38 protein-coding genes, 1 pseudogene and 1 riboswitch (1 of these 40 running past the window's edge) are annotated in these 44,942 nt (G+C 39.8%); of the genes and pseudogenes, 13 read left to right on the plus strand and 26 right to left on the minus strand.

Going from position 1 to position 44,942, the window contains the following annotated elements; all coding sequences use genetic code 11:
- The 3 genes from AE2B122_RS03395 to AE2B122_RS03405 all read right to left on the minus strand — a co-directional run.
- Positions 1 to 837, minus strand: partial view of an LLM class flavin-dependent oxidoreductase gene (locus tag AE2B122_RS03395; protein WP_175073089.1) — the 5' portion only. 168 nt of this gene lie to the left of the window's left edge; only the first 837 of its 1,005 coding nucleotides appear in the window; it begins with the start codon at positions 835 to 837; its stop codon lies beyond the left edge, outside the window.
- Positions 838 to 1,104: 267 nt separating this feature from the next.
- Entirely contained in the window at positions 1,105 to 1,656 is a 552-nt protein-coding gene (locus tag AE2B122_RS03400) for a GNAT family N-acetyltransferase (RefSeq protein ID WP_175073090.1), read from the minus strand.
- Between the two features lie 299 nt (positions 1,657 to 1,955).
- A complete protein-coding gene (locus AE2B122_RS03405) occupies positions 1,956 to 2,918 on the minus strand; it encodes a TRM11 family methyltransferase (RefSeq protein WP_175073091.1) in 963 nt (320 codons plus the stop codon).
- Between the two features lie 483 nt (positions 2,919 to 3,401).
- Between AE2B122_RS03405 and AE2B122_RS03410 the strand changes: the two genes are divergently transcribed.
- The 3 genes from AE2B122_RS03410 to AE2B122_RS03420 all read left to right on the plus strand — a co-directional run bounded on the left by AE2B122_RS03410 (position 3,402) and on the right by AE2B122_RS03420 (position 5,825).
- Positions 3,402 to 3,836, plus strand: coding sequence for a hypothetical protein (locus AE2B122_RS03410; RefSeq protein ID WP_175073092.1), 435 nt, complete (start codon positions 3,402 to 3,404; stop codon positions 3,834 to 3,836).
- Positions 3,837 to 4,179: 343 nt separating this feature from the next.
- Positions 4,180 to 5,355 carry a PLP-dependent aspartate aminotransferase family protein gene (locus AE2B122_RS03415; RefSeq protein ID WP_175073093.1) on the plus strand — a complete coding sequence of 392 codons (1,176 nt, stop codon included), beginning with the start codon at positions 4,180 to 4,182 and terminating at the stop codon, positions 5,353 to 5,355.
- Positions 5,356 to 5,516: 161 nt separating this feature from the next.
- Positions 5,517 to 5,825: a hypothetical protein gene (locus AE2B122_RS03420; protein WP_175073094.1), complete on the plus strand. Its 309-nt coding sequence runs from the start codon at positions 5,517 to 5,519 to the stop codon at positions 5,823 to 5,825.
- A gap of 63 nt (positions 5,826 to 5,888) precedes the next feature.
- On the opposite strand, the gene xylB is transcribed toward AE2B122_RS03420, so the two are convergent.
- The 5 genes from xylB to xylF form a co-directional block, all read right to left on the minus strand.
- Entirely contained in the window at positions 5,889 to 7,388 is a 1,500-nt protein-coding gene (gene xylB, locus AE2B122_RS03425; RefSeq protein ID WP_175073095.1) for a xylulokinase, read from the minus strand.
- A 76-nt stretch (positions 7,389 to 7,464) separates the two neighbouring features.
- Positions 7,465 to 8,787, minus strand: coding sequence for a xylose isomerase (gene xylA, locus AE2B122_RS03430; RefSeq protein WP_175073096.1), 1,323 nt, complete (start codon positions 8,785 to 8,787; stop codon positions 7,465 to 7,467).
- A 15-nt stretch (positions 8,788 to 8,802) separates the two neighbouring features.
- Positions 8,803 to 9,969: a sugar ABC transporter permease gene (locus AE2B122_RS03435; protein WP_095273059.1), complete on the minus strand. Its 1,167-nt coding sequence runs from the start codon at positions 9,967 to 9,969 to the stop codon at positions 8,803 to 8,805.
- Positions 9,944 to 11,479 (minus strand): xylose ABC transporter ATP-binding protein, encoded by a 1,536-nt coding sequence (locus AE2B122_RS03440; protein WP_175073097.1) that lies wholly within the window; start codon positions 11,477 to 11,479, stop codon positions 9,944 to 9,946. The genes AE2B122_RS03435 and AE2B122_RS03440 overlap by 26 nt, the downstream gene beginning before the upstream one ends.
- A 129-nt stretch (positions 11,480 to 11,608) precedes the next feature.
- Positions 11,609 to 12,655: a D-xylose ABC transporter substrate-binding protein gene (gene xylF, locus AE2B122_RS03445; protein WP_175073292.1), complete on the minus strand. Its 1,047-nt coding sequence runs from the start codon at positions 12,653 to 12,655 to the stop codon at positions 11,609 to 11,611.
- Between the two features lie 265 nt (positions 12,656 to 12,920).
- Here xylF and AE2B122_RS03450 point away from each other — a divergent pair, with 265 nt between their 5' ends.
- Positions 12,921 to 13,535: a YesL family protein gene (locus AE2B122_RS03450; RefSeq protein ID WP_175073098.1), complete on the plus strand. Its 615-nt coding sequence runs from the start codon at positions 12,921 to 12,923 to the stop codon at positions 13,533 to 13,535.
- Between the two features lie 37 nt (positions 13,536 to 13,572).
- On the opposite strand, the gene AE2B122_RS03455 is transcribed toward AE2B122_RS03450, so the two are convergent.
- From AE2B122_RS03455 to AE2B122_RS03465, 3 genes are all read right to left on the minus strand, one after another.
- On the minus strand, positions 13,573 to 14,394 hold the full coding sequence (locus AE2B122_RS03455; RefSeq protein ID WP_175073099.1) for a carbohydrate ABC transporter permease: 822 nt from the start codon (positions 14,392 to 14,394) through the stop codon (positions 13,573 to 13,575).
- A gap of 15 nt (positions 14,395 to 14,409) precedes the next feature.
- Positions 14,410 to 15,288, minus strand: coding sequence for a carbohydrate ABC transporter permease (locus AE2B122_RS03460; protein WP_095273066.1), 879 nt, complete (start codon positions 15,286 to 15,288; stop codon positions 14,410 to 14,412).
- Between the two features lie 70 nt (positions 15,289 to 15,358).
- Positions 15,359 to 16,648 (minus strand): extracellular solute-binding protein, encoded by a 1,290-nt coding sequence (locus tag AE2B122_RS03465; RefSeq protein WP_175073100.1) that lies wholly within the window; start codon positions 16,646 to 16,648, stop codon positions 15,359 to 15,361.
- 151 nt (positions 16,649 to 16,799) lie between these two features.
- Between AE2B122_RS03465 and AE2B122_RS03470 the strand changes: the two genes are divergently transcribed.
- Positions 16,800 to 17,981, plus strand: coding sequence for an ROK family transcriptional regulator (locus AE2B122_RS03470; RefSeq protein ID WP_175073101.1), 1,182 nt, complete (start codon positions 16,800 to 16,802; stop codon positions 17,979 to 17,981).
- 44 nt (positions 17,982 to 18,025) lie between these two features.
- Positions 18,026 to 19,636: a glycoside hydrolase family 43 protein gene (locus AE2B122_RS03475; RefSeq protein WP_175073102.1), complete on the plus strand. Its 1,611-nt coding sequence runs from the start codon at positions 18,026 to 18,028 to the stop codon at positions 19,634 to 19,636.
- 163 nt (positions 19,637 to 19,799) lie between these two features.
- On the opposite strand, the gene hisIE is transcribed toward AE2B122_RS03475, so the two are convergent.
- Genes hisIE through AE2B122_RS03510 form a run of 7 tightly spaced genes read right to left on the minus strand, consistent with a single transcriptional unit; the run spans position 19,800 to position 25,429 of the window.
- Positions 19,800 to 20,450 carry a bifunctional phosphoribosyl-AMP cyclohydrolase/phosphoribosyl-ATP diphosphatase HisIE gene (gene hisIE, locus AE2B122_RS03480; RefSeq protein WP_175073103.1) on the minus strand — a complete coding sequence of 217 codons (651 nt, stop codon included), beginning with the start codon at positions 20,448 to 20,450 and terminating at the stop codon, positions 19,800 to 19,802.
- On the minus strand, positions 20,440 to 21,198 hold the full coding sequence (gene hisF, locus AE2B122_RS03485; RefSeq protein ID WP_095217811.1) for an imidazole glycerol phosphate synthase subunit HisF: 759 nt from the start codon (positions 21,196 to 21,198) through the stop codon (positions 20,440 to 20,442). The genes hisIE and hisF overlap by 11 nt, the downstream gene beginning before the upstream one ends.
- Positions 21,195 to 21,818 (minus strand): imidazole glycerol phosphate synthase subunit HisH, encoded by a 624-nt coding sequence (hisH, locus tag AE2B122_RS03490; protein ID WP_175073104.1) that lies wholly within the window; start codon positions 21,816 to 21,818, stop codon positions 21,195 to 21,197. Before hisH ends, hisF begins: the two co-directional genes overlap by 4 nt.
- Entirely contained in the window at positions 21,815 to 22,402 is a 588-nt protein-coding gene (gene hisB / locus AE2B122_RS03495) for an imidazoleglycerol-phosphate dehydratase HisB (RefSeq protein ID WP_095217809.1), read from the minus strand. Before hisB ends, hisH begins: the two co-directional genes overlap by 4 nt.
- 20 nt (positions 22,403 to 22,422) lie before the next feature.
- A complete protein-coding gene (hisD, locus tag AE2B122_RS03500; protein ID WP_175073293.1) occupies positions 22,423 to 23,700 on the minus strand; it encodes a histidinol dehydrogenase in 1,278 nt (425 codons plus the stop codon).
- Positions 23,694 to 24,314 carry an ATP phosphoribosyltransferase gene (gene hisG, locus AE2B122_RS03505; protein ID WP_175073105.1) on the minus strand — a complete coding sequence of 207 codons (621 nt, stop codon included), beginning with the start codon at positions 24,312 to 24,314 and terminating at the stop codon, positions 23,694 to 23,696. Before hisG ends, hisD begins: the two co-directional genes overlap by 7 nt.
- Positions 24,311 to 25,429, minus strand: a complete 1,119-nt coding sequence (locus AE2B122_RS03510) for an ATP phosphoribosyltransferase regulatory subunit (protein ID WP_175073106.1) — start codon at positions 25,427 to 25,429, stop codon at positions 24,311 to 24,313. The genes hisG and AE2B122_RS03510 overlap by 4 nt, the downstream gene beginning before the upstream one ends.
- A 120-nt stretch (positions 25,430 to 25,549) precedes the next feature.
- Here AE2B122_RS03510 and hisJ point away from each other — a divergent pair, with 120 nt between their 5' ends.
- Positions 25,550 to 26,377 carry a histidinol-phosphatase HisJ gene (gene hisJ / locus AE2B122_RS03515; protein ID WP_175073107.1) on the plus strand — a complete coding sequence of 276 codons (828 nt, stop codon included), beginning with the start codon at positions 25,550 to 25,552 and terminating at the stop codon, positions 26,375 to 26,377.
- Positions 26,378 to 26,630: 253 nt separating this feature from the next.
- Here hisJ and AE2B122_RS03520 read toward each other — a convergent pair whose 3' ends face one another.
- On the minus strand, positions 26,631 to 27,920 hold the full coding sequence (locus AE2B122_RS03520) for a Na+/H+ antiporter NhaC family protein (protein WP_095217804.1): 1,290 nt from the start codon (positions 27,918 to 27,920) through the stop codon (positions 26,631 to 26,633).
- Positions 27,921 to 28,006: 86 nt separating this feature from the next.
- A riboswitch (SAM riboswitch) is annotated at positions 28,007 to 28,115 on the minus strand.
- Positions 28,116 to 28,522: 407 nt separating this feature from the next.
- On the opposite strand from AE2B122_RS03520, the gene AE2B122_RS03525 reads away from it, so the two are divergent.
- The gene (locus AE2B122_RS03525) at positions 28,523 to 29,722 is read left to right on the plus strand and encodes a sugar MFS transporter (RefSeq protein ID WP_175073108.1); all 1,200 of its coding nucleotides are present in this window, start codon (positions 28,523 to 28,525) and stop codon (positions 29,720 to 29,722) included.
- Between the two features lie 94 nt (positions 29,723 to 29,816).
- Positions 29,817 to 30,428: a sugar O-acetyltransferase gene (locus AE2B122_RS03530; protein ID WP_175073109.1), complete on the plus strand. Its 612-nt coding sequence runs from the start codon at positions 29,817 to 29,819 to the stop codon at positions 30,426 to 30,428.
- Between the two features lie 117 nt (positions 30,429 to 30,545).
- Here AE2B122_RS03530 and AE2B122_RS03535 read toward each other — a convergent pair whose 3' ends face one another.
- The 6 genes and pseudogenes from AE2B122_RS03535 to AE2B122_RS19460 form a co-directional block, all read right to left on the minus strand.
- Complete coding sequence (locus AE2B122_RS03535; protein WP_175073110.1) at positions 30,546 to 31,340, minus strand: SDR family NAD(P)-dependent oxidoreductase; 795 nt, start codon at positions 31,338 to 31,340, stop codon at positions 30,546 to 30,548.
- A 19-nt stretch (positions 31,341 to 31,359) separates the two neighbouring features.
- Positions 31,360 to 32,364: an AraC family transcriptional regulator gene (locus AE2B122_RS03540; RefSeq protein ID WP_175073111.1), complete on the minus strand. Its 1,005-nt coding sequence runs from the start codon at positions 32,362 to 32,364 to the stop codon at positions 31,360 to 31,362.
- A 439-nt stretch (positions 32,365 to 32,803) separates the two neighbouring features.
- Entirely contained in the window at positions 32,804 to 34,165 is a 1,362-nt protein-coding gene (locus AE2B122_RS03545) for an amino acid permease (protein WP_175073112.1), read from the minus strand.
- Positions 34,166 to 34,691: 526 nt separating this feature from the next.
- On the minus strand, positions 34,692 to 35,708 hold the full coding sequence (locus AE2B122_RS03550; protein WP_095217797.1) for a 2,3-butanediol dehydrogenase: 1,017 nt from the start codon (positions 35,706 to 35,708) through the stop codon (positions 34,692 to 34,694).
- A gap of 45 nt (positions 35,709 to 35,753) precedes the next feature.
- Complete coding sequence (locus tag AE2B122_RS19410) at positions 35,754 to 36,581, minus strand: methyl-accepting chemotaxis protein (protein ID WP_095217796.1); 828 nt, start codon at positions 36,579 to 36,581, stop codon at positions 35,754 to 35,756.
- Positions 36,582 to 36,592: 11 nt separating this feature from the next.
- Positions 36,593 to 36,925 (minus strand): annotated as a pseudogene (locus AE2B122_RS19460) (methyl-accepting chemotaxis protein); the annotation flags it as partial.
- Positions 36,926 to 38,337: 1,412 nt separating this feature from the next.
- Here AE2B122_RS19460 and AE2B122_RS03565 point away from each other — a divergent pair.
- Together AE2B122_RS03565 and nspC are read left to right on the plus strand one after the other, a co-directional pair.
- A complete protein-coding gene (locus AE2B122_RS03565) occupies positions 38,338 to 39,570 on the plus strand; it encodes a saccharopine dehydrogenase family protein (protein ID WP_095217794.1) in 1,233 nt (410 codons plus the stop codon).
- 1 nt (position 39,571) lies between these two features.
- Positions 39,572 to 40,699: a carboxynorspermidine decarboxylase gene (gene nspC, locus AE2B122_RS03570; RefSeq protein WP_095270057.1), complete on the plus strand. Its 1,128-nt coding sequence runs from the start codon at positions 39,572 to 39,574 to the stop codon at positions 40,697 to 40,699.
- A gap of 241 nt (positions 40,700 to 40,940) precedes the next feature.
- Here the strand turns inward: nspC and AE2B122_RS03575 are convergent, their stop codons facing one another.
- On the minus strand, positions 40,941 to 42,572 hold the full coding sequence (locus AE2B122_RS03575; protein ID WP_175073113.1) for a catalase: 1,632 nt from the start codon (positions 42,570 to 42,572) through the stop codon (positions 40,941 to 40,943).
- Positions 42,573 to 43,814: 1,242 nt separating this feature from the next.
- Between AE2B122_RS03575 and AE2B122_RS03585 the strand changes: the two genes are divergently transcribed.
- Both AE2B122_RS03585 and AE2B122_RS19105 read left to right on the plus strand, forming a co-directional pair.
- Entirely contained in the window at positions 43,815 to 44,468 is a 654-nt protein-coding gene (locus tag AE2B122_RS03585; RefSeq protein ID WP_095218079.1) for an ABC transporter permease, read from the plus strand.
- Between the two features lie 13 nt (positions 44,469 to 44,481).
- Positions 44,482 to 44,942 (plus strand): ATP-binding cassette domain-containing protein (locus AE2B122_RS19105; protein WP_254593403.1); only part of this gene is annotated, 461 nt, incomplete at its 3' end.

Here is a 44,942-nt window from a genome sequence, read left to right on the forward strand (position 1 = left end):
CTTACGATTTTTACGGATTGTTTCTTTATCTGCATCCGTCAGCTTGCGCTTTTGGATCAGCTCAGGTGATGGAATCTGTGTATCTCGCCCTTTTCCGACACTCAGCAGCCAGTGATCCTGGCTCTTTGCTAGCTCTTCCGCCTTCTCTTCCGTTTCCGCACATACGGCAAATATACAAACAATACCATATGGCTTTTCCCTTGTGACAGACGGACGGAACTCTTCCTTATATATAGGCATTGCATTTGGCTTAGCAGGACTGATGAAATGACCAAACACGTAGCCGATACCTAATTCAGCTGCTCGCTTGGCACTTCCTTCTGACAAACCGAGCACCCATAATGGTGCCGGATCATTCACACGCGGGGATGCTTTTACCGAACGATAAGGATGTTCACGCGGGAGGGAATTATATAGGAAGCCTTGCAGCTCCTCCAGCTTCCTCGGAAACTCACCCATTCCGCTTCCTGCTCCGTCTGCTAAAGCACTCCTTGTCTGTTCCGTTCCTCCAGGCGAACGCCCAACACCAAGGTCGACACGACCAGGAAAAAGTCCAGCTATCGTATGAAATGTTTCCGCCACTTTCAGCGGGCTGTACTGCGGCAGCAGCACACCGCCTGTCCCAACTTTTATAGTATTCGTCGCACTCGCAACCCGCGTGGCCATGATTTCAGGCGCGACGCTCACTAAACCGTTTGTATTATGATGCTCCGCAAACCAGTAACGCTCATAGCCTAATCTTTCTGCATGCTGAGCCAATTCCACGCTTTCCTGCAATGCCTCTTCAATCGTTGCGCCTCTTCTGATCGGTGCCTGATCCAGTACGCTAAGCTTCATGCGCCCACCTCTTCTCTGCTCTTCTAATTTTATTGTAAGGAAAGTGGTCGGAAGCATACAAGGTATTCGCTCAGTAACGCAAAAAGTTCTTTTTAAGGGAGAATAAATAGTTTATGACAAATCTACGCCGACTTTCTCAATTGACTGAGTGCATGAAATTCTGATTATATATTGCCTTAGCCAATCTAGACCATATTCCGTCGTATTCTCCTGTTACTTTATCTAACTTTTGGGGAGGAATAGATTGTTATCACCCAGTGGATTAACTTACTTTACTATTTTTCTATCTAAAGTATCCTCTACCAAGGACCAGGCTTCATGACAGCTTGGAGCTGTGATAAATGGTTTAAATCCGTAGTTTATGTACATATTAATCGCTTGGTAACTTGTTGTTTGCGATGTAAGATAGGCCTTTGAGTGATAGTTGGCCAATATATTCATTGCTGCACTTAGTAAAGGTTTGGATAGTTTTTTCCCTTGATAGGCTGGGACAATTCCTACCCAATGGATTCTCCCTACTATTTCTCCATCGTCTTTTAAGTTGCCATACCATGCAGTTGTTGTTCCAATCACTTCTCCATGTTCATTCTCGATGAACACACATCTATTTATCATTTCATCAATATATGGTCCAAATTCTTTGTGAAAGTGCTCTAATGCAGATTCTTTATTTTCAAATTCATCTACACTAGCTTCCACACGTGCCCAATGATGTTCGTCACCTTTCTCAAATAATCTAAGTCGAAATCCGGCAGGAAGCGGGTATTGGGGAATATCCAACAAATCTTCTCTCACCATACTGAGTGAAATTCTTTTCATTTTAATCAGCTCCTTATATGATTACATGCCTTGTCCACTAGCCATTAGATTCCGCAGCGATTCACTTCACAAAACCTGGCAGTCAATTATGTATTCTATTAAAAAAAGTGCTTAGCTTAGCCCATTTTTCAATAAATGCTCAGGAGTGGCATATCCAGTACCAGATGTGCTCCAGTGACAATTGCAATCTCTCACCGTGATGAATACGTTCTCATTTAGAGCCCCTCCAATAAAAGTTTTTTTATTGAAGTTTCACATAGAAGACGGCTACTAATTAAGTTTCTCAACGTAAAAAAGATTCATTTACAAACAACTACCTGCCTCGAAAACAACGCCTTCAACCCCTTATTAGCAACACAGCGATCAATTATTGTAAAGCCTGCCTTCAAAATCATCTCATCCATATCCTCAATGGTAAGGATAACCACTCTATCGGCAATTCTTCTGGCATTCTGAATAATCGTGTACTGTTCTTCTGCTGTCGCACGGGAATAGAGATTATATGGCATATCAATAATCGCAACATCATAGTGACCTTCTTGCTCGGAAATATCTTGAATAGCCACTTCTCCATGGTAATTAAAATGTGCGATATTTTCTCGCGCACCTTTAACTACTAGCGGATTCCGATCGGCCCCGACAATTGGAATACCCATAGAGAGTGCTTCAACCAGCACCGTGCCGATTCCGCAGCAAGGATCGATAACACGTACAGCTGTTGGATCTGGAATTGCAATATTCACAACAGTCCTTGCCAGACGTGTACTTAAAGCAGTCGAGTATTCCTGTGGCTTTTTAGCATGATGCAGCCATACGGATTCACTCTCTAGATAGCTACCAAAATACCAGCGTCCCTCAAACGGAACAATGCCAAAAAGAACATCAGGGTTACGCATTTCTGCCTGTCCTATGATATTCCAACCTATTTCCTTCTCAATAGCTCGCTGTTCTTCAAATTCAATCTTTTGGTTTTTTGGAAGGTCATTTATCTTAATAAAAAGCACCTTGAAGGTGTTGTTATCAAGCTCTATATGATTTACTTGTTTCACAATCTCTTCAACAGAATCTCCAGAATAAAGGATGGTAAGTCTTCCTTTTATAAATGGACTTCTATTTGGTTCAATCACCTTTGTACTTTTGATAAGGTTGTCTGATTCTTGTTCAAAAAGCACTCTTTGCTCTAATCTGCAAAGCGAGCCTTCCTCCAGACCCTGCGCGAACATGTATAGATATTCTGATTGTTCTGAGTTAAGATTTTTCATGCTTTAAGCCTTTCTTGAACTGCTGTTTTTATACCATTATATCAGAGAATTAAATTCTAAAGACATTTGTAGTCATCCTTATCGACGTAGATGAGAATCAAGGAGGCATATCGTCAGTAACCACAACTCAACTTTAAATCTTCGAAAACAAGTGCCACATGCGGTTCATTTTTGTTTGATTTGTGCAGAGACCCAACCCTCATTAAGCTCTGCATGCTATTCCTTTACAGTTATGTGGCAAGATCAGCAGTAACAGTGAAAGATAATGAACTGGTTTCTAAAGGGGTGGTAATCAAGTCAAATAGTCCCTCAGATAAGCGGGTTATACATCTGAAAGTCAGCCCAGAAGTAATACATGATTATAAATTAACAATACTTTACTTAAAGCAACAAGAGAAATTGAAAGGAACTTTAGCGTCTCTGAAGTAGAGCTTTTTGTAAAAATTTTTCAAATTATAAGTGAATATTATAGTGTGGCTGAGCATGACGAATGAAAATTTGTACTTAGAAAAGATTAATAAAAGCAATGAGGCTTTACAGACAGTACTTGAGTTTCTAGACTATGATTTCCCTTTCATGTCACGTCCTCCTTTCCATATCATGAAATCATGGATTAAAAAAGACAAAATACAAGGAGTTTTCCTTACAAATGGTACCGAAAGATATGGTTATGTTTTATACAAAGAACTATCTGAGTATAACGTGCTGCATGTGAGCTACTTAGCCATTTTACTTAAGTTTCAATCATCCGGTTTTGGTGGAAAACTAATCGCACTTCTGCAAGAGATATCACCAGGAAGCAGCATTTTTCTGGAAGTAGAGGATCCAGATTCAACCAAGAAAGTTGAAGACAGAAGCTTGAGATTACGTCGGATTAGCTCTATGAAAGACATGGATTCTCTATTTTCCCGGATGTAAGAATGCATCACTTTGGTTATACAATGCGCATTATGAGCTACGGACCTAAACCACATATATCTATAAATAAGTTACTCCAAAAGCCCTTCCTGCCACTTTATGGACCCATCTTAACTCATTTTTTATCCGCACAAAAAAATATTGATATCATTGTCTCCATTGCTAAGCAGCAATGGAGATTTTTTATATTACGGCATTCCAAGAACTTGCTGTCCCGTCTTTGTTAAGATTCTCTCCTATTAGGCCGCCCTTTCGCAACAGCATTAAACAGGTTATTCGTATGAGTATGAGAATCAACGAAATCCACATAATGAAACTAGACAAAACTCTAGGAGCGAAAATAATGGCACAAAGTGAGGAAAGATTAAAGGATATCGAAATATGCATGCAGTACGGTGAGGACCAGGAAAGCTATAATGGTGCAGTTATTCCACCTACATTTGGTAACACTCTATTCGTATACCCGACCTTTGAGGAATTAGGAAAAGCAGTATCGAAAGAACAAGATCATTTTGTTTATACGCGAGGAACAAACCCAACCGTACATATAGCAGAACGGAAACTAGCTGAGCTGGAACGCGGGGAAGCCTGTAAATGCTTTGCATCAGGTATGGCTGCCATTAGCGCAGCACTACAGAACAGTCTCCAAAGCGGTGATCACGTATTGTGCATTAGCAACGTCTACTTTTCTGCTATGGATTTGCTTACTTATATGGAAAAGTTCAATGTTTCGCACTCTGTTATTTATTCCACAGACATCGCTGCTATTGAACAAGCCTTGCTTCCCTCTACTAAAGTCATTTATTTTGAGTGCCCGACTGACCATAATTTCCGGCTGATTGATTTAAAAGCTCTGGCCAGCTTGGCAAAATCAAGAGGGATTCGAACAATTATTGACAACACATGGGCAACACCGCTTTTTCAAAAGCCATTAACACACGGAATTGATATCGTCGTACATTCCACATCAAAGTATTTGGGTGGACACAGCGATTTAATGGGTGGAGCTGTTATTTCCAGTAAGCAAATAATTAGTAAGATATTCACCGATGAATTCATCTTATTTGGAGGTATAATGCCTCCTCAAGAAGCTTCCCAGCTTTTGCGCAGTTTACGTACATTACCTATACGTATGAAGACGCATGAAGCAAATGCGTTTGAAGTTGCGAAGTTCTTAGAGTCTCATGCAGCTGTACAGGCGGTTCATTATCCAGGGCTGCCGACTCATCCTGATTTTGAATTGGGACAACGACAATTAACTGGATACTCCGGATTACTAAGCTTTTCATTAAAGGATGCTACTTATGAAACGGTAAAAAAGGTGATCAACAAAACAAAGATGTTTCAAATTGGCGTATCATGGGGTTCCTTTGAAAGCCTGATCATGTCTCCCAACTACGGAAACAATGCAGAGCAGCTTAAAAAGGAACATACTAGCCAAGGACTGATCCGCATATCGATTGGACAAGGCGATGTGGAGGAGTTGATACAGGATTTAAAGCAAGCTTTGGAGGAATAGCTAGTCAATGCTTTTAGTCGCTTGTCTATGTGATCTACAGTGATTTTATGATAAGTTGAATAATAGTATATAAATCAATGCGTTCTTTTTTCTCAATTGCCAAGCTGTAACTTCAGGTTTTCCATTTCCATTAATTTCATTAATTTGAGAGGGGATCTAACATGAAGAATGTAGCTCTAATTGGAGGTATTATTGGACTGATCTTTTCAATAATTGCGCAATTATTTGCTGTTATCGACGATTCGTACACATTTGGTAACATATGGTTTTTTGGGGTGTTTAGCGGAATTATTGCTATCGTTTGCTCTTTTTACGTAAATAAAAAGCCATTACTGGCCGGATGGTTACTAATCCTTACTACAGCAACTGGAGTTTATGCGCTTGCCGGACTTTATTTAATACCAGGTACCATGACTTTATTAGCTGGTATTCATACATTAAGCAAAAGAAATGAAAATGGAGCAAGTTGATGAAAAAGGATTAAAAGGCCAAGTCTATAATAGACTTGGCCAATACACGTTAGAGAAGTCCAGTTATGTTCTATAGGCTTTTAATTCTAAGTTTAAACTCTTTGTTTTGGAATAAACTTGCTGGTAAATACTGAACAGCTTTTGGTATTTTTGAACATTAGCCTCTTTCGGTTTGAATTCCTTCATTCTTTCAATGAATACCTCGGCACATTCCTCGAGTGTCGCAAACCATTCAACTCCTACAGCTGCAAGCATTGCTGCACCGACACCAGGACCTTGTTCACTCTTTAAACGGACAATATTAGCATCAAAAATATCCGCTTGCATTTGTAACCATTCATCATTTTTTGCTCCGCCGCCAATCGAGATAATAGTATCAATAACATTGCCATTATCCCGGAATATTTGGATGGATTCATTAAGCGAAAAAGTAATTCCTTCCAGAATTGCCCTTACAAAATCCTTTATATTATGAGAAGCGTCCATTCCAATAAAACTACCACGTATGACCGAATCAGCATAAGGAGTCCTCTCACCAGTAAGATAAGGTGTAAAAAGTAAACCATTGGAACCTGCTGGAACAGTATCAATTCCATCAAGTAAATCTTCAAAATTATACTCTCTAGCGAATACCTCTTTAAACCAGGTTAGACTGTAACCTGCTGACAAAGTAACGCCCATCGTATAAAATGAATCCTTTTTTCCATGGTTAAAATAATGTACCCTTCCTTCAAAATCCGAATCAGCGTTGTCTTCATAAGACAAGATAACACCAGAAGTCCCAATAGAGCATAAGGTTTCTCCTCTTTTTAAGATACCAGAGCCAATTGCCCCGCAAGCGTTATCTGCCCCTCCTGCAAATACTCTGGTTGATTGGGATAAACCTGACTCAGAAGCAAAGGAGGGTGTTAATGTCCCTATGCATTCATGTGATTCTACAAGTGGAGGACATAGAGAAGAAGCAATACCTATATCGTCACAAATTTCCATACTCCATTTCTTTTCTTTTACATTCAATAAAAGTGTTCCAGCAGCATCTGAATAATCAGTAGCGAGATGTCCTGTCATACGATAACGCAGATAATCCTTGGGAAGTAAGAAAATCGATGCGTTCTTGAACAATTCAGGTTCATTTTCTTTCACCCATAATAATTTTGGCAGAGTGAATCCCTCAAGAGCTGGGTTTTTAGTTACAGTCAGCAATTTCTCCCTGCCTACTTTATTATAAATTTCCTGACATTGCTTAGTAGTACGCGTATCGTTCCATAATATGGCATTGCGCAGAACATTTCCTTCTTGATCAAGTAAAACAAGTCCATGCATTTGACCGGAAAAACTGATACCTTCGATGTCTTCTATATTTCCATCAAATTTACTCAAGAGCCCTTTCAAAGCGTTGACCGTCTTACTAACCCATTCCTCCGGATCCTGCTCACTATAACCAGACTTACGTTGAATTAACGGATAAGCAATTGTTTGTTCCAGACAAACTTTCCCTGATTTATTAACAAGCAGCGTTTTGACGGCACTAGTACCTAAATCAATTCCAATAACATATTTCAAGCCTGCTCCCCCTTTACGACATAATAGGATATACCAGAGTCAAGCTACAAATTAGCTGGTATATCCCTTTTTTGCTCTATTTAGATAGAACGTTTAATAGATATTGATTAATTGTTGCTTTTAATTGTTCCGTACGACCAGAAGTATTTGAAATTTCCCCCAATCCAAGTGCATACTCCTCCAGTTTATGGAAGTCCGTTTCGTTCTCCACTATCTGTTTTCCAATTCCACTTGCATAGCTGCTATAACGAGATGTAATAAAATCTTCCAAAACTCGATCTTCTATTAGTTTTTGCGCTGTTTTTAAACCAATTGCAAAGCTGTCCATTCCCGCAATATGCGCGTGGAAAAGATCATCTGCTTCAAATGAACCACGTCGTACCTTCGCATCAAAGTTTAATCCTCCTTTACCAAGCCCGCCGTTTTGCAAGATCTCATACATCGCTAACGTAGTAGTATATAAATCTGTAGGAAATTCATCTGTATCCCAACCAAGCAATGAATCACCTTGGTTTGCATCAACAGAACCCAACAATCCATTAATGCGCGCCACCCGCAGTTCATGTTCAAATGTATGACCTGCCAATGTGGCGTGATTTGCTTCAATATTAAATTTAAAATGATCCTGTAAATTATAATTTTGAAGGAAAGCTAAGCCGGTGGCTACATCAAAATCATATTGATGTTTTGTCGGCTCTTTTGGTTTCGGTTCAATCAAAAATTGTCCTGTAAAACCAATTTCTTTTGCATAATTGACAGCCATATGGAAGAAGCGCCCAAGATTGTCCTGCTCAAGCTTCATGTCTGTATTCAATAGCGTTTCATAACCTTCACGTCCGCCCCAGAACACATAATTCTCTGCTCCTAGGTCCTTCGCAACTTCAAGTCCCTTCTTCACCTTGGCAGCGGAATAAGCATACACATCCGCATTAACAGCTGTTGCTGCTCCATGAACAAAGCGTGGATGTGTGAACATATTCGCTGTATTCCACAGAAGCTTTGTTTTACTAGTATTCATATATTCCTTTATCATGGAAACAATTGAATCCAGATTTTGATACGTTTCAGCAAGTGAATTTCCTTCAGGTGCAATATCTACGTCATGAAAACAAAAGAATGGTACATTCAGTTTTTCAAAGAACTCAAATGCAGCCTCAACACGAGCCTTAGCCAAATCCATGCCGGAAAACTTATCCCACGGTCGCTGCATATTGCCGTCTCCAAATGGATCTGAGCCATCCATCGTCATGGTATGCCAATATGCAACACCAAACCGAAGTATCTCTTCCATCGTCTTGCCAGCAATTCTTTCTTCAGGATCATAAAACTTAAACGCTAAAGGATTAGTAGATGCAGCACCTTCGTATACAACTTTGTTAACGTTTTCAAAATAAGCCATCTTTATTGCCTCCTATTATTTTTTACTTGATATATCTACCCAAACTGCCAGAATGAGAATGAGACCTTTTACGATGTATTGCCAAAACGCCTCTATATTCATAATGCTCATGCCATTATCGATACTAGCCATTATCAGAGCACCAATCAAAGCTCCGGTGATTCTTCCCTTTCCTCCCATAAGGCTTGTTCCTCCAATGACACAGGCAGCAATAGCATCCAATTCATACATATCACCTGCACTTACAGTTGCTGCATTCAATCTGCTTGTCAGCAAAATCCCACCTATGCCCGCCAAAGCACCCATCGTGATGAATACCCAAAGTGTATTCCATTTAATATTGATACCTGATAGTGCAGCAGCTTCCTGATTTCCACCAATAGCATACACGTAACGACCGAATGCCGTTTTGTTTGATATAAAGATGAATATCGCTGCCAGTACTATTACGATGAAGATAGGGACAGGTATTCCTAAGTAGCGATTTAACATATAGGTAGCAAGAAGAATAAAAAAGGAATATAACGATACTTTTCCATAATCTATGATGCCTGCAGGAATCACTAATCCTAACTGCTTCCGTTTAAAACGGTTTCTGTAAGTACCATAGATTAACAATGCAATACTGATCACCGCAAGGATGTATCCTAATACATATGGGAGATAGCTGTTTCCTATTTGTTTAAAGCTTTCATTCATAGGAGCAACGGTTTGCCCTTTACTAATTCCAATCAGTATTCCTCTAAAAACCAGCATTCCACCCAAAGTTACAATAAAAGCAGGCACTGCCCGATATGCAACCCACCATCCTTGCCATAAACCTAGCAATGCTCCAGCGATCACAGTCACAATTATGACAGGTATTGTTCCCCATCCATGCCATACCTGTAATATAGCGGCAATCCCGCCAAGCAATCCGACCAAAGATCCAACCGACAAGTCAATATGACCTGCTACTATTATCAATGTCATTCCTATTGCCAGTACAGCTATCACTGACATTTGCGTGAATAAATTGGAAATATTTCTTGATGATAGAAACTCCCCACCGGTGAAGATACTAAAAATCACAGCAATCAATACTAATGCAATAATGAGTGTGTATGCTTGTAAGTCCAACTTAAAAGTTAATTTAGGTTGTTTTCCTGATTCACCTTTAGCCGATGGAAGTGGACTGTTCATTTTGCTTCCCTCCTGTGGCACAAGTCATGATTTTCTCTTGAGTGGCATCAGCCCGTAGGAATTCACCTGTGATTTTCCCTTCAGACATAACGATAATTCGATCAGACATACCCATTACTTCGGGGAGCTCTGAAGAAATAATGACAATACCGACTCCTTCCTTGGCGAGTTCATTGATAATTTTATAGATTTCATACTTGGCTCCGACATCTATCCCTCTGGTAGGCTCATCAAGAATAAGTATCTTTGGATTGTTCATTAGCCATTTACTTAGTACTACTTTTTGCTGATTGCCGCCACTTAACTGGCCAACCTTCACTTCTAGATTAGGAGCTTTCAATTTCATTTTATCAGTCACCATGGTTGCATTTTTGACTTCCAATGCTGCATCGATCACTTTAAACTTCATTACTTTATTAAGAGCAGCAAGCGTTGTGTTCTTTGTAATTTCCATACCCAATACAAGCCCATATCGCTTTCGGTCTTCTGATACGTAGGCCATTCCGTGCTTAATGGCATTAGAAGGTTGGGTAATATTTTTCTTTGTCCCTTCTATTAGGACAGATCCCTTCTTCTTACCTTTCAAACCTCCAAACAAGCTAACGAACAATTCCGAACGTCCAGCCCCCATTAAACCCGAAAACCCTAGAATCTCTCCTCTTCGGAGGCGAAAAGACACATCTGAGATCAATTTTTTGCCTGATTCATCTGTAAAAGAGTAATCTCTGACTTCCAAAACATTTTCTCTTCCAATTCCATGCGGCTCATAAGGAAAAAGCTCTGTTAAGTCACGACCGACCATCTTGGATACAATTTTTTGTTCTGTCATATCCTTAATCAGTTCTGTACTAATAGTTTTTCCATCACGTAGAATGGTTACGGTATCAGCTAACTCTAAAACCTCTCCTAGTTTGTGAGAAATGTAGATACATGTTACTCCTTGGTCCCGTAAGTCATTCAGTAAATTGATCAATACCTTTACATCACTTTCTGTTAATGCAGCCGTCGGTTCGTCAAGAATCAATATCTCTGTTTTCTTTGTTAATGCTTTTGCAATTTCCACTAACTGTTGTTTTCCTACAGTCAGGTCACCTACTTTAACCTGAGGATCTATATTCAGACCGATTTCTGCTAGCTTTTTTTTAGCTTCAGAGTAAATTTTGTTCCAATTAACGATTTTTTGTCGCATTAGATCATGGCTAAGAAACAGATTTTCTGCTACCGACATCTCCTCCACTAGCGCTAGCTCCTGATAAATAATCCCTACCCCAGCTTCCTGAGATTCTTTAATTGACTTAAACTCTGCCTCCTTTCCATTGATATAGATTTGTCCACTATAACTATTGTGTGGATATACTCCGCTGAGTATTTTCATTAATGTGGATTTTCCAGCGCCGTTTTCACCGCACAGTGCATGTATTTCTCCTTTTCTTACGGAAAATGTTACATTATCTAAAGCACGTACACCTGGGAACTCTTTTGTAATACCTTTCATTTCAAGTGCAAACATGCCTGGTGTCATCTCCTTAAGTCAGTTGTTTTATTGGGATGCCAGCAAGAGTTACCTATACAGCAGCAGAATCCCCCTTACCGTCGATCTGAACTCTTCAGATATGATACAGATAACTTACGTGTTTTATTATGGAGATGCTGGTCGTTCACTTTCCGGGACGTTTTTGTACACATCATCAAATGTGTGGAATCCATCATTGATAACAGTTTCTACCAAGTTATCTTTATTTACCTGAATTGGATCTAGTTTGATAAATGGCACATCCATTGTTCCATTATTAATGCTGGAATCAGCTGTTACTTCTTCGCCCTTTGCAAGCTGCACTGCTACTTCAGCACTCTTTGTTGCTATCTCTTTAATAGGCTTATAGATAGTCATTGTTTGTGTACCTTCTGCAATTCGCTGTACTCCAGCTAGATCGGCATCCTGACCGGATATGGCAACTTTACCGTCCAGTCCCTGAGCTTCAAGTGCCTGAATCGCACCCCCAGCAGTACTGTCATTGGAAGCGACAACAGCGTCTATTTCATTTTTATTAGCAGTCAATGCGTTCTCCATTATTTTTAGAGCTTCATTGGCATCCCAGTTCTTAGCCCATTGGTCACCTACAACTTCAATATCCCCACTATCGACTAACGGCTGCAGGATATTCATCTGACCTTCTCTGAATAACTTGGCATTATTGTCAGTAGGAGAACCTCCCATTAAGAAGTACTTACCTGTTGGCACCTGTTCCACCAGATATTCTGCCTGCATTTCTCCTACTCTTACATTATCAAAAGAGACATACGCATCTATATCAGTACCATTAATTAATCGATCATAAGAAAGTACAGAGATTCCTTCTGCTTTAGCCTGATCAACAACTGTGGAAAGAGCGTCTGAATTGATTGCAATGATTACAAGTGCATCAATATCTTGGGACAGCATATTTTGAATCTGTGAAAGCTGCTTAGCTTCGTCTCCATCAGCTGATTGTACAAGAACTTCCGCACCAAGTTCTTCCGCCTTCTCCACAAAAAAGTCACGATCGTGCTGCCAACGCTCAAGCGTTAAGTCGGAAACAGACAAGCCAATCTTTAATCCATTGTCATCATTATCTTGACCCCCACCATTGTTAGCGCTTTCATTCCCTGCATCTTGACCACAGGCAGACAAGATCATTACAAGCATACCGATTAGCAATAATGATAGTAAGCCCTTACATTTTTTCACGTTATTTAAGCCTCCCCTTCTCCGCTTACTTTATTTCCATTTGATGATATCACTGAAAACTTAGTTTGTCTAGACGATAAACTAAGTTTTTTTGATTTCCTAACTCCTAATTATTCGTCAGATAATCATATACTTTAGTATTTTTTTATTTTATAATGTAAGTGCTTTCATAAACCTTTTATTTCCTGACTTAAAACTAACTAGAATAAGGGAGGGTTTTGCATTGATTAGACTCAGCAGTTCCTTATATCAACTATTTGAATGGATTACTCGCTTTGCATATCTGAATGTTCTATGGATACTGTTTACAATTGCCGGCGGTTTTATCTTTGGCTTTTTCCCTTCTACTATCGCAATGTTTACCATCATTAGAGATTGGTTAAAAGGAGAATCGGGATCTGCTTTATTCCCTTCTTTTTGGACATATTTCAGAAGGGAATTTTGGAAAAGTAACCGATTAGGGGTTTTTGTTACAGTGCTCTCTATTATCATTGTTATTGATTTCTGGTATATGCACATCCTTACAACATCCTTGACTTGGACTCATATCCCATTGCTGGTATTCATCCTCTTTTCATTACTTCTATTGTTCTATCTTTTTCCGACTTTTGTTCATTACGACTCAGGTGTAAGAACAATCATCAGGAATGCCTTTCTCATCATGTTGATTCATCCATTGCATACTTTATTAATTCTTATCTGCCTCGCTTCCTTAACAATGATCATGTACGTGCTCCCTTCCTTGGCATTTCTATTTGGCGGCAGTTCCTATGCATTTATCACTATGTGGCTTAGCCTTCATGCCTTTACTAGTATGAGAAAGAAGAGTACTACGTAAAAAGAGCAATCCATAAGAGGATTGCTCTTTCCCTTTGTTACCCTTTAACTGCACTAGAAGAAATTCCTTCTACCACTTTATTGCTGAAAAATAGGAAGGCAAGCAGTATCGGCAGCATGCTAATGATAAGAGTTGCCCCAATTGCTCCCCAATCCGTCATATATTGTCCGATGAAATTTTGAATTCCGACTGTCAGTGTTTTGTATTCATCTGAGCTTATAAATGTATTCACAAAAACAAACTCATTCCAGTTATAAATCATGTTAATTATCACCGTGGTAGATATAACAGGAATCGTCATCGGAAGGATGATCTTAAAGAATATCCGATGAACCGAACAGCCGTCCATTATAGCCGCCTCTTCAATTTCACGGGGCAGTGTATAATAGAACCCTAATAGGATCATCAAAGTAATCGGCAAATTATAAGCCGTATAAGTAATGACGATTGACCATGGATTGTCTATCATATTCACATTCAAAAACATATTGAATAAAGGAATGATAGAAGAATGTATAGGTATCATCAAACCTACCATAAATAGCCCGAGAACCAGTTTACTCCATTTCCATTGCATCCTGGTAATCGCAAAAGCAGCCATACTTGCTAATAATACTGTAAAAATTATTGCTACTCCTGTAATCCAAACGCTATTCCAGAAATAACTTCCGATACCGCTATCCCATACCTTTAAATAGTTTTCCCATCTGAACTCTGATGGTAAGGAAAATGGAGATTTGGAAAAGATTTCTTGGTTATTCTTTAATGAGAAGAGAAATAGCCATAATATCGGAAACACTTGAAAGACTGCTACCGCACTCAAACAAACATAAAGAAGAATGTAACCCACTTTCTTCAATGCATAAACCCCCTCTTAATATTGAAGTTCTTCCTTAGAAGCTGTAACCTTTCGGACAACTAAAGTAACAATTAGTGTGATGATCAACAATAAAAAGCCAATAGCACTACCATAACCAAAATCATTACTGGAAAACGCCAGTTTGTACATATAAGACGCCATTACTTCACTAGCACCATTAGGTCCCCCGCCCGTCATAACGTATATTAGATCGAAGTACTTGAGTGAACCTACAACAGCAAGTACAATCGTCACTTTTACAACACCCATTATCAAAGGTAATTTAATTTTATATGCAATCTGAAATGGAGTAGCTCCATCGATTCTAGCTGCTTCAATAATAGACTCGGGGATATTTTTCAATGCAGCATAATAAATCAGTATATAAAAACCCGCATACTGCCAAAGTATTGGAATAAAGATGGCATACAATACCACGGCAGGTTCAGCAAGCCACGCTGGTGGATTGTCTACCCCGAAAGAAGCTAATATGCTATTCAAGATACCGTTGGACGGATTAAATACTTTAATCCATAATTGTGCTATTGCTACAGAAGATAATAGCATCGGAATTAGGTAAATCTTTCTCAGTAAATTGGAGCCTTTAATCTTTGATGCAAGAATCAACGAGATTGCCAAATACACAATCAAACTTAGTGTGGAAAACAAGGCAAGCATGAAAGAATGAAAGGCACTTGACCAAAAAAGTCCATCTTGAATAGCGTTAAAGTAGTTTTCCATACCTATGTACTTCATGGCACCAATACCATCCCAGTCCATTAAGCCATAGTATCCGGATAATAACAGAGGAATAAAGATAAAAATACTGATCAGTAAAAATGCCGGGAGAATATACATCCCAATAATCCATTTATTAGACATAACTCTGTTCATAGTGATCGCCTCCCTTTTATAAAAAAAGGGCAATCCAGCTATAGGCTTGCCCTCTTCATCCATTGATTAATTATTTTGATAGAGCCTCTTCATGCTTCTCAGCAAACTCTTCGGGTGTTACCTCTTTACCGAATAGTGATTGAATCATATCCAAATGGGTTTGGGCAACATCTGCATTCATTTGGACATCTGCAAATAATGTAATATTGCTTGCATTGTTCAAATCATCAAGTACATCTACATACATATCGGGTAAATCTAGCGAAGCAGCATCTACTTTAGTAGCCGGAATGACCCCAGCTTCAGTAACTGATTTCTCGCCCCATTCCTTCACGAAGAATGCTGCAAAATCTTTTGCTTCTTCTTTTACATCAGAATCTTCAGCAACAAATAATCCTACTCCTGGTCCCCCCACATAACTGCTCATTTCACCTTTTCCATCAACTGTTGGGAAAGGGAAGTAACCCACAGAATCACGGAACTCCTGAGGTACATCCTCATTTGTTGTGTAATTCGGAAGATCCCAAGTTGCGATCAAATACATAGCAGCCTGTTCATTCATAAACATACTTTTTGCTTCCTCGTCTGAAAGTCCATTGAATCCTTTAAGGAATGCGTCCTTATCAACCAAGTTCTGTACTTCTTCAGCAGCAGAAACCAATGCAGGATCAGTGAAAGAACCTGAACGGTTGATAGCATTTGTTAAGACATCTCCCCCACCGATCCTGTCAGCAAAATACATGTACCATAGAGATCCTGTCCAGCGATCTTTATTACCTAAAGCTATAGGAGCCACTCCATTTTTAGCTAGTGTTTCTATTGCATTCTGAAACTCTTCATATGTTTTCGGCGCTTCCAAACCATTCTCCTCAAAGATCTTTTTATTGTAGAACACAGTTGCAATATTCAATTCAAGCGGTAATCCATAGGTACTGCCTTCAATCTCATATGCTTCGGGTATTCCAGAAACAAAGCTGTCTTTTAAATCACCTTCAAGTAAATCATCTAAAGGTGCAAATTTCTTGCCGTCGACATAAGGTTCTAAATAACCTGCAGCCCAAGTCATACCGACATCAGGTAATTCATTGGAAGTAGATAACACTTTAATCTTATCCTTATATTGCTCGTTACTAAGAACCTCCAATTTAACCTTCACATCCGGATTGTCAGCTTCAAAATCAGCGACAATCTCCTTTACGATTTCGTTATGCTGCTTAGAGCTGCCTTCTGGCCATAGATGCATAAACTCAATCGTCTTGTCGCCGGAGCCTGAAGCACCTTCAGAACCTGAACACCCACTGATCAACAACAACGAGGAAATAATAGCGAAGACAATTGTAACCGCTTTCTTTTTGCTCAATTAAAATACCCCCATTATTCATTTGGAATGGTTTGTTGCTGGAATTAGTGTACCATCGAAAACAATGTTTGTCTAGTGGCTGAACTAAGTTTATAATGTAAATGGATAATGATAAAATGGAAATATTCAAACAGCAGAATGGAGCAAGCAAATGAAATCTCAAACCTTTAATCAGCACGTTGTAAAAAAAGGAAACAAATCCTTGGTTTTACAAACAATTCAAGAATATACACCTATATCTAGAGCAGATATTGCAAATAAAACGGGTCTGAATAAAGGAACCGTCTCGTCCCAAGTTAGTGAACTTCTTGCGGAAGATTTGATTTTAGAATCAGGACCAGGTGTTTCAAGCGGTGGAAGACGTCCTGTCATGCTCTTATTCAACCACCTTGCAGGCTACTCTATCGGTGTTGATATTGGAGTGAATTATATTCTTGGTATACTGACAGATTTGCAAGGAAATATCACAAATGAAAAAATCACTCATTTTAACGATTTGTCTTATGAAGAAATTCAGATCCAACTAAACATGATAATCGACTCCCTGCTTCTTTCCATGCCTCCAAGTTCGTATGGTCTCGTAGGAATCGGTGTCGGTGTACCAGGAACAGTAAGTACAGAAGGCGAAATTTTACTTGCTCCAAACTTAAATTGGAGAAATAAAGACTTGAAAGGATTTTTAGAAGAAAAATATAATGTTCCTGTTCTAATTGAAAACGAAGCAAATGCAGGTGCATACGGCGAAAAGAAATTTGGAGCTGGTCAATCCTCTGATAATTTAATTTACATAAGTGTAGGTATCGGGATTGGTGTTGGTCTTATCCTAAATGGTGAACTTTATAAAGGCCACAATGGTTTCTCAGGGGAGCTCGGTCATATGACAATAGAAGTGGACGGTCCTTTATGCCGATGCGGTAATCAAGGCTGCTGGGAATTGTATGCATCTGAAAAGGCATTAGTTAATAGTGCAGCAGAAAAAGGGATCCGTCCAGCAGAAGGACAAAAGCTCTCCCTTGAGATGCTGAATGAGCTAGCTGAAGGAGGTGATCCAGTTGCGATTAACATCTTCCGGGAAATTGGCAATTATCTTGGTATAGGAATTAACAATATCATCAATATATTCAACCCAGAACAGATTATCGTTGGAAATCGCCTAGCCTCTTCCGGTAACTGGTTAAGAGAATCCATAAAAGAGAAACAAAAACAAATGCTTCGTACACATCAAAAAGATTTGAATATCTGTTTTTCTCAATTGTCTCGTTATTCAGCTGCCTTAGGGGCATCCGCCTATGCCAGTGAGAATTTCTTGGCAATCAACATTCAAGATATTTAAGCTGCTTGTTATTCCGTATCCTTAAGAAAAGAGAGGTTATACAAATGACAACAATTCAAAATCCAATTTTGACAGGGTTTAATCCCGATCCGAGTATTTGCCGTTCAGGAGAAGATTACTATGTTGCGGTATCTACATTTGAGTGGTTTCCCGGCGTGGGTATCTATCACTCCAGAGATTTAAAGAATTGGCGGCTGGTATCAAGGCCTCTTAATCGGATTAGTCAGCTGAACATGATGGGGAATCCTGATTCCGGAGGTGTATGGGCCCCTGCCCTATCCTATTATGATGATAAATTCTGGCTGATTTACTCCGATGTTAAAGTAGTGGATGGTCAATGGAAGGACTGTCATAATTACTTGGTTACCTGTGATACAGTAGAAGGTGAATGGTCCGACCCGATATTTTTGAACAGTTCCGGATTTGATCCTTCCTTGTTCCATGATGACGATGGTAAAAAATATCTTGTAAATATGGTCTGGGATCATCGAGTTGGCAATCATAACTTTCATGGCATAGTACTTCAAGAATATAGTGTTGATGAACAAAAACTAGTAGGCAAAAAAGACATTATCTTCAAAGGAACAGACGTGAAGCTGACAGAAGCTCCCCACCTTTATAAAATAAACGGATACTATTACCTTTTAACGGCTGAAGGAGGAACCAAATACGACCACCAAGCTACCATTGCTCGTTCAAAAGATTTGCTTGGATCTTATGAAGTTCATCCGCAGAACCCTTTGATTACTTCTTTTCCTTATCCAAGAAATCCGTTGCAAAAAGCTGGACACGCCTCCATTGTCCATACTCATACTGATGAATGGTTTCTAGTTCACTTAACTGGACGACCTTTACAACAACCAGATAAACCGCTGTTGGATCCGCGTGGTTATTGTCCGCTCGGCAGAGAAACTGCAATCCAACGTTTGGAATGGAATAATAATTGGCCCTATGTAGTTGGCGGCAATCAACCATCTTTAGAGATAGAAGGACCAGCGATAAAGGAAGTAAAATGGAACAGTGACTACGACGTGATAGATGATTTCGATACGAATTCTTTAAATCTTCATTTCCAGTCACTTCGTATTCCACTCGATGAGAAAATAGCAACATTACTAGATAACCCAGGACATTTAAGACTTTACGGCAGAGAATCTCTCACTTCGAAATTTACACAAGCCTTCATTGCGAGAAGGTGGCAGCATTTTAAATTTACTGCAGAAACAAAGATATCATTCAATCCAAGTAGTTTTCAGCAAGCAGCTGGACTGGTTAATTATTATAATACGCAAAATTGGACAGCATTTCAGATTACTTGGGATGAGAATAAAGGAAGGATCCTAGATCTAACGACATGTGATAATTTTGTATTCGAACAGCCTCTCCTAGATAATCAAATCACCGTTCCACTTGACCTAGACTATATTTATTTAAGATGTAATGTAAGCGCAAACATTTATAGATATTCTTATTCTTTCGATGGAGATAATTGGACAGAAGTCCCTGTGACACTCCCTTCCTATAAATTGTCCGATGATTATATTAAAGGTGGTGGTTTCTTCACTGGAGCATTTGTTGGAATGCAGTGTCAAGATACATCTGGTCAAAGACTGCATGCTGATTTTGATTACTTCGTGTACAAAGCAGAAGAATAAAGATTGAGAAAGATTGAGAAAAACCACAACTTTACTATCGATTCTTACAGAAGGTAAGTATTAATCGAATGGTACTATCTTGCAAACTAAAATAATCGACCAGTTCATTCGTTTCTCTTTGAATGCACTGGTCGATTTCTTTATAACCTTTTTCGGAATGTTGTCACCACTCTTTTATAGGTGGACGCTCTCCTTTGTTATTGCCTTTCTTCTGAAACCGCCGTGCCAGCTCTGCTTCTACCTCTTGCAGACTTACTCCTTGATTAGCGAGCAAAACGAAGCTGTGATACAGCAGGTCACTCACTTCATTAACCAATTCCTCTGGATCATCATTCTTTGCTGCGATAACGACTTCACCAGCTTCTTCAATCACTTTCTTGCCGATTTTATCGACGCCTTTTTTATATAGATAATTCGTGTAGGAATTATCAACAGGATGCTTTTTCCGGTCTTCGGCTTCATCCATAACTGTCTTGAATATATTCACTTCTTCCTCTGAATCACCAGTTATCGGCGTTTCGTTGAAGAAACAGCTTACTTCTCCTGTATGGCAGGCTGGTCCTTGTGGTATGACACTGATCAGGATTGTGTCATTGTCACAATCCAGCTTCATATCAATAACTTGCTGCGTGTTGCCAGAGGTTGCACCTTTATTCCAAAGCTCCTCTCGCGAGCGGGAATAAAACCATGTTTCTTTTGTTTCCACTGTTTTCTCATATGCTACTTCATTCATATAGGCAAGCATGAGTACTTGCTTGGTCTGGCTGTCCTGCACAATTGCAGGGACTAGTCCTTTTGTAAAATCAGGCTTCACGTATTCGCACTCCTTCCTGGTGGCAGCTTTGCTTTACTTCTTCGATGCTGAAGGTCTTATCATGGAAAATGGACGCTGCAAGTGCTGCAGACACATTTGTTTTCTGGAATACTTCTGTTATATGTTCCGGACTGCCACAGCCTCCTGAGGCAATGACCGGGATGCGGACTTCCTCCACGATCGCTTTCGTCAGCGACAGGTCATAACCAGTTTTCACGCCATCAGCATCCATGCTTGTCAGCAATATCTCCCCTGCTCCTCTTGCCTCTGCTTCCTTCGCCCATTCGATAGCATCTATACCGGTGTCTTTACGCCCGCCGTGTGTTACGACATGCCAGCCATCATCAAAACGTTTAGCGTCGATAGCAACAACGATACATTGTGAACCGAACTTTTCTGCTCCTTTAGTAATAAGTTCCGGCTCTGCAACAGCAGCTGAGTTAATAGCTACTTTATCCGCTCCAGCCTGAAGCATGGTCGTCATATCATCAAGCGAGCGAACACCGCCTCCGACTGTGAAAGGCACGAACACATGCAATGCAGTCTGACGTACGATGTCCATCATCGTCGCCCGTCCTTCATGTGTTGCAGAGATGTCGAGGAACACTATTTCATCGGCTCCGCTTTTCGAATAAGCCGCGGCCATGGCAACAGGATCACCTAGTTCACGCAAGGAGACGAAATTCGTTCCCTTTACGACTGTTCCGTCTTTCACATCCAAACATGGAATAATACGTTTTGCGATCATATGCTTTCCTCCTTGCTAAAGGCTTGCTGACTGCTTTCAAACACGCTTTGCAGCAGGAGCTGACCGACTTTTTCACTTTTCTCCGGATGGAATTGTATACCGCAAATTGTCCCTTTTTGTACGATAGCAGGGATTTGGGTGCCATATTCCGTGCTGGCAACAATATATTCTTCGGGTGTGTTCGCCTGGTAGCTATGCACAAAGTAGACATGCTTGCCGTCATGTTCTGTATATGTCGGGAAGCTGCTACTTACCTCTAAGCTATTCCAGCCAATATGGGGCAGCAAGTGCGTCGTTTCTATCTTATCAACCGTTCCTGGAATGAGTCCCAATCCCTCTGTTTCGCCATGTTCGAACCCTTTTTCAAATAAAAGCTGCATGCCGACACAAATACCGATAAATGGCTTTTGGGCAGCTAGTTCTAACAACAGTCCACGTAGGTTCCGCTGCTCAATCTCCTCCATGGCAGCGCGAAATGATCCGACACCTGGCAAGATGATATGCGTTGCTTGCTCGAATTCTTCTTTCTTATCCGTCAGTATCGTTTCGTAGCCAAGCTGTTTGCAGGCATTGGCCACACTGGCGACATTTCCGACGCCATAATCGACGATTGCGATCATTCGATCATCCCTTTCGTACTGTTGACGCCTTTGATATCTGGGTTCACTTTAATGGCAACAGCGAGCGATTGGCCAAGCGCTTTGAACAAAGATTCTGCTTTGTGATGCGTATTGAATCCATAATGAACCTTAGCGTGCAGTGTGATACCTGCATGCACAGAAAACGCTTGGAAAAATTCGCGTACAAGCTCTGTATCAAAGTTCCCCAGTTTAGGATTTTCAAATTCTGCATCAAACACAAGGAATGGACGCCCGCTGATATCCAGTGCTACAAAGCCTAATGTTTCATCCATCGGTACAAAGGCATTGCCATAGCGATTGATACCTTCCTTCGAACCAAGCGCTTCTTTCACCAGCTGACCAAGCACGATACCGGTATCTTCCACTGTGTGGTGACTATCGATATGTAAATCTCCATTGGCTTCAACCACTAGACCAATTCTGGCATGGCTTGCAAATAGAGTCAGCATGTGATCGAAGAAGCCTACTCCTGTATTGATTGAGATATTGCTGTTATCATCCAGATTCACCTGCATATTGATGTCTGTTTCGAATGTTTTACGAGCTTTTTCTGCTGTACGCATGAATAATGCATCCCCCTGTCTCATTTGAACCGGATATTGATTGAATCACCATGACCTGTTAGCTGTTCTTCCTCAGTAAGCTGTGTGATGGCCATCCTGCCTTGCTGCAATGCTTCTTTATCGTAATACGTGTATGTCGTTTTCTTAATAAAATCATCCACACTGAGTCCTGATGAGAATCTTGCTGTGCCGTTTGTCGGCAATACGTGATTTGTTCCCCCGTAATAGTCACCGAGTGCTGTAGGAGAATAGGAACCAAGGAAGACGGATCCAGCATGTTTTATCTTTCCTAAAGTTGATAACGGGTCAGCTGTCTGGATTTCCAAGTGTTCTGGAGCAAAGGCATTCGATAACTCGAAGCTCTCGGCCACAGAATCTGTCAGAACAAGCGCACTGTCTCCATTGATTGCAACACTTGCTATTGCTTTACGTGGCAGCTTTTCCAGCTGGCTTTCCAGCTCTTTTTCTACTAATTGAATCAAAACCTCACTGTCTGTCAAAAGGATCACTCTTGCATTTTCATCATGTTCTGCCTGAGCCAGCAAATCTGCTGCGATAAATGCAGGATCTGCTGCGTTATCCGCTATGATTGCCACTTCCGATGGACCGGCGATCATGTCTATTCCTACCTGCCCGAAGACAAGCATCTTCGCAGCAGCTACAAATGCATTACCTGGACCGACAATTTTGTCGACTGGAGTGATTGTCTCTGTTCCATATGCCAAAGCTCCAATCGCCTGGGCACCGCCAATTTTATATATTTTATCCACACCGGCAATTTCAGCTGCAGCCGCTAAGACCGGAGCGATCGCTCCATTATCCTTTACCGGTGTTACCATAATGATTTCCTTCACACCTGCCAAACGTGCTGGAATAGCGTTCATCAAAATTGTCGACGGATATACCGCTTTGCCTCCAGGTACATAAATTCCAATTCGCTCCATCGGCAGGACGAGCTGACCGAGCTGTTTCCCTTCTTCAGCAGCCATGATGCGAGATGGAGTAACTTGCTTTTCATGAAAGGCACGAATATTTGCAGCAGCTTCCTTTAAAGCAGTCAGTGTTTCGGGTGACACTTTGGCTTTTGCTTCCTGTATCTCGACTTCGGAAACTATAAGGTTATCTGTTGTTGTACCATCGAATCGTTCGGTGTATTTCTGGACAGCCTGATCACCTTCCAACTGGACATCCTTTAAAATAGCCGATACAGACTGAAGGACTTCAGGATCAAAACCGCTATCGGCCTTCCTGGTGCAAAACTGTTCCAGGAATTGCGTACTTGTTAGTTTTTTCACGATTGCGCCACCTCTTCCTGTAAGGTAGAAAGGTAGGGCTGAAGGATATTACGTTTCATTTTTAAAGATGAACGGTTAGCGATGACTCTGGCCGTGAAGTGCTGGATATCTTCGATCACTTCCAAACCGTTCTCTTTTAAGGTTGTGCCAGTCTCGACGATATCGACGATTGCATCAGCCAATCCGAGCAGCGGCGCCAATTCCACGGAGCCTTCCAACTTGATGATATCGACGGACTCGCCTTTTTCTAAGTAATATTGCTTCGTGATATTGGTGTACTTGCTGGCGATTCGTTTCTTCCGATCTGGCCAATCTTTGTCCTTCTCAGCAGCAACCGCCATCTTACAAGCTCCGAATGGTAACGGAAAGAGATTGAATACATCCGGCTGGAATTCAGCAATGATGTCTTCTCCTACGATTCCTAGGTCGGCAATACCATGCTGTACATACGTTGTCACATCAACGCCCTTAGCGAAGAAATAGGTTGCTTGATCTGTTTCAACGCTAAGTTTACGTCCTTTTTCTACTAATGGTGTACTGTCGATGCCTCGTTCTTTCAAATATGCGAGAAATTGCTTTTCTACACGACCCTTGGTTAATGCAATAACTGGTTTCATTTCTCGACCACCTCGTATCCTTCTCGGCTCTGAATGACGTGATAAACTCGATCATAATTTTCGGCTGTTGCTTCTGTCCTTACGTCTACTACCGCATCTGCGTATTTATAGCGCAATGCTTCAGCTGCAATCAGACCTTGCTCATCTGTCAGCAAGCAAATACGTTCCTGTTTTTCTGGTGCCGGCAGCGCAGCCGCAAGTACATCCATATCAAATGCTAAGCCGACAGCGCTCATCTTTCCGCCAAACTGTTCATACAGCTCGTCATACCTGCCTCCTGAGAAGCATTCAGCTCCACTTTCTTCCAGGAAACCTCTGAACATGGCGCCATTGTAATATGGCAGCTGCTTTACACGTCCCAGGTCGACGATGACATCCTGCCCAAGCTCCTCAAGTGCGGCTGCAAGCTGCTGAAGCTCTTGGATAACAGGTAATAATTTGGAGTTATTTTCCCACGCCGCTGCGAATTTATCTAAAATGGCTGTTCCGCCGAATGCATCTGCTAAAACAGCTACTGCTTCAGCTGTTTCTTCATTTCCCGCTTCCTTCACAAGACGATATACTTCATCTTTTCGCTTATCATGCATTGCCTGTCTAATTAGAGAAGCAGCTGTTTCATCAAGTTTTAGAGAAGCAATGAATGTCTCGAAGATTTCCGTATGCCCTAACTCAATGCTATACTGCTGCAATCCAAGTTCCCGCAGGAAGCGAGCAGCTGTGAACAAACTTTCATATTCTCCGTACAGACCTGGAGTCCGAATTATTTCGATGCCAGCCTGATGGCTTTCGACACCTGTATGATCTTTTTTGAATACAGATCCGGCATAAGCCCATTTCTGCTGATCCGATTGCTGATTTGCAAGAGCACGGGCAACAGCAATTGTCCAATCCGGACGCAATACTTCGATTTCTCCTTCTTCATCAAACCATTTGAGCATCTTTTTAAGCGTCATACCGGCATAAGGATTGGTAAATGTTGCGCTATACTCAATAACAGGTGTTTCAATAGCTTGATAATTTCGTAAATTCACGACAGACTGGAACTTTTCGTATATACTGACACGATTGACAAGCTGTCGACCTGTCAAATCACGGCTTCCTGCTGGTAAGAACATCTATAAGCCTCCGATTCTTTCTTTATCATTCTACCACTTTACTATGATAAAGGATTTCTGTTGATTTGAATGTAACATAATGAGATACTAACGTCAACACATAACGAAAGGAGCAAAACTATGCAAGGAGATTTTCACGTACATACCCAGTATTGCCAGCATGGCGCAGACGATAAAATGGAAGCCTATGTCCTCCAAGCAATAAAAAAAGGACTCACTCATTTATCGTTTACAGAACATGCTCCACTCCCAGAAAGCTTTACAGATCCTGCCCCACATCGTGACAGCACAATGGATCGGAACAATGTTGAAGCTTATGTAATGGAAGGAAAAGCGCTGCAAAAACAATATAAAAATGATTTGCAGATTAATATAGGCTTTGAAGTAGATTATATCAGAGGCTACGAACAAGAAACACAAACTTTCCTTGATACGTACGGTCCAGAAATGGATGATGGTATTCTTTCCGTTCATATGCTGCAAGCACCGGATAAGTCTTTCTTCTGCATTGATTACAGTGAAGAGGAATTCGGGCGTGCTGCTGATGTATTTGGCGGATTGTCACCACTATATAAAACTTATTATGAAAATCTGCGGGCTTCACTTGAAGCTGATCTTGGCTTCTTTAAACCAAAAAGAATTGGTCACATTACGTTAATTCAAAAATTTCAGCTAGCTTATCCGAAGCCAGCTGAATTTTCAAAGGAACAGCAGAACATTCTGGAAATAATGAAGGAAAAAGGTTACGAACTCGATGTGAATACTGCTGGTCTTTATAAACCATTATGTAAAGAAATCTATCCACCAGCTGAACTTATAGCGTACGCAGCAAAGATGGGAATTCCACTCGTACCTGGTTCAGACAGTCATGCGGCTGGGGGAATTGGTAAGGGTTTTGAATATTTATCTGATTATTCTCTCCAAATTCCGCAGAGGTTAACTTTATAAATATGCAAAAAACAGCTGCCCAGGTGTCCCAGGGCAGCTGTTTTCATACTTACTGAATACTATTGAAGTTTTGTTGTTGTCATTTCCCTCAGTAAAGTCTGCCTGGTATATTTTTTATATTAGGTAGAACCAGTTTTTAACCACCAAGCTAGTATGTGGTATCCCAATTCTGCTTGTTCCGAAATTGCTTCTATTTCCATAGTAGAAGAAAGTTTAATTAATACACATTATGCTCTAATGGAGAACTGAAAAGTCATTCTCCCGAAGTATTTTTCTTCTTCGGATATCCAATTAAGATGGCGATAATACCACAAATTCCTACCATGATTGGATAAAAACTGTATGGGATAATACTGATTGGCGATATTCCTGCTACGGTTGCAGCAGTCAATAATTGAGCTCCGTATGGCAAAAGACCTTGGATTGAGCAAGAGAAAAGATCTAATATACTAGCTGATTTTCTCGGCTCTATCCCATACTGATCTGCAATATTCTTAGCTAATGGACCAGTAATTAATATAGAAATCGTGTTATTAGCAGTTGATACATCAGTTAGACTCACAAGTCCGGCGATACTAAATTCGGCACCCTTTTTCGTTTTAATTCTTCGCGTTGCCAGGTGCAGAATATAGTCGATTCCTCCGTTAAACTTAATTATCTCTACCATTCCAGCTATTAATATTGCAAGGAAGGCAATTTCATACATACCTGCCATTCCATCACCAATCTGTTGCATCAGGCTCATGAAATGGTAGCTGCCATCTATCAAGCCAACGGCTCCCGCGAGAACAATTCCTAAAACCAGTACGAGGAAGACGTTCATACCGATTAAAGCAAAAACTATAACTAGAACGTAAGGAACTATCTTTATCCAATTATAGCTTATATGATCTACTTGAGCTGATTCACCCATTGCAAGGAATCCTAAAATGATGCTCGTAACAATAGCTGCCGGTAACACAATCCAAAAATTAACTTTAAATTTATCTTTCATCTGTGCGCCTTGCGTACGAACGGCAGTTATCGTTGTGTCTGATATGAAGGATAGATTATCACCGAACATCGAACCACCAACAATCGCTCCCATTACCAAAGCCATCGAAAGACTGGTTTGATCACTTATCCCAACTCCAATTGGAGCTAGTGCTACAATTGATCCAACCGATGTCCCCATCGACAAGGAAATAAAGCATGCAATGACAAATAGGCCAACAACTAGTAGGTTTTGCGGAACGACTGATGTAGTGAGGTTTACAGCAGACTCTACTGCTCCCATGCCTTTGGCAACTTCAGAAAACGCTCCTGCTAAAATAAAAATAATCACCATCAGCATGACATTGGCATTACCTGCACCTTTGCAGAAAATATCAACCTTTTTAGTAAGAGATTCTCTTCGATTCATAGCCAAAGCTACACCCGCTGCTATTGTGATTGCTACTATGACCGGAAAGTTATAAAAATCTCCTGTGATAATTCCTGATCCAATAAATAAAACTAGAAAAACAATAAATGGGATGAGAGCCCATGGATTTGCATTCTTCATTGTTCCACCTCTGATTTTGTTTTACGGCAAAAAATAAAGCCCCATCTTAAATCCATAAGAAGAGGCTTTATATCTATAAAACACTCTTCTTATCTATCAAGCCGCAGCTTGCTGGATTTGGCACAGCAACTTAATCACATAAGCTCCGCTGCCGAGATTTCTTCGGGCCAGTCCCTCCATCTCTCTAAATAAGAAGAAAAGAATATTTTTTTCACAGTAAGTAGGATTATACACATCTCCTTACCTTTTATCAATAGTTTTAGAAATCCTCGATAATGCTTTCATTATAGCTCCTTATTAGAAAGACAATTACACGTGAACATCCCTCTTTTACGCTCTTTCAAAATTGTTGGCTGTAGCGGCTTCTAATTCAAGATTATTTCATCCTTAAAAACTTTTCGTTTCTAATTTCATGAATGTTTAATATGAATGAAGCAGGAGATCGCTGAATAAAAATATAATTAAGTAAGTTTATGCGATTAGATTTGTAAGTCATTTAACACAGCATTGCTTCGATTAATTATGAAGCGTGATTTATATGCATTGCAAACTGCTAACTTTATTTGCAATGTAAGCTCCCTTTATATGAATAGGAGGATATAATGTTCTTCATTTTTTTAATTTACTTATCATTTATCAGCTTAGGATTACCTGATTCTATACTGGGGTCTGCGTGGCCGCTTATGAACACTGACCTTGGCGTTCCGATTGGGAATGCAGGTATTGCTTCTATTATCATATCTATAGGAACAATAATATCCAGTCTGTTTTCATATAGATTAATTAGAGTTCTGGGTACTGGTAAAATCGTTATAATAAGTATAGCTATGACTGCTATTGCACTGCTTGGTTTCTCATTTTCACCTTCTTTTATATGGCTATTATTATGTGCCATACCACTAGGTCTAGGTGCCGGAGCAGTGGATGCAGCTTTAAACAGGTTTGTTGCTACTCACTACGAAGCAAAACATATGAACTGGTTACATGCTTTCTGGGGAGTTGGAGCCCTACTCGGTCCTGTTATTTTATCCGTATTGGTTTTTTGGGGGAATTCTTGGAGAAGTGGTTATTTCACCATTTCAATATTGCAGTTTGCATTAGTCCTGCTGCTACTATTTTCACTTTCAAAGTGGAAAAAATACGAAGATACTGATAGTAATAGAATTCAATATACGAAAGAAATCAATTCAGAAAGCAAAATGGGATTGCTGAACTCGTTTAGGAGAAAAGGTTCTGCCTTTGGAATGGTATCATTTTTCTTGATAGCATCAACTGAGGCCTGCATGATGCTTTGGGGTTCTAGTTATTTAGTTAGAATAGAAGGTATTCCACCCGAAAATGCCGCTGGCTGGATCTCCTTATACTTTCTTGGTATGACGGCTGGCCGTATGTTAAGTGGATTTCTTTCAATCCGCATTAACAATGAATCTTTGATTCAGATAGGTTGTACTTTGACTGTTTCTGGTTTATTGATTATGTTACTTCCATTACCAATCATTTTTACACTATTATCATTTATAATTATAGGGATGGGTCTTGCACCAATCTATCCTTCCATGTTGCACCAAACTCCTGTTTATTTTGGTAAACATAATTCTCAAGCAGCGATGGGGATTCAAATGGCCTTTGCTTACACAGGAGCTACTCTTGTTGCACCCTTATTAGGACAGTCGCTAGCGACTATTTCCTTTTTAATATTCCCTTATTTTCTTTTAGCTTGTGTAGCCGGAATAATGTTCTGTCGATTGATTTTAATACGCTCAAACAAAACTGGTGTTGAGCCTAAACGACTGAGTCAATGACTACCATCTTGAATTTCCTGAAATGGCAGAACATACTTATTTAAGTTGTCTGATATTATAATCTATCTATATTAAGGAATGAGGTTTTTTACATATGGTTAAGAGTATTAAAGATAGCCTGCACAATAGCAGCATGTATCTGCCAGGAGATAAAGAGTTAGCAGAACACCAAAACTTATGCCTAGAACGACTGTACGACTTTAATCAAACACGTCCAAGCGAATTGAAAAAAAGAGAAGCTTTACTCAAAGAGATGTTCGCTGACATTGGGGAAGATTGCTATATCGAGCCTCCACTTCACGCAAATTGGGGCGGCAATCATGTTCACTTTGGAAAGAATGTTTACGCGAACTTCAATTTAACTTTAGTTGATGATACTCATATTTACATTGATGATTATACTATGATAGGCCCTAATGTAACGATCGCAGCAGCCGGGCACCCTATCCTACCCGAACTGCGCGAAAAAGCGTATCAATTTAATGTACCTGTAACTATAGGAAGAAACTGTTGGATAGGTGCTGGTGCCATACTTCTTCCAGGTGTTTCTGTAGGAGACAATACAGTCATTGGAGCTGGTAGTATAGTTACGAAGGACATCCCTTCCAATGTTGTAGCTGTAGGAAATCCTTGTCGAGTACTCAGAGAAATTAATGACTATGACAAAGAATTTTATTTCAAGAATCTAAGGATAGTGGAGAAATAATTAAGAAGCCACACTTTACTTCAGGTGTGGCTTCTCTTTATAAGCTTGAACAGTCCTATACTTCAATGAAAACGTCTTAAGAAGTGTTTGACCTGAAAAAAGGCGCGAGACAAATCTTTAATAAATCGTTGGAATCATCCCTCCATCCATTCGGATTGGGGACCCTTTAAACGCTGAAGCATAAGGACTACATAAGAATACAGCAAGTCTTCCTATCTCGATTGGTCTAATAAATCGCTGTATGTCAGATTGAGGTTGATTATTGATCATAAAATGTTCTTCTTTTTCTGCAAATGTCATGTCTTCATCAGTGTATAATCCCTCAATAATTTGTTGAACATTTTCAGACAGAGTGGGTCCTGGCATAATTGTATTAATCGTAACTTCAGATCCTTTTGTTAAAATGGACAAACTCTTTGATAAAGACAAGAGCATGGATTTTGTCATACCATATTGAGGCATTAGCCCAGAAGGCATTACTGCTTCTTCACTCGCAATAAAGATAATACGGCCATCATTATTTTCTAACATTTTCGGTAAATAATATTTGGATAAGCCATTTGCCGCCAAGACGTTGGTACGGAAGTATTTCTCCCATATGTCATCGGTGATTTCTTCATATTGCATTATTTCATAGATGCCCATGTTGTTAATTAAGATATCTACATCCGGGAATTTCTCTAATAATGCTTTCCTTTGTTGAATATCAACAATGTCAGCTGCAGCATTTAGCGGCGTAGTAGCTGGATAAGCTGTCTTGATTCCCTTAACAATTTCTTCTACATCTTCATTATTCCGCCCATTTATAAGGACGTTAACCCCTTCTTTAGCTAGTTCTAAAGCAATTGCTTTCCCTATTCCCTTTGTAGAACCAGTAACTAAAGCAGTTTTATTATTTAATGCCATTTCCATCTTGTTTTCTCCTTTGATATTATTTATTAATGTTATTTTCAGCCCGCCAATTCAATGGGGTATTCCCTTCCCAGAAACGAAAGGCACGATAGAATGAGCTTTGATCTTTATAACCTAGAAGGAAAGCTACTTCTTTAAGATCTAAAGTTGAGTTCGCTAAGTATTCTCTTGCCTGTTCATGACGTACTTCCATTAATAGCGTTTTAAAGCTAGTTTGTTCATCAGTCAGCCGGCGTTGCAAGGTACGTCCGCTCATACCAAGTTCACTTGCAATATCTTGTAAGTCTAGATTTTCCTTAGTTAAACTGCGTTTTAAAATCCACTTTACTATCTCTTTTATAGAGGGACTGTTCCTGTATCTTTCTAATGTTTGATCCAATACTGGAGTTAAAATCTCCAGCAATTCATCATTGTAAGAAATAAATGGACGATCAAGATCCTCTCTGTTCAATGTCAATCGGTTACGTTCAGCGTTGACTTTAACAGGACAACCAAAGTAATCTTCAAGTTCTAGTAGTTGATTCATTGAATGTGTAAGTTCTACTGAAGTTGCTTTTATAGGCAAACCAGTGCCGCGGCGTCCAAGTTCTAGTAAAAACACAAGTAACGTTCCAATTAGCACTGGCGGTACAGGCAGATCAGCATTCTTCCAAGTGACTTCAATCGTGCATTGGGTACCTTTTTCTACAATTTGAATATTTTCTGGAGGACACATTTTTTTGTAACGAGCCATTCTGTTTAAAGCATCCCTATAGTCACGGGCATGATATGCTGCCAGTACAGGTGATGGATATTGAGCAGTTTCAATTGCTGTTGGAAGCATAAGCATTCCAGCGCCTGTGTTATCAATAATGTTAGAAAAAGCTTGCCATATTCTGATATATTGCTCTGTAGTAACCTCTGATTCAGTTATGACGGTAAGAGGCATCTTTGCTTTTCTAACCACTTCTTGAGCAGGAATTCCAAGTTGAAAAAAACCTTTCCAGAGTCCGTCTGGAATCTTTATATAAATTTGTGCAGTCATGAATTGTACCTCTTTCTATCTATACATTAAGTAGTGGACACTTAAGTATGATGAGTCAAAGCGATAGTAATTTTATTTTAATTATAATAGCTAGTGAAGTAATTAGCATTTTCCGACAATACACTTGCATTAGACGTCAATATGCACACCCTTGTACCTCCATTTATCTTAAAAACGCAAAAAAGCTCGAAGCCCTTAGCACTAAGGGTTTCGAGCTTTTTAAATTTATGATTCCGTCTGGACTTGAACCACCGACCGCTTTTTCAATTTTTTCCGAACTTACATAGCGTATTTATAGGGGTTTTATGCTTGATACTTATTCAACTCAAGCCGTTTTGTTTACGAGTCTTCAAAAATATGCCCCTGTTTGTGTATATAACCAAACAGGGGCCACAAGAACGAAATAGAAATGCGTGTCCCTTCAAAGGACACGCATCACTCATTTTTTCTTCAGTATATAGCCTATTAAAAGTATCAGTACCCATATAGGCAATATATAAAGAGCCAAACGATAATCTGGCATGAAGCCTATGATGACAATCACCGCTGCTAGGAATAGCAGTACGACATAATTGGAGATTGGATACAATGGCAGCTTAAAGGATAACTTGCTTGCTGCTTCCTTTCCTATGCGTTTTCTAAACGCTAAATGAATGATAATGATCATACTCCAGTTGATTATGCCTGCAACTGTTGCAGTTGCCATAACGTAGCTAAATACCTTTTCTGGCATTAAGAAGTTGATAATAACAGCAATTCCTGCCACTCCAGAAGAAAGTAAAATAGCTGGTACTGGTGCACCTGTCTTTTTCCCAGTACGCTGTAGAAACTTTGGTGCGTTACCTTGTTTCGCTAACGAATGCAGCATGCGTCCATTACTGTACAAACTACTATTGTGCGCCGACACAGCTGCAGTCAAGACAACAAGATTCAATATTCCAGCTGCTGCCGGTATACCGACCCCGTCGAGTATTTGGACAAATGGACTGCTTTCCCCGTCTATTTGATTCCATGGGAAGATAGACGTAATTACAATCATTGAACCAACATAGAAGATTAAGATGCGATAAACAACCTGATTGATTGCTTTGGGAATCGTCTTTTTTGGTGTTTCAACTTCACCCGCTGTTATACCTACTAGTTCGACACCTCCAAAGCTGAACATAACGGGTACAAGCGAAAGAAGAATGCCTATCATCCCGTTTGGCAGGTATCCTCCTTCATTAAATAAGTTGGAGAAACCGGTCGGTACACCATTATTTCCAATACCAGTGAAGATGATTAATAAGCCCAGAATTATCATACCTATAATAGCTACCACTTTGATTAGAGCAAAATAAAACTCGAATTCGCCAAATAACTTGACGCTCAATAAGTTAATGCAAGTAATCAGGATAAGAAATCCAAATGCTGTCAGCCAAGTCGGTACTTCCGGAAACCAATATTGAACGTATATGCCGACGACCGTCAACTCAGCCATCGTTACTGCTACATAATTGAACCAATAGTTCCATCCAGAGAAAAATCCGAAAAAGTCTCCTAAATTCTTATACGCATAATAACTGATTGAACCTGAGTTTGGCGTATCAACTGAAAGTTCACCCAGTGCTCGCATGATAAAGAAAATCATCAAGCCGCCTACCAAATAAGCAAGTGGGATAGCCGGTCCTGCTAATCCGATGGAAGAAGCAGAACCATAAAATAGGCCCGTTCCAATTGCTCCGCCCAGTGCAATCATCTGTACATGACGGTTTTTTAAACCTTTTTGTAAATCATTAGTCGATCGGTTGTTTCTTTCCATAACAAAAGCTCCTTGCTACCTATCTTCTCACGTTGTTCTATATTGTTTGATAGCAAACAATTCACCAATAGGCCATCTAATACAGAAAATGAGTGAACAATGTGGGATATTTCATATGATATATCAAATAAACTTAATGATAAACCTATAAAGAAAAATCACTCCTTAACTTTCTATGTGCACATTGTACCATTGTAGGTTCTTCCTTCAATAAAAAGTCTCTTGTAACCGAATTAGAGCTATTACTTCAACTGCCATTCATTTACCTTTCTGCCAATGACACAAAATGCTCTTTTGGAGCTATATCCTTGATTCACTAACCTCTCTACAGTTATTTATTGCCTATCTAAACTTTAATATAGCTTGAAAGTGAAAGAAACATCGATGAAAGAACAACTCATTCAAAAAAAAAATAATATATTTTCTGGATTCTTTAGGTAAAAAAACTCCCCTTTCAGTAAACAGTTTAATTTTCAACTGTCTACTTGAATGGGGAGCATACAAACCGATCTTCCGCTTTCCTATCTTAACTAGGTTTAACTAAGATCTTACATTCATTTTTATCACTTATTAGTTTTTCAAAACCATCTTCTACAATGTTATCTAACGCTATAACACTTGTAATAACTGGCTCAACATTCAATGATCCCTTCGCTAACAAATCAATTGATTGAGCAAAGATATTATTGTAACCAAGAGAGGAATTTATTTTCTTCTCACTGACTACTTGCATTGTCGGGTGGTAGTTAACTGGATTCGCAAAAACACTGACAATCATGAATTCTCCATTAGGTTTGATGCAATCAAGAGACTGGTTAAATGTAGCTTCCACTCCAGCAACATCAAAGGAAACATCCACTCCGCCATTCGTATTATTCTTAATGACTTGCACTGCATCTTCCTCTATCGGGTTTATAACGATATCCGCACCCATTTCTAAAGCTAATTTTCTGCGTTCCTCACTAACTTCAGCCACAAAGATCTTGCTAGCTCCTGCTGCTCTCAAACTTTCTGATAAGAGCAGTCCGATGGGTCCTGCACCAAAAAGCGCTACGCTGTCGCCAATTTTAAATTTGCTTTTTCTGATTGCTTGTAATACAACAGCTAGAGGTTCTATTAATGCTGCAAACTCATAGCTGAGTGTATCCGGAAGTGCAAATACATTTGCTTCTTTTACTACAACGTATTCTGCAAAACCGCCATTCTCATGAATTCCGTATGACTTCATGTCAGGACATATATTATAATTACCCGTTTTACAAGTATCACACTCTCCACATCCCCAAATCGGTTCAACAGCTACTCTATCGCCTGTTTTAAATCTAGTTACATTGTCGCCCACTTCAACAATTTCACCTGTAAACTCATGACCCAAAATCATCTTGTCTTCTGTTACAAAGGTCTTATGTAGGTATTCGTGTAAATCAGTACCGCATATACCTGCAAATTTAACTTTAATTTTAACCGTATCCTTGGATACTTCCGGTTCAGTGATATTCTCAACTTTTACATTTTTCGATCCGTAATATACTAAAGATTTCATCGTATTATCCCCTTTTTCAATTAACTAGTTATGTCCTAGTCTCTATTAGTTTGTAATGTCTTTTATGTATTGTCCAATATCATTGCTTTGTTCATCGAGATTTTGTATGTCTTCCATGAACTCCACCATTACACGGGATTGTTCTTCGGAGGCAGTGGAAACTTCACCGATACTCACAGTCAAATTCTCCATGTTTGTCCGTATTTCCTGAAGCGATTGACCGATCGTACCGACTGCTTCCTTCGTTCCGATGGAAAGCTTACGTATTTCATCTGCCACGACTCCGAATCCTCTCCCAGCATCACCAGAACGGGCTGCTTCAATAGCTGCATTCAAGCCTAACAAGTTGGTCTGTGTAGAAATATCTTCGATCAGTTGTACAACCTTACTAATCTCCTGAGAATTCTCATTTGCATGGGCTGCTTGACCATTGATATCCGTACTCGTAGCGGAAAGCTCCTCAGCCTGCGCAGCAACTTGCTGTACTTTTCCTTGCAGACTGCTGACAATAGCACGTAATTCATCCAGCTCTTCATCTAATATTTCTTCATCTTTTAAGGTTTTGGTGATTTGAAATACACCGACAATCTCTCCGTTTTCATCACGAATAGGATTAGCGGAGTATTGCATACCGACACCATATCGCTCTTTTGGAATATGTATTTGTACCTTTTCTCCATGTAGTGCTTGACGCAGTATATCGTTATCCTCGGAAAAAGCAAAATCGCCGACATTAACGCTATAATCAAAGTCTTTCGACTGGGAAGAAAAGATAAAATTCTCTGTGTCGGTAACGACAACAGCGCAATTCTCACCAAGGTTTTTTTTGATTTCAGGTGCTAGATGGACCAACGCTTGTAATGTTAGATTCATATTCTAATCTCCTATTCCTGGTTTGTTACTTTCTTCATTGTTTCGATGATTTGTTTGCTCTTTTCGTCCAAAGCTTCTATGTCACTCATGAATTCGACCATGACGACAGACTGCTCCTCTGATGAAGTGGAGACTTCATTAATGCTGAGTGTCAGGTTTTCAATGCTGGATCGTATCTCGGTCAAGGAACTACCAATTGTCTGCACTGCTTCCTTCGTATTGTCGGAAAGTTTACGGATTTCATCTGCCACTACGCCGAAGCCTTTTCCTGCTTCCCCAGAACGAGCTGCTTCGATGGCTGCATTTAATCCAAGAAGATTTGTCTGTGTGGAAATTTGTTCAATTAATTGAACCACTTCACCTATTTGGCGGGAGTTTTGGTTTGCATTGTTCGCTTGCTGGTTAATGTCACTACTAGTAGCAGAAAGTTCCTCTGCTTGTGCAGCTACATGTTGTACCTTACCTTGCAATGCATCGATGACCTCATTCAGTCTGCTAAGCTCCTTATCCAGCTTATCTTGATGCTCCAAAGTCCGAGATAAAGACAAAAGACCAACAATTTCGTTTGTTTCCATATCCCGAATAGGAGTTATGGAAGTTACGACCGGTACGCCGAATATTTCAGGATCTTCGGTTTTAGAAATAATGTGTTCCCCTTTGATTGCTCGCAAATAAACCTCGTGTTCATCAAGTCTTGATTTTCCTGCTTCAACGTCCAGCTTCAAAAGCGTTGATGGGGCAAAATATACAAACTTCTCTGTATCCATTACACCTATCGCGGCTGTCGGGCCTAGTGTATCTTTTATAATGGGGGCAATATTTACTACTGCCTGAATTGTAGAATTCATATATTACAAGCTCCTTTACACATGATTCTTCTTTATATCGGTAAGAAGTACTAGAAAGTGAAGTTTTTCACTAGAAAAGGTCTAATTTTGTCACATTTTGTAGAAAATAAAATTGCAATGCTACACTAGGAAAGTGTTTATTTGCTATATATTTCCCTGCTTCTTTAACTTATTTTGTCTTTCACTTTGTCTATGCAGGGGTATCAATACTAGGAATCTTGCGGTATTCTTTGGTGGTTTATATTAAGTTATATATTCTTAATGAGTTTGATGTATCTCATGTATGGTACATCCGAGTTAGCCTTATTTATAAATAATTAATTTTGTCTATTGCTATATAATTTGTGTATGTTAATATAATAGGTGCATTATTTGGAAAGCTGCTATTCAATATATCTGGATCTTTCCAAGCAGATAATTTTTGACCACTTCTCTCTTAATGAGAAGTTTAAGGGCCATACGGACAGCCGGGTCAAATGCCGATTGGCAACTTTAGTTGCCCTATTGATTGAGTTAGAAGCTCAAATTTTATAAGTTGGTTACTTTACAACCAGTGCATTTGCACATCAACTTGTGAAACGGTCAATAAGAGTGGTAAAAGTAATTATTTGCTATTAGACTCTGATCCTTTTTGATATATTCTTGAATATTAAAGAGCTTTCTTGCAAAAGTTTTAGTTTAATAAACTGCTTTTGTTCTGGAGTACCTATGCTATTTTAATATTGATAATTATATCTAAAGCAAGTGTGATGCGCGATTAGGCGTATTTGGCACTTGCTTTTTTGTTTTTAGGGAAATAGATCAAGGTATCCTTTCCTGTAAACATGCAAGTGGCAATCACTCTAAGCTTGGTTGTTTCGGTATTCTTCTTTGCTAGAAAAAATCTATCTTAGTTAGGAGACAAAAGAATGGGTAAAGCACTTATTATTGGCGCTGGCGGCGTGGCATCAGTAGCTGTTCACAAAGCCGTTCAAAACAGTGAGGTATTTGAAGAGATTTGTATCGCTAGCCGTACAAAATCTAAATGTGATGATTTAAAAGCTAAATTAGATGGCGGTAAAACAAAAATCACCACTGCACAGGTGGATGCGGATAATGTTGATGAGCTTATCGCTTTAATAGAAGAGGTAAAACCGGATATCGTGATGAACTTGGCTTTGCCTTATCAGGATTTAACGATTATGGATGCTTGTCTTGCAACAAAAACACACTATATGGACACGGCAAACTATGAGCCAGAGGATACAGCGAAATTTGAATATAAATGGCAGTGGGAATACCGCGAGCGTTTTGAAAAAGCAGGAATAACAGCTCTATTAGGTAGCGGTTTTGATCCAGGCGTAACAGGAGTGTTTTCTGCATATGCACTAAAGCATTACTTTGATGAGATCGAATATATCGACATTCTTGATTGTAATGGCGGAGACCACGGCTATCCTTTCGCAACGAACTTCAATCCTGAGATCAATATTCGCGAGGTTTCTGCTAACGGAAGGTATTGGGAAAATGGTGAATGGATTGAAACGAAACCGATGGAAATCAAGCGTGTTTATGACTTCGCTGAAGTTGGCGAGAAAGACATGTATTTGCTTTACCACGAAGAGCTTGAATCTCTTGCAGAAAACATCCCAGGAATTAAGCGTATACGTTTCTTCATGACATTCGGCGAAAGCTATCTTACACATTTAAAAGCTTTGGAAAATGTGGGAATGACTTCTATTGAACCAATCGAGTTTGAAGGAAAAGAAATCATTCCACTTCAGTTCTTAAAAGCTGTATTACCGGATCCAGCAACACTGGGACCACGAACAGTTGGTAAAACAAACATTGGCTGTATCTTCAGAGGTAAAAAAGACGGTCAAGATAAAACATACTACGTATATAATGTCTGTGACCACCAGGCATGCTATAAAGAGGTTGGTTCTCAAGCCGTTTCTTACACAACTGGCGTTCCTGCCATGATTGGCGCATCTATGATCCTGACTGGAAAGTGGAACAAACCGGGCGTATTTAATATTGAAGAGTTTGATCCAGATCCATTCATGGAAGAGTTGAACAAATGGGGACTTCCATGGGTAGAAGATTTCAATCCTGTGCTAGTTGATGATTCAGTGGTTAAAGAACAGGAGTCAGTACGTTAACATGCGGTTTGAAGAATTACCAACCCCTTGTTACGTAGTTGATGAAGATCTTATTGAAAAAAATCTTAAAATCCTTAATGGCGTCATGCAGCGTACAGGAGCAAAAATTGTGTTGGCGCAAAAAGCTTTTTCCATGACAACAATGTACCCTTTGATTGGAAAATATTTAAGCGGCACAACTGCGAGCGGCTTGTTCGAAGCTCGTCTAGGTTATGAGGAAATGGGCAAAGAAAATCATGTCTTTGCCCCTGCCTATCGTGAAGATGAAATCGACGAGATCATATCCATTTGCGATCATATTATTTTCAATTCCTTCTCTCAGCTGGAGAAATTCAAAGATAAAGCTCTTCAAGCTGGCAGGAAAGTTGGCTTGCGAATTAATCCTGAATGCTCCACGCAAGATGGACATGACATCTATGATCCATGTGCGCCAGGTTCCAGATTCGGTGCGAAACAGGAAGATTTTTCTTCAGATTTGCTTGATGGTGTCTCAGGACTGCACTTCCATACCCTTTGTCAGCAGAATTCGGACGATTTAGAGACAACTCTAAATGCGGTGGAAGAAAAATTTGGTCAATGGCTGCCACAAATGGAATGGATCAATTTCGGCGGCGGCCACCATATCACTAGAGAGGATTATAATATCCCTACACTAGAAGCTTGCATTAAAAGAATGCAGGATAGATATGGTTTAGAAGTATATCTTGAGCCCGGAGAAGCTATTGCGCTTGATGCAGGCTATTTGATTACATCTGTACTCGATATTCATAAAAATGAAATTGAAATTGCCATTCTTGATACCTCAGCAACTTGTCATATGCCTGATGTATTGGAAATGCCATATCGCCCTCCCCTATTTGGTTCAGGCGAAACTGCCGAGAAACCATTCACTTATCGACTTGGCGGACAAACCTGCCTTACTGGCGATGTAATAGGAGATTATTCTTTCGATCAGCCATTAAAAAGCGGCGACAGATTAGTTTTCGGAGATATGGCTATTTACTCAATGGTGAAAACGAACACATTCAACGGTATGCCGTTGCCAGCCATTGCGGTCCGCGATAAAGATGGCGATTGCCAAGTTGTACGCGAGTTTGGCTATCAAGACTTTAAGATGAGATTAGCTTGAAAATAATGTCGTTCGTTTAAAGATAAGATATTTTAAATATCAAACTATTCTAGTTCCTTAGCTAACAACAAGAAAAGGTCAACCTAATTTGGGTTGACCTTTTCTTGTTTCTGATGCTTTTCAGTTTAATCATTACATGCACGCTTAGCTGGGATTAGGGACATCGAATAGATGAAGTTATTTCTTACATACAAAAAGGCTGTCACAATAAATTGACAACCCTTTGTACAAACTCTATTTCTTAATACTCATCTGATTCGCGACTTTTTTCTACTGCTTCATCGGTTGCTTCATTGGCCGCTAGTGAACCTTGTCCGAATTTAGTTTTTCCTGCTTCACGCCCTGGAAGTTTATCTTCCTCGTTATTTTCTTTGATTTCTTTCAACTTCGCTTCAATGCCTTCCTTTACGCGGCGGCCATACTCTTCATCTGCTTGTGTGAAGTGTTCAATCATAGCGCTTTGAATTGATTCATCACACACCGCTAACGCATTGGATAAGTTATTGATTAACTCATCTCGCTCCCAATCTTCAAAATTGCGATAGGTTTCGCCTGCTTGTCCATAGTTATTCGGACGATTGATTGGCGCGCTCATTGCGGCTGCATTAAACGTAGGGCGATGCTGCGGACGCTCTCCTTTATCTGCTTCCTGTAAACCGCCTAGCATAGATGGTTCATAATTGATATGCGGATTATCACCAGACTCTTTTGGATCACGGAAATCCATTTGTCCACGATGCTGATTGGTGTGGATAGTTGTTTTAGGTGCGTTGACCGGCAGCTTCAAATAGTTCGCCCCTACTCGGTAGCGCTGTGTATCGGAATACGAGAAAGTACGGCCTTGCAGCATTTTGTCATCAGAAAAGTCCATTCCATCGACAAGTACGCCAGTACCGAATGCAGCTTGCTCAATCTCTGCATGATAATCAACTGGATTACGGTCTAAGACCATCTTTCCTACTGGAAGCCATGGGAATTTATCTTCCGGCCATAGTTTTGTGTCATCAAGAGGATCAAAGTCCAGTTCCTCATGGTAGTCATCCTCCATGATCTGAACAAATAGTTCCCATTCGGGATAATCTCCTTGCTCTATTGCCTCATATAGATCCTGTGTAGCATGACCAGTGTTTTTCCCTTGGATATAATTGGCTTCCTCCTGGGTCAAGTTACGGATGCCTTGCTTCGGTTCCCAGTGATACTTCACTAGGACAGCCTCACCCTTTTCGTCAACCCATTTATAGGTATTAACGCCTGAACCTTGCATATGTCGGTATGTTGCAGGTATACCATATGGAGAGAACAAGAATGTAATCATATGCGTTGCTTCTGGAGAACGTGAAACAAAATCAAACATACGCTGCGGGTTCGGAACATTTGATGCTGGATCAGCTTTAAATGCGTGAATCATGTCTGGGAATTTCATCGCATCACGGATAAAGAAAATCTTAAGGTTGTTACCAACCAAGTCCCAGTTACCATCTTCTGTGTACATTTTTACAGCAAAACCACGAGGATCCCGCTCTGTTTCAGGTGAATCTTTTGAGCCTGCTACAGTAGAGAAACGAACCATTAAAGGTGTTTTCTTACCAGCGCCTGAAAAGACTTTTGCCCGCGTATACTTCTCTACAGGCTCGTCCCCTACTTTTCCGTATGTTTCAAAATAGCCAAATGCACCAGCACCTCTTGCGTGTACCACACGCTCTGGTACCTCTTCCCTGTCAAAATGGGAAATTTTTTCGATGAAATGATAATTCTCAAGTGTTGCCGGACCACGGTCACCAATCGTACGGATATTCTGATTATCCGTTACAGGATGCCCCTGTCTAGTGGTTAAAGTTTTTCTCTCAACATTTTTATCTTTATTCTCAGCCAAATTGGTGTACCTCCTTAGATTATTCAAAATAATACTAACATTCCAATTTTAATTCTTCAATTAAGACACTTGTTATTTAATAAAAGTTATTCAATTGTAATGATTATAATAAATCTGTCTCACCAAAATTTAATTGATACCATGCAAAAACGCTTCTCAAGAAATTACCCAATACATACTAAATTTTACCCGACTTATATTAGAATTAAACTTGAAGAATTTGTTGTTACAAGCACATTTATAAATAGTATGACTAACATGCAAAACTTTTATGATGACTTCTCCAGCAATTCAGTAATTATTTAGAGAGTTTTACACCTAAAAGTGTAGATTGAGCTGTTCCATGCAAAAATTTCGAAATCTAAATATCGTATATAAAAATTTAAAATAAGTGTGACCGTGTGACCTATTTATAAATTAGATTTAGTATTTTGTTTAGAGAACTAGCACTTATAATTAAATAACGAAAGGAGAAGTCTAATAACAACACAAATTTCATTCCAACAAGTAGATGTATTTACAAAGAAACCTTTCAAAGGCAATCCTGTGGCTGTTATTCTGGACGGAAACGCTATCTCGACTTAAGATATGCAGAAAATAGCAAATTGGACTAACTTCTCTGAAACTACCTTTGTTTGCAAACCGACACATCCGTAGAATACGGATTTTTACTCCAAATAATAATTTGCCCTTTCTCTTTTTGTCTTTTTTGATTCAAAATTAATAAAAACTGTACACTGTGAGAAAAGTACAGAATTTACTATTAGTTATTTTTTTGATTGATCTTTGTCTGGATTGATTGTAGCAGGTACTAGTTTTCCGATGTTAGCCGATGTTGGAGGCATTCTTTCCGTTTTATTGATTCCAGTGATGATATGGTATCACCGAAGCAAAATTTGAAGAATAGCAGTTTATAAGAAAAGGCTGTACATCAATACTTTGTACAGCCTTTTTGTTCTATCTTCATTAACTCTGATTATCAAACCACTGATGCTCCACCATATAAGCAACACTTTCTTCCACTGTTCCCAAAAGGGTATGCTTGGATAATATCGTTTTCCTTTTCAATACGTAAATAACCGCTTCTGGCATTTAAAAGAGAATTGATCAGCGCACAGACTTAAACTCATTCTTATGTATTGGTTATTTTTCCATGTTAGGATGTTAGTCAAACTGGGTATAAATATGATAGCAAAAGTCTGACAAGAGCTTTTGCAGGACAAAAACAGGAGGTGCCCTCTCATCACCAATTTAATAGAATACTTCGCAAGTAATTTCACATTTATACTTGGATACACATGGGATCACATAAAGCTTGTCGGTTTAGCAATCATAATTGCTATCGTGATCGGTGTTCCATTAGGAATCTATTGTTCCGTCAATAGATTTGCCGCCTCAACTATTCTACAGATTGCTTCCATCATGATGACTATTCCAAGCCTCGCTTTATTTGGAATCATGATTCCCGTACTTTCGCTTATCAACGAAGGAATAGGTACGTTACCAGCTGTTATCGCACTTGTACTCTACTCACAGCTGCCGATCATCCGAAATACATACACGGCCATCAGCAATGTAGATCCCGACATACGTGATGCAGCAAATGGAATTGGTCTCACAACTTTTCAACGTCTTTATAAAGTGGAGCTGCCGAATGCCATGCCTTTGATCATGGCTGGAATCCGCACCGCTACTGTACTCAATATCGGTGTCGGCGCCATTGCTACGCTAATCGGCGCAGGAGGCCTTGGCGGCATCATCTATCAAGGAATTTTGCGTACTAATAACACAATGATCCTCGCAGGTGCAATTGCTGTCGCTATATTGGCATTGATTGCTGATTTATTCTTGCGCTTGATTGAAAATCTATTTACGCCAAAGGGTGTAAAAAAATAATAAGGGAGACTATATGATACATTTCAACGATGTCAAAAAGATATACAACGGCAATGTAAAAGCGATTGAGGATATGAATTTCACCGTCGAAAAAGGTGAACTGGTCATCATGCTAGGCCCTTCCGGCTGCGGAAAGACTACTTTGCTTCGTATGGTAAATCAACTCGAAAGCATCACAGACGGTGATATCATGCTCAACGGCAAGAGCGTCCGCCATTCCAACAAAATTGAGATGCGCCGAAACATCGGTTATGTTATTCAATCTAATGGCTTGTTCCCGAATATGAATATTGAGGATAATGCCATGATTGTACCAAATCTTCTAGGCTGGGACCGTAAAAAAATGCGCGACCGTTTTAATACTTTGATGGAACTTGTAGGGTTAAATCCAGATGAATATCGAAAACGATATCCGCATGAGCTTTCCGGCGGTCAGCAGCAGCGTGTCGGTGTGGCTCCTGCCCCGGCCGCCCG

The organism is Terribacillus sp. AE2B 122 (assembly GCF_902497585.1).
In the GTDB taxonomy this organism is placed as follows: domain Bacteria; phylum Bacillota; class Bacilli; order Bacillales; family Amphibacillaceae; genus Terribacillus; species Terribacillus saccharophilus_A.

What these genes read in the sequence shown, in the direction of transcription:
- AE2B122_RS03400 (WP_175073090.1), bottom strand. Translation starts at nt 1,656, where the DNA reads ATGAAAAGAATTTCACTCAGTATGGTGAGAGAAGATTTGTTGGATATT.
- AE2B122_RS03405 (WP_175073091.1), bottom strand. Translation starts at nt 2,918, where the DNA reads ATGAAAAATCTTAACTCAGAACAATCAGAATATCTATACATGTTCGCG.
- AE2B122_RS03410 (WP_175073092.1), top strand. Translation starts at nt 3,402, where the DNA reads ATGACGAATGAAAATTTGTACTTAGAAAAGATTAATAAAAGCAATGAG.
- AE2B122_RS03415 (WP_175073093.1), top strand. Translation starts at nt 4,180, where the DNA reads ATGGCACAAAGTGAGGAAAGATTAAAGGATATCGAAATATGCATGCAG.
- AE2B122_RS03420 (WP_175073094.1), top strand. Translation starts at nt 5,517, where the DNA reads ATGAAGAATGTAGCTCTAATTGGAGGTATTATTGGACTGATCTTTTCA.
- xylA (WP_175073096.1), bottom strand. Translation starts at nt 8,787, where the DNA reads ATGGCTTATTTTGAAAACGTTAACAAAGTTGTATACGAAGGTGCTGCA.
- AE2B122_RS03435 (WP_095273059.1), bottom strand. Translation starts at nt 9,969, where the DNA reads ATGAACAGTCCACTTCCATCGGCTAAAGGTGAATCAGGAAAACAACCT.
- AE2B122_RS03440 (WP_175073097.1), bottom strand. Translation starts at nt 11,479, where the DNA reads ATGTTTGCACTTGAAATGAAAGGTATTACAAAAGAGTTCCCAGGTGTA.
- xylF (WP_175073292.1), bottom strand. Translation starts at nt 12,655, where the DNA reads ATGCTTGTAATGATCTTGTCTGCCTGTGGTCAAGATGCAGGGAATGAA.
- AE2B122_RS03460 (WP_095273066.1), bottom strand. Translation starts at nt 15,288, where the DNA reads ATGAACAGAGTTATGTCTAATAAATGGATTATTGGGATGTATATTCTC.
- AE2B122_RS03470 (WP_175073101.1), top strand. Translation starts at nt 16,800, where the DNA reads ATGAAATCTCAAACCTTTAATCAGCACGTTGTAAAAAAAGGAAACAAA.
- AE2B122_RS03475 (WP_175073102.1), top strand. Translation starts at nt 18,026, where the DNA reads ATGACAACAATTCAAAATCCAATTTTGACAGGGTTTAATCCCGATCCG.
- hisF (WP_095217811.1), bottom strand. Translation starts at nt 21,198, where the DNA reads ATGATCGCAAAACGTATTATTCCATGTTTGGATGTGAAAGACGGAACA.
- hisH (WP_175073104.1), bottom strand. Translation starts at nt 21,818, where the DNA reads ATGATCGCAATCGTCGATTATGGCGTCGGAAATGTCGCCAGTGTGGCC.
- hisB (WP_095217809.1), bottom strand. Translation starts at nt 22,402, where the DNA reads ATGCGTACAGCAGAAAAAGCTCGTAAAACATTCGAAACAGACATCAAT.
- hisG (WP_175073105.1), bottom strand. Translation starts at nt 24,314, where the DNA reads ATGAAACCAGTTATTGCATTAACCAAGGGTCGTGTAGAAAAGCAATTT.
- AE2B122_RS03510 (WP_175073106.1), bottom strand. Translation starts at nt 25,429, where the DNA reads ATGTTCTTACCAGCAGGAAGCCGTGATTTGACAGGTCGACAGCTTGTC.
- hisJ (WP_175073107.1), top strand. Translation starts at nt 25,550, where the DNA reads ATGCAAGGAGATTTTCACGTACATACCCAGTATTGCCAGCATGGCGCA.
- AE2B122_RS03520 (WP_095217804.1), bottom strand. Translation starts at nt 27,920, where the DNA reads ATGAAGAATGCAAATCCATGGGCTCTCATCCCATTTATTGTTTTTCTA.
- AE2B122_RS03525 (WP_175073108.1), top strand. Translation starts at nt 28,523, where the DNA reads ATGTTCTTCATTTTTTTAATTTACTTATCATTTATCAGCTTAGGATTA.
- AE2B122_RS03530 (WP_175073109.1), top strand. Translation starts at nt 29,817, where the DNA reads ATGGTTAAGAGTATTAAAGATAGCCTGCACAATAGCAGCATGTATCTG.
- AE2B122_RS03535 (WP_175073110.1), bottom strand. Translation starts at nt 31,340, where the DNA reads ATGGAAATGGCATTAAATAATAAAACTGCTTTAGTTACTGGTTCTACA.
- AE2B122_RS03540 (WP_175073111.1), bottom strand. Translation starts at nt 32,364, where the DNA reads ATGACTGCACAAATTTATATAAAGATTCCAGACGGACTCTGGAAAGGT.
- AE2B122_RS03545 (WP_175073112.1), bottom strand. Translation starts at nt 34,165, where the DNA reads ATGGAAAGAAACAACCGATCGACTAATGATTTACAAAAAGGTTTAAAA.
- AE2B122_RS03550 (WP_095217797.1), bottom strand. Translation starts at nt 35,708, where the DNA reads ATGAAATCTTTAGTATATTACGGATCGAAAAATGTAAAAGTTGAGAAT.
- AE2B122_RS19410 (WP_095217796.1), bottom strand. Translation starts at nt 36,581, where the DNA reads ATGAATCTAACATTACAAGCGTTGGTCCATCTAGCACCTGAAATCAAA.
- AE2B122_RS03565 (WP_095217794.1), top strand. Translation starts at nt 38,338, where the DNA reads ATGGGTAAAGCACTTATTATTGGCGCTGGCGGCGTGGCATCAGTAGCT.
- nspC (WP_095270057.1), top strand. Translation starts at nt 39,572, where the DNA reads ATGCGGTTTGAAGAATTACCAACCCCTTGTTACGTAGTTGATGAAGAT.